This is a genomic window from Oerskovia sp. NPDC060338 (assembly GCF_042726295.1).
Taxonomy (GTDB): Bacteria; Actinomycetota; Actinomycetes; order Actinomycetales; family Cellulomonadaceae; genus Oerskovia; species Oerskovia merdavium.
Window position 1 is genome coordinate 665 of record NZ_JBHXCQ010000003.1, and the last position, 54724, is coordinate 55388.

62 protein-coding genes and 1 tRNA gene (1 of these 63 only partly in view) are annotated in these 54724 nt (G+C 72.5%); 42 read left to right on the forward strand and 21 right to left on the reverse strand.

Annotation, left to right across the window (positions count from 1 at the left end):
* Positions 1-222 precede the first annotated feature (222 nt).
* Positions 223-1563, forward strand: a complete 1341-nt coding sequence (gene eis, locus ACFWGN_RS04035) for an enhanced intracellular survival protein Eis (RefSeq protein WP_377615796.1) — start codon at positions 223-225, stop codon at positions 1561-1563.
* Positions 1564-1657: 94 nt separating this feature from the next.
* Here the strand turns inward: eis and ACFWGN_RS04040 are convergent, their stop codons facing one another.
* Together ACFWGN_RS04040 and ACFWGN_RS04045 are read right to left on the reverse strand one after the other, a co-directional pair.
* Positions 1658-2695 carry an Fpg/Nei family DNA glycosylase gene (locus tag ACFWGN_RS04040; protein WP_377615797.1) on the reverse strand — a complete coding sequence of 346 codons (1038 nt, stop codon included), beginning with the start codon at positions 2693-2695 and terminating at the stop codon, positions 1658-1660.
* Positions 2696-2740: 45 nt separating this feature from the next.
* Positions 2741-3199, reverse strand: coding sequence for a ribose-5-phosphate isomerase (locus ACFWGN_RS04045; RefSeq protein WP_377615798.1), 459 nt, complete (start codon positions 3197-3199; stop codon positions 2741-2743).
* Positions 3200-3259: 60 nt separating this feature from the next.
* Here ACFWGN_RS04045 and ACFWGN_RS04050 point away from each other — a divergent pair, with 60 nt between their 5' ends.
* Complete coding sequence (locus ACFWGN_RS04050; protein ID WP_377615799.1) at positions 3260-5305, forward strand: M13 family metallopeptidase; 2046 nt, start codon at positions 3260-3262, stop codon at positions 5303-5305.
* 144 nt (positions 5306-5449) lie between these two features.
* Here ACFWGN_RS04050 and ACFWGN_RS04055 read toward each other — a convergent pair whose 3' ends face one another.
* The 3 genes from ACFWGN_RS04055 to ACFWGN_RS04065 all read right to left on the reverse strand — a co-directional run bounded on the left by ACFWGN_RS04055 (position 5450) and on the right by ACFWGN_RS04065 (position 8105).
* A complete protein-coding gene (locus tag ACFWGN_RS04055) occupies positions 5450-6724 on the reverse strand; it encodes a hypothetical protein (protein ID WP_377615800.1) in 1275 nt (424 codons plus the stop codon).
* Between the two features lie 159 nt (positions 6725-6883).
* The gene (locus ACFWGN_RS04060) at positions 6884-7354 is read right to left on the reverse strand and encodes a pyridoxamine 5'-phosphate oxidase family protein (protein ID WP_377615801.1); all 471 of its coding nucleotides are present in this window, start codon (positions 7352-7354) and stop codon (positions 6884-6886) included.
* A 103-nt stretch (positions 7355-7457) separates the two neighbouring features.
* On the reverse strand, positions 7458-8105 hold the full coding sequence (locus ACFWGN_RS04065) for a DsbA family protein (protein ID WP_377616075.1): 648 nt from the start codon (positions 8103-8105) through the stop codon (positions 7458-7460).
* A 203-nt stretch (positions 8106-8308) separates the two neighbouring features.
* Here ACFWGN_RS04065 and pepN point away from each other — a divergent pair, with 203 nt between their 5' ends.
* Entirely contained in the window at positions 8309-10870 is a 2562-nt protein-coding gene (pepN, locus tag ACFWGN_RS04070) for an aminopeptidase N (protein WP_377615802.1), read from the forward strand.
* 162 nt (positions 10871-11032) lie between these two features.
* On the opposite strand, the gene malQ is transcribed toward pepN, so the two are convergent.
* Positions 11033-13213 (reverse strand): 4-alpha-glucanotransferase, encoded by a 2181-nt coding sequence (gene malQ, locus ACFWGN_RS04075; protein ID WP_377615803.1) that lies wholly within the window; start codon positions 13211-13213, stop codon positions 11033-11035.
* Positions 13214-13450: 237 nt separating this feature from the next.
* On the opposite strand from malQ, the gene ACFWGN_RS04080 reads away from it, so the two are divergent.
* Positions 13451-14560 carry a mechanosensitive ion channel family protein gene (locus ACFWGN_RS04080; RefSeq protein ID WP_377615804.1) on the forward strand — a complete coding sequence of 370 codons (1110 nt, stop codon included), beginning with the start codon at positions 13451-13453 and terminating at the stop codon, positions 14558-14560.
* Positions 14561-14591: 31 nt separating this feature from the next.
* On the opposite strand, the gene ACFWGN_RS04085 is transcribed toward ACFWGN_RS04080, so the two are convergent.
* A complete protein-coding gene (locus tag ACFWGN_RS04085; protein WP_377615805.1) occupies positions 14592-15113 on the reverse strand; it encodes a PTS glucose transporter subunit IIA in 522 nt (173 codons plus the stop codon).
* Positions 15114-15122: 9 nt separating this feature from the next.
* The gene (locus tag ACFWGN_RS04090) at positions 15123-15353 is read right to left on the reverse strand and encodes a glucose PTS transporter subunit EIIB (RefSeq protein ID WP_056648565.1); all 231 of its coding nucleotides are present in this window, start codon (positions 15351-15353) and stop codon (positions 15123-15125) included.
* A gap of 231 nt (positions 15354-15584) precedes the next feature.
* Between ACFWGN_RS04090 and ptsP the strand changes: the two genes are divergently transcribed.
* The 7 genes from ptsP to ACFWGN_RS04125 all read left to right on the forward strand — a co-directional run bounded on the left by ptsP (position 15585) and on the right by ACFWGN_RS04125 (position 22421).
* Positions 15585-17276 (forward strand): phosphoenolpyruvate--protein phosphotransferase, encoded by a 1692-nt coding sequence (gene ptsP, locus ACFWGN_RS04095; RefSeq protein ID WP_377615806.1) that lies wholly within the window; start codon positions 15585-15587, stop codon positions 17274-17276.
* Positions 17277-17420: 144 nt separating this feature from the next.
* A complete protein-coding gene (locus tag ACFWGN_RS04100; protein WP_191803226.1) occupies positions 17421-17819 on the forward strand; it encodes a globin in 399 nt (132 codons plus the stop codon).
* A gap of 61 nt (positions 17820-17880) precedes the next feature.
* The gene (locus tag ACFWGN_RS04105) at positions 17881-18789 is read left to right on the forward strand and encodes an acyl-CoA thioesterase (protein ID WP_377616076.1); all 909 of its coding nucleotides are present in this window, start codon (positions 17881-17883) and stop codon (positions 18787-18789) included.
* 62 nt (positions 18790-18851) lie between these two features.
* Positions 18852-19229, forward strand: coding sequence for a hypothetical protein (locus tag ACFWGN_RS04110; RefSeq protein ID WP_191802995.1), 378 nt, complete (start codon positions 18852-18854; stop codon positions 19227-19229).
* 36 nt (positions 19230-19265) lie between these two features.
* Positions 19266-20264 (forward strand): DNA topoisomerase IB, encoded by a 999-nt coding sequence (locus tag ACFWGN_RS04115; RefSeq protein WP_191802997.1) that lies wholly within the window; start codon positions 19266-19268, stop codon positions 20262-20264.
* A gap of 128 nt (positions 20265-20392) precedes the next feature.
* On the forward strand, positions 20393-20689 hold the full coding sequence (locus tag ACFWGN_RS04120; protein ID WP_191802999.1) for a hypothetical protein: 297 nt from the start codon (positions 20393-20395) through the stop codon (positions 20687-20689).
* Between the two features lie 73 nt (positions 20690-20762).
* Positions 20763-22421 (forward strand): SDR family oxidoreductase, encoded by a 1659-nt coding sequence (locus tag ACFWGN_RS04125; RefSeq protein WP_191803001.1) that lies wholly within the window; start codon positions 20763-20765, stop codon positions 22419-22421.
* On the opposite strand, the gene ACFWGN_RS04130 is transcribed toward ACFWGN_RS04125, so the two are convergent.
* The 8 genes from ACFWGN_RS04130 to ACFWGN_RS04165 form a co-directional block, all read right to left on the reverse strand.
* Positions 22405-23217, reverse strand: coding sequence for a hypothetical protein (locus ACFWGN_RS04130; protein WP_377615807.1), 813 nt, complete (start codon positions 23215-23217; stop codon positions 22405-22407). The two genes, ACFWGN_RS04125 and ACFWGN_RS04130, sit on opposite strands and share 17 nt — an antisense overlap.
* Before the next feature lie 70 nt (positions 23218-23287).
* Complete coding sequence (locus tag ACFWGN_RS04135) at positions 23288-23794, reverse strand: thioesterase family protein (RefSeq protein ID WP_191803006.1); 507 nt, start codon at positions 23792-23794, stop codon at positions 23288-23290.
* Positions 23795-23885: 91 nt separating this feature from the next.
* The gene (locus ACFWGN_RS04140; protein WP_191803008.1) at positions 23886-25472 is read right to left on the reverse strand and encodes a GTPase family protein; all 1587 of its coding nucleotides are present in this window, start codon (positions 25470-25472) and stop codon (positions 23886-23888) included.
* Entirely contained in the window at positions 25472-27685 is a 2214-nt protein-coding gene (locus tag ACFWGN_RS04145; RefSeq protein WP_377615808.1) for a dynamin family protein, read from the reverse strand. The genes ACFWGN_RS04140 and ACFWGN_RS04145 overlap by 1 nt, the downstream gene beginning before the upstream one ends.
* Before the next feature lie 257 nt (positions 27686-27942).
* Positions 27943-29625, reverse strand: a complete 1683-nt coding sequence (gene ettA, locus ACFWGN_RS04150; RefSeq protein ID WP_191803012.1) for an energy-dependent translational throttle protein EttA — start codon at positions 29623-29625, stop codon at positions 27943-27945.
* 111 nt (positions 29626-29736) lie between these two features.
* A complete protein-coding gene (locus tag ACFWGN_RS04155) occupies positions 29737-30381 on the reverse strand; it encodes a single-stranded DNA-binding protein (RefSeq protein ID WP_377615809.1) in 645 nt (214 codons plus the stop codon).
* 43 nt (positions 30382-30424) lie between these two features.
* The gene (locus ACFWGN_RS04160; RefSeq protein WP_377615810.1) at positions 30425-32011 is read right to left on the reverse strand and encodes a GTPase; all 1587 of its coding nucleotides are present in this window, start codon (positions 32009-32011) and stop codon (positions 30425-30427) included.
* Entirely contained in the window at positions 32008-33714 is a 1707-nt protein-coding gene (locus ACFWGN_RS04165; protein WP_377615811.1) for a GTPase, read from the reverse strand. Before ACFWGN_RS04165 ends, ACFWGN_RS04160 begins: the two co-directional genes overlap by 4 nt.
* Before the next feature lie 190 nt (positions 33715-33904).
* Between ACFWGN_RS04165 and ACFWGN_RS04170 the strand changes: the two genes are divergently transcribed.
* Positions 33905-33977, forward strand: a tRNA-Arg gene (locus tag ACFWGN_RS04170).
* Here ACFWGN_RS04170 and ACFWGN_RS04175 read toward each other — a convergent pair.
* Complete coding sequence (locus tag ACFWGN_RS04175; RefSeq protein WP_377616077.1) at positions 33939-34352, reverse strand: helix-turn-helix domain-containing protein; 414 nt, start codon at positions 34350-34352, stop codon at positions 33939-33941. The two genes, ACFWGN_RS04170 and ACFWGN_RS04175, sit on opposite strands and share 39 nt — an antisense overlap.
* Between ACFWGN_RS04175 and ACFWGN_RS04180 the strand changes: the two genes are divergently transcribed.
* The 26 genes from ACFWGN_RS04180 to ACFWGN_RS04305 all read left to right on the forward strand — a co-directional run bounded on the left by ACFWGN_RS04180 (position 34339) and on the right by ACFWGN_RS04305 (position 49159).
* Positions 34339-34539 carry a helix-turn-helix transcriptional regulator gene (locus ACFWGN_RS04180; protein ID WP_377615812.1) on the forward strand — a complete coding sequence of 67 codons (201 nt, stop codon included), beginning with the start codon at positions 34339-34341 and terminating at the stop codon, positions 34537-34539. The two genes, ACFWGN_RS04175 and ACFWGN_RS04180, sit on opposite strands and share 14 nt — an antisense overlap.
* Entirely contained in the window at positions 34536-34673 is a 138-nt protein-coding gene (locus tag ACFWGN_RS04185) for a hypothetical protein (protein ID WP_377615813.1), read from the forward strand. Before ACFWGN_RS04180 ends, ACFWGN_RS04185 begins: the two co-directional genes overlap by 4 nt.
* 474 nt (positions 34674-35147) lie before the next feature.
* Positions 35148-35348 (forward strand): hypothetical protein, encoded by a 201-nt coding sequence (locus tag ACFWGN_RS04190; RefSeq protein WP_377615814.1) that lies wholly within the window; start codon positions 35148-35150, stop codon positions 35346-35348.
* Positions 35345-35677 carry a hypothetical protein gene (locus ACFWGN_RS04195; protein WP_377615815.1) on the forward strand — a complete coding sequence of 111 codons (333 nt, stop codon included), beginning with the start codon at positions 35345-35347 and terminating at the stop codon, positions 35675-35677. Before ACFWGN_RS04190 ends, ACFWGN_RS04195 begins: the two co-directional genes overlap by 4 nt.
* On the forward strand, positions 35674-36402 hold the full coding sequence (locus tag ACFWGN_RS04200; protein ID WP_377615816.1) for a DUF2637 domain-containing protein: 729 nt from the start codon (positions 35674-35676) through the stop codon (positions 36400-36402). The genes ACFWGN_RS04195 and ACFWGN_RS04200 overlap by 4 nt, the downstream gene beginning before the upstream one ends.
* Positions 36399-36680, forward strand: coding sequence for a hypothetical protein (locus tag ACFWGN_RS04205; protein WP_377615817.1), 282 nt, complete (start codon positions 36399-36401; stop codon positions 36678-36680). Before ACFWGN_RS04200 ends, ACFWGN_RS04205 begins: the two co-directional genes overlap by 4 nt.
* Positions 36677-36814: a hypothetical protein gene (locus ACFWGN_RS04210; RefSeq protein ID WP_377615818.1), complete on the forward strand. Its 138-nt coding sequence runs from the start codon at positions 36677-36679 to the stop codon at positions 36812-36814. Before ACFWGN_RS04205 ends, ACFWGN_RS04210 begins: the two co-directional genes overlap by 4 nt.
* A 29-nt stretch (positions 36815-36843) precedes the next feature.
* Positions 36844-37119 (forward strand): HNH endonuclease, encoded by a 276-nt coding sequence (locus ACFWGN_RS04215; RefSeq protein ID WP_377615819.1) that lies wholly within the window; start codon positions 36844-36846, stop codon positions 37117-37119.
* An 89-nt stretch (positions 37120-37208) separates the two neighbouring features.
* The gene (locus tag ACFWGN_RS04220) at positions 37209-37544 is read left to right on the forward strand and encodes a hypothetical protein (protein ID WP_377615820.1); all 336 of its coding nucleotides are present in this window, start codon (positions 37209-37211) and stop codon (positions 37542-37544) included.
* Complete coding sequence (locus ACFWGN_RS04225; RefSeq protein ID WP_377615821.1) at positions 37541-39028, forward strand: hypothetical protein; 1488 nt, start codon at positions 37541-37543, stop codon at positions 39026-39028. Before ACFWGN_RS04220 ends, ACFWGN_RS04225 begins: the two co-directional genes overlap by 4 nt.
* Before the next feature lie 12 nt (positions 39029-39040).
* Positions 39041-39217, forward strand: coding sequence for a hypothetical protein (locus ACFWGN_RS04230; protein ID WP_377615822.1), 177 nt, complete (start codon positions 39041-39043; stop codon positions 39215-39217).
* 60 nt (positions 39218-39277) lie between these two features.
* Positions 39278-40405: a phage portal protein gene (locus tag ACFWGN_RS04235; RefSeq protein WP_377615823.1), complete on the forward strand. Its 1128-nt coding sequence runs from the start codon at positions 39278-39280 to the stop codon at positions 40403-40405.
* Positions 40377-41978, forward strand: coding sequence for an HK97 family phage prohead protease (locus ACFWGN_RS04240; protein ID WP_377615824.1), 1602 nt, complete (start codon positions 40377-40379; stop codon positions 41976-41978). The genes ACFWGN_RS04235 and ACFWGN_RS04240 overlap by 29 nt, the downstream gene beginning before the upstream one ends.
* Before the next feature lie 2 nt (positions 41979-41980).
* Positions 41981-42328 carry a hypothetical protein gene (locus tag ACFWGN_RS04245; RefSeq protein ID WP_377615825.1) on the forward strand — a complete coding sequence of 116 codons (348 nt, stop codon included), beginning with the start codon at positions 41981-41983 and terminating at the stop codon, positions 42326-42328.
* The gene (locus ACFWGN_RS04250; protein ID WP_377615826.1) at positions 42325-42708 is read left to right on the forward strand and encodes a hypothetical protein; all 384 of its coding nucleotides are present in this window, start codon (positions 42325-42327) and stop codon (positions 42706-42708) included. Before ACFWGN_RS04245 ends, ACFWGN_RS04250 begins: the two co-directional genes overlap by 4 nt.
* An 11-nt stretch (positions 42709-42719) precedes the next feature.
* On the forward strand, positions 42720-43172 hold the full coding sequence (locus tag ACFWGN_RS04255) for a hypothetical protein (RefSeq protein WP_377615827.1): 453 nt from the start codon (positions 42720-42722) through the stop codon (positions 43170-43172).
* Positions 43169-43681, forward strand: coding sequence for a hypothetical protein (locus ACFWGN_RS04260; protein WP_377615829.1), 513 nt, complete (start codon positions 43169-43171; stop codon positions 43679-43681). The genes ACFWGN_RS04255 and ACFWGN_RS04260 overlap by 4 nt, the downstream gene beginning before the upstream one ends.
* 5 nt (positions 43682-43686) lie before the next feature.
* Entirely contained in the window at positions 43687-45075 is a 1389-nt protein-coding gene (locus ACFWGN_RS04265) for a hypothetical protein (protein ID WP_377615830.1), read from the forward strand.
* Positions 45075-45437 carry a hypothetical protein gene (locus ACFWGN_RS04270; RefSeq protein ID WP_377615831.1) on the forward strand — a complete coding sequence of 121 codons (363 nt, stop codon included), beginning with the start codon at positions 45075-45077 and terminating at the stop codon, positions 45435-45437. The genes ACFWGN_RS04265 and ACFWGN_RS04270 overlap by 1 nt, the downstream gene beginning before the upstream one ends.
* A complete protein-coding gene (locus ACFWGN_RS04275; RefSeq protein ID WP_377615833.1) occupies positions 45434-46648 on the forward strand; it encodes a hypothetical protein in 1215 nt (404 codons plus the stop codon). Before ACFWGN_RS04270 ends, ACFWGN_RS04275 begins: the two co-directional genes overlap by 4 nt.
* Positions 46641-47402 (forward strand): hypothetical protein, encoded by a 762-nt coding sequence (locus tag ACFWGN_RS04280; protein ID WP_377615834.1) that lies wholly within the window; start codon positions 46641-46643, stop codon positions 47400-47402. Before ACFWGN_RS04275 ends, ACFWGN_RS04280 begins: the two co-directional genes overlap by 8 nt.
* A complete protein-coding gene (locus ACFWGN_RS04285) occupies positions 47399-47566 on the forward strand; it encodes a hypothetical protein (protein WP_377615835.1) in 168 nt (55 codons plus the stop codon). The genes ACFWGN_RS04280 and ACFWGN_RS04285 overlap by 4 nt, the downstream gene beginning before the upstream one ends.
* A complete protein-coding gene (locus ACFWGN_RS04290; protein ID WP_377615836.1) occupies positions 47550-48065 on the forward strand; it encodes a hypothetical protein in 516 nt (171 codons plus the stop codon). The genes ACFWGN_RS04285 and ACFWGN_RS04290 overlap by 17 nt, the downstream gene beginning before the upstream one ends.
* A complete protein-coding gene (locus ACFWGN_RS04295; RefSeq protein WP_377615837.1) occupies positions 48062-48721 on the forward strand; it encodes a M15 family metallopeptidase in 660 nt (219 codons plus the stop codon). The genes ACFWGN_RS04290 and ACFWGN_RS04295 overlap by 4 nt, the downstream gene beginning before the upstream one ends.
* Positions 48718-48909, forward strand: coding sequence for a hypothetical protein (locus tag ACFWGN_RS04300; protein WP_377615839.1), 192 nt, complete (start codon positions 48718-48720; stop codon positions 48907-48909). Before ACFWGN_RS04295 ends, ACFWGN_RS04300 begins: the two co-directional genes overlap by 4 nt.
* The gene (locus ACFWGN_RS04305; RefSeq protein WP_377615840.1) at positions 48899-49159 is read left to right on the forward strand and encodes a hypothetical protein; all 261 of its coding nucleotides are present in this window, start codon (positions 48899-48901) and stop codon (positions 49157-49159) included. The genes ACFWGN_RS04300 and ACFWGN_RS04305 overlap by 11 nt, the downstream gene beginning before the upstream one ends.
* A 51-nt stretch (positions 49160-49210) precedes the next feature.
* Here the strand turns inward: ACFWGN_RS04305 and ACFWGN_RS04310 are convergent, their stop codons facing one another.
* From ACFWGN_RS04310 to ACFWGN_RS04320, 3 genes are read right to left on the reverse strand one after another with little or no spacing between them, the layout of a single operon-like run.
* Positions 49211-49513, reverse strand: a complete 303-nt coding sequence (locus ACFWGN_RS04310; protein WP_377615842.1) for a hypothetical protein — start codon at positions 49511-49513, stop codon at positions 49211-49213.
* Positions 49514-49528: 15 nt separating this feature from the next.
* On the reverse strand, positions 49529-50344 hold the full coding sequence (locus tag ACFWGN_RS04315) for a tyrosine-type recombinase/integrase (RefSeq protein ID WP_377615844.1): 816 nt from the start codon (positions 50342-50344) through the stop codon (positions 49529-49531).
* Positions 50345-50379: 35 nt separating this feature from the next.
* Positions 50380-50580, reverse strand: a complete 201-nt coding sequence (locus ACFWGN_RS04320) for a hypothetical protein (RefSeq protein WP_377615845.1) — start codon at positions 50578-50580, stop codon at positions 50380-50382.
* Between the two features lie 127 nt (positions 50581-50707).
* Here ACFWGN_RS04320 and ACFWGN_RS04325 point away from each other — a divergent pair, with 127 nt between their 5' ends.
* Positions 50708-51463 (forward strand): ABC transporter permease, encoded by a 756-nt coding sequence (locus tag ACFWGN_RS04325; protein WP_377615846.1) that lies wholly within the window; start codon positions 50708-50710, stop codon positions 51461-51463.
* Between the two features lie 233 nt (positions 51464-51696).
* On the opposite strand, the gene ACFWGN_RS04330 is transcribed toward ACFWGN_RS04325, so the two are convergent.
* Entirely contained in the window at positions 51697-52332 is a 636-nt protein-coding gene (locus ACFWGN_RS04330; RefSeq protein ID WP_377615847.1) for an alpha/beta hydrolase, read from the reverse strand.
* 217 nt (positions 52333-52549) lie between these two features.
* Here ACFWGN_RS04330 and ACFWGN_RS04335 point away from each other — a divergent pair, with 217 nt between their 5' ends.
* The 3 genes in view from ACFWGN_RS04335 to ACFWGN_RS04345 are tightly spaced (at most 10 nt apart) and all read left to right on the forward strand, a layout consistent with a single transcriptional unit that may run on beyond the window.
* Positions 52550-53767, forward strand: a complete 1218-nt coding sequence (locus ACFWGN_RS04335) for a toxic anion resistance protein (protein ID WP_056648538.1) — start codon at positions 52550-52552, stop codon at positions 53765-53767.
* A gap of 10 nt (positions 53768-53777) precedes the next feature.
* Positions 53778-54335: a hypothetical protein gene (locus tag ACFWGN_RS04340; RefSeq protein WP_377615848.1), complete on the forward strand. Its 558-nt coding sequence runs from the start codon at positions 53778-53780 to the stop codon at positions 54333-54335.
* A protein-coding gene (locus ACFWGN_RS04345) for an AAA family ATPase (protein WP_377615850.1) crosses the window boundary here: on the forward strand, positions 54332-54724 show its beginning. The gene runs 1353 nt beyond the window's last position; only the first 393 of its 1746 coding nucleotides appear in the window; its start codon is at positions 54332-54334; its stop codon lies off the right edge, out of view. The genes ACFWGN_RS04340 and ACFWGN_RS04345 overlap by 4 nt, the downstream gene beginning before the upstream one ends.

Consider the following 54724-nt stretch of genomic DNA (forward strand, 5'->3'; position numbering starts at 1 on the left):
CGCGGTGTTTTTCTGGGGGGCGCTGGCGCCGTCCGGGGCCCCCCCCCCGGCCGCGGTGTTGGGTCGGGCGGCCCCCGCCGCGCCCCCTGGCCCCCCCACCCCCCCACTTCTCGACCCCCGTCTCGACGACGCCGACTCGCACCCCGCCCCCTGTCGCTCCCCTGACGACTCCCCCGACATTTCCCCGGGCACGCTCCCCCGCCGCACCGTGATGATGAGGGCATGACCGCCCCCTCCCCACGCCCCCTGCCCGCCGGCTACCGCTTCGCCCCGCTCACCGAGGCCGACAAGCGCGCCCTCCTCGACGTGGACACGTGGGCTTTCCCGTCCGAGGTCGACCTCGACGAGCAGGTCGGGCTCCCGCTGCCCCTGACCTGGTCGCGGACGTTCGGCGTGGTGAGCGAGCACCAGGACGCCGACGCCGTCCCGCTCGACGGCGCCGTCCCGACCGTGAGCGAGCTCGCGGCCATGCATTCCTCGTACCCGTTCTCCCAGTTCCCCGTGCCGGGCGGGACGCTGCCCGTGAGCGGCCTGACCTGGGTGGGCGTGCACCCGCAGCACCGGCGCCGGGGCATCCTCAGCGCCATGATCGACCTCCACTTCGAGGAGGCCCGGGCCGCGGGCGAGCCCGTCTCGGCGCTCTTCGCTGCCGAGGCCCCGATCTACGGGCGGTTCGGCTACGGCCAGGCCGCGCAGGACCTGCGCCTGACCATCCCCCGGGGCGCAGCCCTGCGCGACGTCCCGGGCGCCGACGAGCACACGGTCCGCATCGAGAAGGCCGACCGCGCCCGGCACGGAGAGCTCGTCGACACCCTGCACCGCGCGGCCGGAGCCGACCCGGGCGGTCACGGCACGGGGATCAACCGGCCAGGCTGGGTCACGCGCGAGACGCCCGAGCTGCAGGAGTCCTGGTGGTCGGACCCGGCCGTGTTCCGCCGTGGCCGCGAGTCCGAGCGCATCGTCGTGGTCGAGCGCGACGGGGAGCCACGCGGCTACGCGACCTTCCGCCGCAAGCTCGCGTGGGAGACCACGGGTCCGCGCGGCACCGTCAGCACGGGTGAGGTCGTCGCGCTCGACGCGGCTGCCGCCCGAGCACTGTGGGGCGTCCTGACGGACCTCGACCTCACGAGCGAGATCGAGCCGTTCATGATCCCGGTCGACGACGCCATCACCCACCTCCTGGTCAACCCGCGGGCAGCCGCGGGGCGGGTGGCCGACAACCTGTGGGTCCGTGTGCTCGACGTCCCCGTGGCCCTCGCCGGACGGCGGTACGCGGGGGACGTCGACGTCGTCCTGCACGTGAGCGACGAGCGGGTCCCGGGCAACGCGGGCCACTGGCGACTGCGCGCCACGGCGTTCGGCGAGGCGACGTGCGAGCGCACCGACGACCCCGCCGACGTCTCGCTCGACGTGCGCGAGCTGGGCTCGGCGTTCCTGGGCGGCGTCTCGCTCGTCTCGCTCGCGACAGCCGGGCTCGTCACCGAGCACCGGCCCGGTGCCCTGGCAGCAGCGAGCGCAGCGTTCGGGTGGCCCGTGGCGCCCGTGTCGAGCTGGGTGTTCTGACCGCGACCCGCGTCGAGTGCGTGATTCGGCTGCGACTCACCGGGCGTGTCGCAGCACGATCATGCACTCGACGGTCGGTCGGCCTCGTCCTCCGTCACCGCTGGCACGTCGGGCACCAGTAGAGCTTGCGCGCCGCGAGCTCCTTCATGAGCACGGGCGTCCCGCACACGCGGCACGGCAGGCCGTCGCGGTGGTAGACGTAGAACGCCTGGTCAGCGGGCACCGAGCCCGCCGAGCCGTCGGTGTTCTGCCGCACCGTCCCGGTGCGAGCGGGCGCTCCCGGGTGCGCGCCGTCGTCGGGCAGGCGGTCCTGCGGGCGCGTGGTGACGATCGCGCCCGTCGCCGCGCCGTCGCGCATGAGGACGACCAGGTCGTCCCAGACACCCCGCAGCGTCTCCGCGGGCACGTCCCTGCCCGCCGTGAGCGGGTCCAGGCCCGCACGGAAGAGCACCTCGGCGCGGTAGATGTTGCCCACTCCCGCGATGACGTCCTGGTTCATGAGGAGCTGCCCGACGCTCGTGCGCGAGCGGCGCACGGCCGCCACGAAGCGGTCGGGGCCGCCGGCCGGAGCGGGGTCGTCGCGGATCGGGTCCGGCCCCAGGCGCGCCTCGACCGCGCGCACCTCGTCCGCGGACACCACTTCGCACGCCGTGGGTCCGGTCAGGTCCGCGACCGCGTGGGCCCCGACCAGCCGCACGCGCACGGCCCCGCGCGGCGCAGGAGGCGTCCACGCTTCCTCGCCCTGCGGGGCGAGGGGCTCGAGGGGCCCGGCGGGGATCGAGTCGCGCTCGCCGATGCGCTTGCGGGGCGCACCGATCGCGTGCACGACGGCGGAGCTCCCGTCGCCCGCGAACGTCCAGGCCCCGTAGAGCCCCAGGTGGACGCGGAGCCAGCGCAGGTCGTCGTCGGGCGGGACGCTGGGCGCACCGCCCGGCTCCGGGCGCGCCGAAGCGTCGGCGAAGCCCAGGAAGAGCTGCTTGCCCCAGGCCCGCGAGGCGACCAGGCGGGACCCGTCGAGCAGCGCGGCCCCGGCCGTGAAGCGCCCCTGCGGGCTCGAGACGGCCAGGACCTGCCCCGCGAAGAGCTCGGCGAACGTCCGCGCGAGGCGGTGGACGGTGTGCCCCTCAGGCACGGGGCACCCCGCCGACCCGCACGCGGAGCGTGGTCAGGCCCGACCTCACGCCTGGTGGCGCGAGGCCTCGTACGCGGCCAGCTGGTCGATGCGACGCTGGTGGCGTGCGTCACCGCTGAACGGCTCGGCGAGGAACGCGTCGATGAACGACGCGGCCTCCTCGACCGTGTGCTGGCGCCCGCCGACCGAGATGACGTTGGCGTCGTTGTGCTGGCGGGCCAGCTTCGCGGTGTCGAGGTTCCAGGCCAGGGCGGCGCGCACGCCGTCGACCTTGTTGGCGGCGATCTGCTCGCCGTTGCCCGAGCCGCCGATCACGACGCCGAGGCTCCCGGGCTCCGCGACGACGGCCTCGCCGGCCGCGATGCAGAACGACGGGTAGTCGTCGAGGGCGTCGTACTCGTGGGCGCCGTGGTCCACGACGTCGTGGCCCGAGCTCTTGAGGTGCGTGACGAGGTGAGCCTTGAGCTCGTACCCCGCGTGGTCCGCTGCAATGTGAACGCGCATGGCCCCCATCATCCCCGATCCTGCCCCCGGATGCGTTCGCGCTCGCATAACCTGAGACGCATGACACAGACCTCACCACACGTCGAGGGCCAGACGGCGGGCACCACCGGCGCCCCGACCTCCGGTATCGACCTGTCCGCGATCGACCCGGCCGTCCGCCCGCAGGACGACCTGTACCGGCACGTCAACGGCAGGTGGATCGAGTCCCACGAGATCCCCGCCGACCGCTCGATGGACGGCTCGTTCCGCGCGCTGCACGACCAGGCCGAGGAGCACGTCCGCGAGATCATCAAGGACGCCGCGGCCGCGGTCGAGGCCGGTGACGCCACGGGCGTCCAGGCCCAGATCGGCGCGCTCTTCGCGAGCTTCATGGACACCGGCACGATCGAGGCGCGCGGCGTCACCCCGCTCGCCCCGGACCTCGCGCTGCTCGCGGCCGCGACGACCCAGGCCGAGCTGACGGGCGCGCTCGGCGCGCTCCAGCGCACGGGCGGTGCCGGCGCGTTCGGGTTCTGGGTCGACAACGACGCCAAGGACCCCGAGAAGTACGTCGCGTACCTCTACCAGGGCGGCCTGGGTCTGCCCGACGAGGCGTACTACCGCGAGGACCAGTACGCGGACGTGCGTGCCAAGTACGTCCCCCACGTCGCACGCATGCTGACCCTCGCGGGCGTCACGGTGGACACGTGGGGCGCGTCCCCCGAGGAGGCCGCCGAGCGCGTGCTCGCGCTCGAGACCCAGCTCGCGGCCCACCACTGGGACGTGGTGCGCGACCGCGACGCCGACCTCACCTACAACCCCATGACGCTGGGCGCGCTCGCCGAGTCCGCGCCGGGCTTCGACTGGCACGCGTGGGTCCTGGCCCTGGGTGCGCCCGAGGGGTCGCTCGACCGCCTCGTGGTCCGCGAGCCGGGCTTCGCGACCGGGTTCGCCGAGCTGTGGCAGTCGGTGCCGCTCGAGGACTGGAAGCTGTGGGCCGTCTACCACCTGGTCTCGGCACGCGCGCCGTACCTCACGGACGAGCTGGTCGAGGCGAACTTCGACTTCTACGGCCGCACGCTCTCGGGGGCGCAGGAGGTCCGCGAGCGCTGGAAGCGCGGCGTCTCGCTCGTCGAGGGCGCGCTGGGCGAGGCCGTGGGTGCCGTGTACGTCGAGCGGCACTTCCCGCCGGCCCACAAGGCCCGCATGGAGGAGCTCGTCGCCTACCTCGTCGCGGCGTACCGCGAGTCGATCCTGGGGCTCGACTGGATGACCGAGGAGACCAAGGTCAAGGCGCTCGCGAAGCTCGAGGCCTTCACGCCCAAGATCGGGTACCCCGTCAAGTGGCGCGACTACTCGGCCCTCGTGGTCGAGGCCGACGACCTGGTGGGCAACGTCCGCCGGTCCAACGCGTTCGACCAGGACCGCGAGCTGGGCAAGATCGGCAAGCCGCTCGACCGCGACGAGTGGTTCATGACGCCCCAGACGGTCAACGCGTACTACAACCCTGGCATGAACGAGATCGTGTTCCCGGCCGCGATCCTCCAGCCGCCGTTCTTCGACCCCGAGGCCGAGGACGCGGTCAACTACGGCGGGATCGGGGCCGTGATCGGTCACGAGATCGGCCACGGGTTCGACGACCAGGGATCCAAGTACGACGGCGACGGCCGCCTCGAGGACTGGTGGACGCCCGAGGACCGGGCCGAGTTCGAGATCCGCACCAAGGCGCTCATCGCGCAGTACGACGAGTTCCGCCCGGTCCAGCTGCCCGCTGACGGCCCGCACGTCAACGGCGCGCTGACGATCGGCGAGAACATCGGCGACCTGGGCGGGCTGTCGATCGCGCTCAAGGCCTACCGCATCGCACTGGGCCGCCCGTTGTCCGAGGCCCCGGTGATCGACGGCCTCACGGGCATCGAGCGCGTGTTCCTCGGCTGGGCCCAGGTGTGGCAGTCGAAGGGCCGGGACGAGGAGGTCGTGCGTCGTCTCGCGACGGACCCGCACTCCCCCAACGAGTTCCGCTGCAACGGCGTGGTGCGCAACCTGGACGAGTTCTACGAGGCGTACGGCGTGACGGAGTCCGACGCGCTGTACCTCGCCCCGGAGGAGCGCGTCCGCATCTGGTGACGGGCCCGGACGCCCGCTGCTCCGGTCCCCGTGGGGCCGGGGCAGCGGCCGTCCGCGGTCGCGCGCCAGGTGATCGGTCGGGCAGGCCGACCTGCCCGACGGCGTCGCTCGCCCGGGTGCGTCACGCACCCGGGCGGGACGACGTCAGAAGGACGAGAGCCCGGCCTTGGCCATGTTGAACCCCTTGCCGGTCTCGCTGTCCGTGCAGCGCATGCCGGTCTTGGAGCTCGTGCACGTGTAGGTCCCGACCGTCTTGGTCTGGTCGTACTCGAGCACGGCCACGTCGTCGCCGGCCTTCTGCGGCTGGTCCGCGGCCGGGACGCACGGGATGTCGACACCGTCCGCGGTGAGCGTCACCATGTAGCCCGTGGTGCCCTTGCACCCCTCGACCGGCGCGGGCTGCGAGGCGAGCTCCGCGATGCCGCACGAGATGCCCTGGTCACCGATCGTGCAGGTGATGTTCTTGCTGGGTGTCGTGACGGTCTCGCCCGAGATCGCGACCGGGGCGTCCTCCGCCTCGGCGGGCGCGTCGGGAGTCGCCGCCGGGGCCTCCGCGACCGTGCCCTGACCGTCGGGCGACTCCGCGTCCTTGCCGCCGCCCGCGAGGCTGATCGCGAAGGCGATGACGATCGCGACGAGGATGACGTCGACGACGATGAACGCGATCCAGCCCGGGCTGAGCCGGCGGTCGCCGCCGGACCCGCTGCCCTTCGCCGGGCCGCTCGGCCGCACCGGGGGCTGCGCGCCCCCACCCGTCTGCGCCTGCTCGGCGTACGCGGGCTGGTAGGGCTGCGCGGCCGGCTGTGGTGCGTAGACCGGCTGCTGAGGAGCGGCCTGCGGCGGATAGGTGGCCTGGCCCTGGTAGACGGGCTGCTGGGCAGCCGCCTGCTGGGCGGCCTGGCCCGAGCCCGGCGCGAACGCGGGCGGCGGCGGCTGGTACGCAGGCTGCTGCTCGTGGACGGGCTGAGCCACGGGAGCGGCGGGCTGAGCCGGCTGGTAGGCCGTGGCCTGCTGGTCCTGACCGTAGGCCGGCTGGGCCGGCGGCTGCTGGTAGGCCGGCGGCTGGTACGCGGGCTGGGCCGGCTGGTAGGCCGTCGCCTGCTGGTCCTGACCGTAGCCCGGCTGGGCCGGCTGGTAGGCCGTGGCCTGCTGGTCCTGACCGTAGCCCGGCTGGGCCGGCGGCTGCTGATAGGCCGGTCGCTGCTGCGCCGGAGGTACGGGCGCCTGGTACGCGGTCGCCTGGCCGTCGCCGTACGACGGTTGCGCGGGCTGGACCGGCTGGTAGGCCGTCGCCTGCTGGTCGGGCGAAGGAGGGGTCGGGTACGTCGCGGGCTGCTGCGCCCCCGGCTGGAAGGCCGGCGGCCGCTGGGCAGGCTCGGAGTGCGGGGGCGGCGGAGGCACGGGGGCGTTGCCGGACATCACAGCTCCTCAGAGGACGGGACCCCGCAGTTTCGGGGCAGAAGTACGCAGCATGGCACGACGATCCTGCGTCGGTCGAACCGCGACCCTGTCCGATGAGTCCGCTATGCACCCCGTGTGAGGTCGGTGCCCCGAGGCACCGGCTCCCTCGAGACCAGGTCAGCGCGCCCGCTCGTCGACCTGCACTCCCGCTCCCGGGCGCCAGGTCTCGGTCCGGATCTTCTCGCCGTCCACGGTCGTCAGCACGACGCGCGACAGGTCGATCCAGAAGAGCCGGAACGGCTCACCCGGCTCCGCCGTCCCCGCGGGTCCGCACCGGCGCGCGTCGTCGGCCGAGGAACCACGGGCGGTCCCGTCGATCTTCACGTCCCCGCTGGTCATCGTGCCGTCGCCCGGGTTCGAGTGCAGCACGAACCGCGGGTCGAGGCGCAGGTCCATCGACTTGCCCGAGCGCGACGCCGAGCCGATCCACGCCTCGTCCCCGGCGAAACCGACCTCGGTGCCGCTGACCCGCGGCGACCCGGTGAGCGTCCGGGTCGCGAGGACGTGCTGCGCGGTCGCCTCGAAACGGGCGCGCACCCGCCGGGCAAGATCGGGGGCGTCGTCGACGAACTGCTTCCAGGAGGCCATGCCGCGATCCTTCCACGTCGGCCGTCGACCGTCGGGCCGGTCCAGGACGACGACGGCGCGCCTCCGGCCGGGCCGGGGACGCGCCGTCGGGCGTGCGTGCCCGTCAGTCGAAGACCGGGCCCTGCGTGCGCGTGCGCTTGAGCTCGAAGAAGCCGGGCGTCGAGGCGACCAGGACGCACCCGTCCCACAGCCGCCCCGCGTCCTCGCCCTTGGGCGCGGGCGTGACGACCGGACCGAAGAACGCGACGTCGCCGAAAGCGACCACGGGCGTCCCCACGTCCTCGCCCACCCGCGAGATGCCCTCGGCGTGCGAGGCGCGCAGCTCTGCGTCATAGCGGTCGCTCGTCGCGTGCTCGGCGAGCGAGGCGGGCAGGCCGACCTCGGCGAGCGACTCGGCGATCACGGCGTCGAAGTCGCTGCGCCCGCCCGGGTGCAGGCGCGTGCCGATCGCGTCGTAGAGCGGCTTGACGACGTCGTCGCCGTGCTCCTGCTGCGCCGCGATCACGACCCGGACCGGGCCCCAGCCGCGCTCCATGAGGTCCTGGTACTTCTCCGGCAGCTCGCGGCCCTCGTTGAGGACCGACAGGCTCATGACGTGCCAGCGCACGCTCACGTCGCGGACCTTGGAGACCTCGTCCATCCACCGGCTCGTCATCCAGGCCCAGGGGCAGAGCGGGTCGAACCAGAAGTCGGCGGTACGCACGGGGGCGTCGGTCTCGCGCAGGTCGTCAGCGATGTCCGACGTCGTCACAGCAGTCACGTGGTCAGGTCTCCTCGGTGGTTCGAAGGTCGGGTGGAGGCAGGACGGACCCGCTCCCGGAGTGCTCAACGTCACGGACCCCGCACACATTCCTGCAGGCCAGGACGTCCTCGCAAAGTCCGCGACCGGCAGGTCGCCGCGTGGGAGAATCGTCGTGGCCTACCGGCCAGCCCGATCCGTACTGAGGAGATGTTGTGCCCGGAGAGAACCTCACCCGCGCCGAAGCCGCCGAGCGCGCTGGTGTCGTCACCGTCCGTTCCTACGAGGTCGCGCTCGACCTCACGACCGGACCCACGACGTTCGGCTCGACCACGGTGGTGCGGTTCGCCGCGACCCCCGGGGCGAGCACCTTCATCGACCTGATCGCACCGACGGTCCACGAGATCACCCTCAACGGTGAGGCTCTCGACGTCGCCCAGGTCTTCGCGGACTCCCGCATCCAGCTGACGGGCCTCGCCGCCGAGAACGAGCTCCGCGTCGTCGCGGACGCCGCGTACACCAACTCGGGCGAGGGCCTGCACCGCTTCGTCGACCCGGTCGACGGCGAGGTCTACCTGTACAGCCAGTTCGAGGTCCCCGACTCGCGCCGCGTGTTCGCCGCGTTCGAGCAGCCCGACCTCAAGGCCACGTTCCAGTTCACGGTCACCGCGCCGTCCGCCTGGCAGGTCGTGTCGAACTCCCCCACGCCCGAGCCCGTCCCCGCGACGCACGCGACCGACTCCACGGTCGACGCCTCGACGTGGGCGTTCGAGCCCACGCAGGTCATCTCGACCTACATCACCGCGATCGTGGCTGGCCCTTACGTGGTCGAGCGCTCCGAGCTGACCTCGTCGGACGGGCGCGTGATCCCGCTCGGCGTGTTCGCGCGCAAGTCCCTCGCGCCGCACCTGGACGCCGACTACATCTTCGAGAAGACCCGCCAGGGCTTTGCGTTCTTCGAGGAGAAGTTCGACTACCCGTACCCGTTCGCCAAGTACGACCAGCTCTTCGTGCCCGAGTTCAACGCCGGGGCCATGGAGAACGCGGGCGCCGTGACGTTCACCGAGACCTACGTCTTCCGCTCCAAGGTGACCGACGCGATCAAGGAGCGTCGCGTCGTGACGATCCTGCACGAGCTCGCGCACATGTGGTTCGGCGACCTGGTCACCATGAAGTGGTGGAACGACCTGTGGCTCAACGAGTCCTTCGCGGAGTGGGCCTCCACGCTCGCGACCGCCGAGGCGACCGAGTGGCACGAGGCCTGGACGACGTTCGCGGCCATGGAGAAGTCCTGGGCGTACCGCCAGGACCAGCTCCCCTCGACGCACCCGATCGTCGCGACGATCAACGACCTCGAGGACGTGCAGGTCAACTTCGACGGCATCACGTACGCCAAGGGCGGCTCGGTCCTCAAGCAGCTCGTCGCCTGGGTCGGCATCGACGCGTTCATGGCCGGCGTGGCCCAGTACTTCAAGAAGCACGAGTACAAGAACACCGAGCTGAGCGACCTGCTCACCGAGCTCGAGGCCACGAGCGGGCGCGAGCTCGGCTCGTGGTCGAAGCTGTGGCTCGAGACCGCGGGCGTCAACACCCTGCGCCCCGAGATCGAGCTCGACGCGCACCACCGCATCGTGTCGTTCGCGGTGCTCCAGGAGGCCCCGGCCGACTACCCGACGATCCGCCCGCACCGCCTCGCGATCGGTTTCTACAACGTGGTCGGCGGCAACCTCGTGCGCGAGCACCGCGTCGAGATCGACGTCGACGGCGTCCGCACCGAGGTCCCCGAGCTCGCGGGCCTCGACCGTCCGCAGCTCGTGCTGCTCAACGACGACGACCTGGCGTACGCCAAGATCCGTCTCGACGAGTCCTCGCTCGAGGTCGCGATCGAGCACCTCGCGGACATCACGGACCCGCTCGCGCGCTCGCTCGTGTGGGGCTCGGTCTGGGACGCGACGCGCGACGGCGAGACCCCAGCGGGCGAGTACGTGCGCCTGGTCCTCGGCAACATCGCCCGCGAGACCGAGTCCACGACGATCCGCACGACGCTCAACCAGCTCGCGCTGGCCGCGAAGTCGTACGTGACGCCCGGCAAGCAGGCCGCGACGCTCGCGGTCGTGGGCGACGAGCTGTGGCGCCTCGCCCAGTCGGCACAGGCCGGCACCGACGCGCAGTTCCAGTTCGTGAAGTTCTTCGCGCACCTCGCCTCGACCCCGGCTCACGCCGACGCGCTGCGCGGGCTGCTCGACGGGACCGTGACGCTCGAGGGCCTCGAGATCGACACCGACCTGCGCTGGGAGATCCTCGAGGGCCTCGTCCTCCTGGGCCGTGCGGACCAGGCCGAGGTCGACGCCGCACTCGCCCAGGACCACACCGCCACGGGCCAGCAGTCGGCGGCCCGTGCGACCGCGACGGCCCCGACGACGGCGGCCAAGCTCGCCGCGTTCGCGTCGCTCGTGGACTCGGACGAGGCACCCAACGCGATCGTGCGCGCCACGACGCAGGGCTTCCAGCACGTCAACGACCCGGCCGTCCTGGCCCCGCTCGTCGAGAAGTACTTCGCCTCGCTGACCACGCTGTGGGCCGAGCGGAGCTACCACATCGCCGAGACGCTCGTCGTGGGGCTCTACCCCGCGCCGCTCGCGAACGCCGAGCTGCGCGACGCGACGCAGGCCTGGCTCGACTCCCACGCCGACGCCGCCCCCGCGTTGCGTCGTCTGGTCGTCGAGAACCTCGCAGGCGTCGAGCGGGCGCTCGCGGCGCAGGCCGCGGACGTCTGAGGCTGACCCACCGCTGACGACCGACGCCGGGGTGGAGGGGAAGGTTCCCTCCACCCCGGCGTCGGTCGTTCCCGTGCGTGCGCGAGGTAGTAGCAGGGCAGCGTCGAGGGAGAGGGCCGGAACCCTCTCCCTCGACGACGGACCACTACCTCGGCAGCAGGATCAGGACAGCGCCTCGCGCATGACCTTCGCGAGCGAGAGCAGCCGAGCGTTGTCGAACAGGTCCTCGAGCAGCACCACGTTGCCGGACGGGTCGCCCAGCGGCACCTTCCAGTTGGGGTACTCCTGGTCGGTGCCCGGCTGGTTCTGGGTGCGCCGCTCCCCCACCGCGTCGGCGAGCGAGACACCGAGGAGCACCGCGGGAGACTGCGTGATCAGCACGTGCAGCGCCTCGACGAGCTCTCGCTCCGACGGGTCCTCACCGACGAGCCCGCGCTCGACGAGCAGCGCGACCATCGTGTCCCGCTCCTCGCGCGCCTCGCGTCGGACCACGTAGGCGGGCTCGGTCAGCAGGCCCAGCCGCTCGCGCAGGTCCACGTGCTCTCCCGCGAGGTATCCGGCGGTGGGCGGAAGGTCGTGCGTGGTGATCGTGGCGAGCGCGAGCCGACGGTAGTCCTCGGGGGGCAGGGGGCGACCACCCTCCCCCTTCTCGAACCACAGGACGGACGTGCCGAGGATGCCGCGCTCGGTCAGGTAGTCGCGGACCCAGGGCTCGAACACCCCGAGGTCCTCGCCGATCACGACCGCCCCGGCACGCTGCGCCTCGAGGCACAGGATCCCGATGAGCGCCTCGTGGTCGTAGCGGACGTAGGCTCCCGCGTCGGCGCGTGCGGCTCCCGGGATCCACCAGAGCCGGAACAGCCCGATGATGTGGTCGACCCGGATCGCGCCCGCGTGCCGCAGCACGGTGCGCAGCAGGTCGCGGTACGGGGCATAGCCCGCCCGGGCGAGAGCCTGCGGATGCCACGGCGGCTGCGACCAGTTCTGCCCCTGCTGGTTGTACATGTCCGGTGGCGCCCCGACGGTCACGCCGCCGGCGAGCACGTCGCGGTGCGCCCACGCGTCCGCGCCGTGCGGGTGCACGCCCACCGCGAGGTCGTGCATGACGCCGATCGACATCCCGGCCTCGCGTGCCGTGCGCTGCGCGACCTCGAGCTGCTCGTCCGCCACCCACTGGAGCCAGCAGTAGAAGTCGACCTGGTCGTCGAGCTGCTCACGCAGCGCCGCGACCCCGGGAGAGGACGGGTCGAGCGCGTACGGAGGCCAGTCCTGGTCGCCGAAGTGGTCCGCGAGCGCGCACCAGGTCGCGAAGTCCTCGAGCCCCTTGCCCTGCTCGCTGCGGAACGCGTCGAGAGCCGCCTGGCGCGCGGTCGAGCGCGGCGCGGCGAACACGACCTCGAGCGCGGCCTTCTTGGCCTCCCACGCGACGTCGCGGTCGATCGGCCCGGGATCCGCGCTGAGGTCACGGACGGGGTCGAAGGCCCACTCGACGAGCGACCTGTCGGCCGCCGTGAGGTACCCGGTCTCCCGCACGTCCTCGACGCGGATGTACAGCGGGTTGACGAAGCGCCTGCTCGTGGGCAGGTAGGGCGAGGGCGTCATGGGGGTCCGTGGCTCGGCCGCGGCCAGCGGGTTCACGAGCACGAAGTCCGCACCGGCCCGGTGCGCGCCGAGCCAGGCGAGGTCTGCGAGGTCCGCCAGGTCCCCGACCCCCCACGAGGCGCGCGAGCGCACCGAGTAGAGCTGCGCCATGAGTCCCCAGGCGCGCCCTCCCGAGCGCAGGGGGTCGGGGAGCTCGAGGCGCTGCGGCGTCACGACGAGCGTCGCGCGCGCCTGCGTCCCGTCGCTCGTCGCGTGGATCTCGTGCCACCCCAGGGGCAGGTCCTCGGGGACGGCGAAGGTCGCCCGGCCCACGGCCCGCCCGTCGACCGTGCGGGGCTCGACGTAGTCGTCGACCTGCGGCAGGTCGCGACGCTCGCGCACCGCGGGGGCCGTCGACCGGTAGCCCGGCGCCTCGGGGGGCTCGAGCTCGACCCACACCTCGACCTGGGAGCCGTCCGTGACGTGCACGGGGAAGCGTGCACCGACGCCCTGTCGGACGACGAGCGTGGGCGGCAGCATCTGGCGCCACGTGTCGTCCTCGGAGTGCTCGAGGCTCACGGCGACCTTCTCGGGGGACGAGGCGGGCACCCCGAGCGCTTCGAGCACCGCGACGAGCGTCTGTGCGCTCACGGGGCGATGTTCCCCGTCGAACCCCCAGAAGTCGGGCGCCACTCCGTGGACCGCGGCCAGCTGGACCAGCGGTTCGGGCACGTCGGCCGTGACAGGTTGGAGAGCGCTCACGAGGCGATCCTGCCAGAGGGCGACCCGCTCGGCAGACCTTCGGCCCGGCGCGGCGTCGCCCCGGCCACCGGACCGTGCCCCCGTCCGCCCTCGCAGCGCGCGACAGCGGGTCCCCCACACGTCCTCCGCACACCCCGCGCACTCCCCCCGCGCTCCTCACCCGATCCCCTGGTGAGGCTCGTCACCCGGGGTGCGCGACGCCGTCGGGCTCCCTGCCGCGACCGGTAGCCTGCCGGGATGGAATCACCGACCCCGTCCCCCCTCGACGACGTCACCGACAAGATCGCGGACCAGGCCAATGTCTGGCTCGAGTGGTTCCTCGGCGCTCCCCTCCGGATCATCCTCATCATCGCGATCGGCTCGATCGCGCTGGCCGTGGTCCGACGCATCATCGGCAACGTCACCGAGCACATCGCGGACGGCACCCCGATCACCGACCGCCGCGGCATGAAGGGCCTCAAGGGCCTCTCCGAGTCTCCCGTGGGCACCATCCTGGTGCGTGCCAACCCGCTCACGAGCGCCCGCCGCGCACAGCGCGCCCGGACGATCGGCTCGGTCCTGCGCTCGACGGCCAACATCCTGTTCGGGACGACCATCGTCCTCATGGTCCTCACCGAGCTCGGGATGAACATCGCACCGTTCCTCGCCTCGGCGGGGATCGTCGGTGTCGCGCTCGGGTTCGGCGCCCAGAGCCTCGTCAAGGACTTCCTCTCGGGGACCTTCATGCTGCTCGAGGACCAGTACGGCGTGGGCGACTCGGTCGACTTCGGGGTCGTGGCCGGGACCGTCGAGGAGGTCGCGCTGCGCGTGACCAAGGTCCGCGACGGGGACGGCACCCTCTGGTACATCCGCAACGGCGAGATCCTGCGCACGGGCAACAAGTCGCAGGAGTGGGGCCGAGCCTCGGCCGAGGTGCACGTCGCCTACTTCGCGGACCTCGACGAGGTCCAGCGCTGCCTGCGCGAGGCGGGCGAGGAGGTCGCCGCGGACCCCGTCCTGGGGACCTACCTGCTGGAGCAGCCTGCCGTGTCCGGCATCGAGTCCATGAGCCCCGAGGAGCTCGTGCTCAAGGTCAGCGTCAAGACCCAGGCCTCGATGCAGGGCGAGATCTCCCGGGCGCTGCGCAAGGCGGCCCGCGAGCGCCTCGCCGCGGCCCACGTCCCGATGGCCGGGGCCGAGGACCCCTCGACGGTCGAGGCGGACCCCGTCGACCACCTGCTCGTCCAAGCCCACGGGACGCCGCCCGCGCAGGTGTCGGCTCCCGCGAGCGCCACCGCGCCCCGCGACGCGGGGCGTCCGGACCTGCCCCAGGACGCCGTCCAGGCGTCACCGCAGGCCGAGCGCTAGCCGTTCGCCGGCCGGGCGCCGGCCGGTCACCTCAGGACCAGGTCAGGACGGGCTCGCCCGCAGAGACCTGGGTCCCGGGGGGAACCAGGGACGCGAGCAGCTCGGGGTCGCCCTGGAGCGCGATCACCGGGCACACCGTGGACAGCCCGAGCGCGGCCACCCGGGCGGGCTCCCAGGTGATGAGCGTCGCGCCCACCTCGACGCGGTCTCCCGCCTCGACGTGGAGCTGGAACCCCTCACCACCGAGCCGGACGGTGTCGATCCCGAGGTGCACGAGGACCGTGCGCCCCTCGGCGGTCTCGAGCGCGAACGCGTGCGGGAACAGCGACCCGATGGTCCCTGACACCGGCGCCACGACCGTCGAGACCCCGGCCGCGTCCGCCCCGGGCTCGATCGCCAGCCCGGGGCCCACGAACTCCTGGGAGAACACCGGGTCGGGGACCTCCTCGAGCGCGACGACCGTCCCCGCCAGCGGCGCGGCGACCACGAGGCCCGGCCCGTCGTGCGACGAGCCGGGCCTCGTGGTCCGTGCGTCCTGTCCGCTGCGGGGCATCTGCTCGCGTCAGCGCAGGGTGTCGAGCTCGGCGGCGAGGTTGTCGGCCTCCGGGCCGACGATCACCTGGATGATCCGTCCCGATCGCACCACGCCGAACGCACCCGTGGCCTTGAGCCGGGCCTCGTCCACGAGCGTCGGGTTGGTCACCTCGACGCGCAGCCGGGTGATGCAGGGTTCGAGGTCGACGACGTTCTGCTGTCCGCCGAGCGCCTCGAGGATCTGCTGTGCCTTGCTCATGTACGAACTCCTGACTCCTGTGCTGCGGGCGCCGTTGCCTGTGCGAAGGACTGCGGACAGGCCTCTTTCCTCCACCCTAGTCTCAGTCGGCGCTCGGAGGGCGCGGGCGTGCGGGCGATTTCGGCAGGTGACCGCGTGCCCGTCCGCTTGGCGGACCGCACGCGGCTGGGGAACACTGCGGGTGAGGACACCGGCCGATCGCCGGACCCGACCAAGACCTTGGAGGACGACGTGGCCAGCGAGGAACAGCGGACCATCACCGGCATCGGGGTGTGCCCCGGCAAGGTCGTGGGACCGGTCGTCTTCCTGCCCGAACCGCTCGCGGAGCCCTCGCCCGGGCTCCGTCTGCGGCCCACCGCGGACCTGCAGGCCGAAGCCGACCGCATCCCGGTCGCGGCGGCACAGGTCCAGGGCGACCTCGAGCGCGCCGCGGCGAACGCGACGGGAGACACGCGCGACGTCCTCGAGGCCACGGCCGCCATGGCCGCCGACCCGACGCTCGCGGCCGACGCCGCGCGGCGCGTCATCGACGAGCACCTGATCGCCGAGCGCGCGGTGTGGGAGGCCGCCGAGTCCGTCGCCCAGCAGTTCGAGGCCCTGGGCGGGTACTTCGCCGAGCGAGCGCGCGACATCGCGGACGTCCGCGACCGCATCGTCGCGGCGCTCTCGGGCAGGCCGGCCCCCGGCGTCCCCGACCACCCCGAGCCGTTCGTCCTGGTCGCGCTCGACCTGGCCCCGTCGGTGACCGCGGGCCTGGACCCTGCCCGCGTCCTCGCGATCGTGACCGACGGCGCCGGTCCCACGTCGCACACCGCGATCGTCGCCAACGCCATGGGCATCCCCGCGGTCGTCGCCGCGACGGGCGCGAGCGAGGCCCTGACCGCGGGCGACACGGTCCTCGTCGACGGGTCGGCGGGCACGGTGCTCGTGCACCCCACCGACCAGCAGGTCGCCACGGCCCGGGCGCTGGCGGCGACGGTCCGCACGTTCTCCGGCGAGGGCCGCACGGCCGACGGCCACCGCGTCCAGCTCCTGGCCAACATCGGCGACCCCGCGGGGGCCGAGCCCGCCGCGGCGGCGGGCGCCGAGGGCGTGGGCCTGTTCCGCTCCGAGTTCTGCTTCCTCGACCGCGAGCAGCCGCCCTCGACCGAGGAGCAGGTCGCGGCGTACCGGACGGTCTTCCACGCGTTCGCCGGCCGCAAGGTCGTGATCCGCACGCTCGACTCGGGGGCCGACAAGCCCCTGCACTTCCTGTCGGTCGACGACGAGGAGAACCCCGCGCTCGGCGTGCGCGGCCTGCGCACGGCCGAGAAGTGGCCCGAGCTCCTCGAGCAGCAGCTCGAGGCCATCGCGATCGCTGCCGCGGCCGAGGAGGCCGAGGTCTGGGTCATGGCCCCCATGGTCTCGACGGTCGCGGAGACCGAGTGGTTCGTCGCGCGCTGCGCGGCGCACGGACTGGGCACCGCAGGCGTCATGATCGAGGTCCCGAGCGCGGCCCTGCTGTCCGGCCCCATCCTCGCGCGGGCGCACTTCGCGTCGATCGGCACCAACGACCTCACGCAGTACACCATGGCGGCCGACCGCCTCCTCGGGTCGCTCGCCGAGCTCTCCGACCCGTGGCAGCCCGCGGTGCTCCAGCTCGTCGCGGCCACCTGCCGCGGCGGGGACCTGCAGGGTCGCCCCGTGGGCGTGTGCGGAGAGGCCGCCTCGAACCCCGTGCTCGCGGCCGTGCTCGTCGGGCTCGGGGTGTCCTCGCTTTCCATGACCGCGCGGGCGATCCCCGACGTCGCCGCGCTGCTCGGCGCGGTCACGATCGGGCAGTGCCGTGAGGTTGCCCAGCTCGCGCTCGCGGCCGAGAGCGCGACCGACGCGCGCGCCGTCGTGCGGGCAGCCCTGCCACAGCTCGACGAGCTGGGGCTGTGACGTGCCCGGGAGCGGTGAGCGTCACGTCGTGACGGCACCCCCGGGCACGACGCCGGGTGGGATGATGGCGGCGTGACCAGCGATCCTGCTCCCCACCCCGGCGCCTCGCCCGCGCCGCTCCCCGTGAGCGCCGCCGCCCCGCGGCTGCGCGAGTCCGTCACCTCGGCGGGCTCGTTCTACGACGAGATCGGCGGGCACGAGACCTTCGTGCAGCTCGTCGACGTCTTCTACGCGGGTGTCGCGGCCGACCCGGTGCTCAAGCCCATGTACCCCGAGGAGGACCTCGGCCCGGCCAAGGTCCGGCTGACGACGTTCCTCGAGCAGTACTGGGGCGGGCCCACCACCTACTCCGAGCAGCGTGGGCACCCGCGCCTGCGCATGCGCCACGCGCCGTACAAGGTGAACCCCGACGCGAGGGACCGTTGGCTCGCCCACATGCGCGCCGGCGTCGACTCGCTCGACCTCGCGCCGCTGCACGAGGCCACGCTCTGGGACTACCTGGAACGTGCCGCCCACTCGCTGATCAACACCTTCGAGGAGTGACGTGACCGACGTGACGGCCCCCCGCACCGACCAGTCCGAGCAACGCGACCACACCCAGCCCCTGCGCACCAAGGTCACGGCCGACGAGCTCGCCCGTGACCCGTTGGGCAACCTGCTGCGCGCGCTCCAGCTCGAGGAGAAGCCGGCCGACGACTCCCGCTCAGACGGCGCCGACGTGCGCTTCGGCGGCCTGAGCGTCGACCAGCCCAACGCCCGGATCTACGGCGGCCAGGTGCTCGCCCAGGCGCTCATGGCCGCAGGCCTGACCGTCGAGGGCGACCGGCGGCCGCACTCGATGCACGGCTACTTCCTGCGCGCGGGCGACCTCGACGCCCCCATCGAGTTCGCCGTCGAGAAGCTGCGCAACGGCCGCTCGTTCAGCGCACGCCGCACGCACGCCGTGCAGCACGGCAAGCCGATCCTGTCGATGATCGCCTCGTTCCAGGAGGAGCAGGACGGCGTCGAGCACACCTCGCCCATGCCCGAGGCCCCCGACCCCGAGACCCTCCCGTCGGCCTTCGACGAGCTCGGCAAGATCCCGCACCCCGCGGCACGCTCCCGCTCGCACGAGGCCGCGTTCGACCTGCGGCACGTGGGCGGTTCGCTCTACCTGGGTCCCGGCGCCGAGCGCACCGACCACCAGATGGTGTGGATGAAGGCCCGCGGGCCCGTCGAGGGCGACCAGCTCCTGCACCGTGCCCTCATGGCGTACGCGTGCGACCAGATCATGCTCGAGCCCGTGCTGCGCAAGACCGGCTCGAGCTGGGTGACCCCCGGCGCGTCGATCGCGAGCCTCGACCACGCCATGTGGTGGCACCGTGACGCGAGGGTCGACGACTGGCTGCTCTACGTCCAGTCCTCCCCCAGCGCCCAGGGTGGGCGCGGCCTCGGGGCCGCCCGCGTCTACACGCGGGAGGGGACGCTCGTGGCGAGCATCGCGCAGGAGGGCATGCTGCGGCTCCCGGTCTGAATGAGGTGGCTGGCGCCTGGTGGACCGTGCGACACTCCGAGGCCATCGATGATCGGAGCCTCATGTCCACGCCCCTGGCGCCAGCCCTCACGACCCTGTGGCGACCCACGGGACCGGCCGAGCTCGCGCTCGTCGAGGCGTCGGGCTGGACGGCCTGGCCTCCACGGCTGCCTGAGCAACCGATCTTCTACCCGGTGCTGAACGAGGAGTATGCGATCCGGATCGCGCGCGACTGGAACGTCCCGCACTCGGGGGTCGGCTATGTGACGCGCTTCCAGGTCGAGTCCTCGTTCCTCGAGCGCTACCCCGTCCAGCAGGCGGGTGGGCGGACGATCCTCGAGCTGTGGGTCCCGGCAGAGGACCTGCCGGACCTCAACGCGCACATCGTGGGGCGCATCGAGGTCGTGCACGAGTTCCGCCCTCAGGACGCGACAGCCTGACGGGCGAGCCGCCCGGGCGCGGGGCAGGATGACCGGATGGTCCGCCTGCGCCGCGTCTCGGTCTCCTCGCCCGGGTACGGCCGACGCCGCCACGGGAAGGGCTTCTCGTACCTCGACGTCGACGGCTCCCGGCTGACCGACAGGAACGAGGTCGCACGCTGCACGCGCCTCGTCGTCCCGCCCGCCTGGTCGGACGTCTGGATCTGCCGGTACCCGGACGGCCACATCCAGGCGTTCGGGTACGACGACGCGGGGCGCGGCCAGTACCTGTACCACGACCAGTGGCGGGAGCGCCGCAGCCGCCGCAAGTTCGACCACGTCCTTGCGGTGGGCGCTCGGCTTCCTGCCGCACGCCGCCGGGTCGCCAAAGACCTCGCCCTCGACGGGATGCCGCGCGAGAAGGTCCTCGCGCTCGCGTTCCGGCTCCTGGACCTCGCGTACTTCCGGGCCGGCAGCGAGACGTACGCGAAGGCGAACGGCAGCTACGGGCTCGCGACGCTGCTGACCGAGCACGTGCGCGTGCGCCGCGACGGCTCGGTCCACTTCCGCTACCCCGCGAAGTCGGGCCAGGTGCGTGACGTCGTCGTCGACGACGATCGGGTGCGCGAGATCGTCACGACGCTCGTGCGGCGTCGGGACGCGGGCGATCTGCTCGCGTGGCGCGAGGAGGCGCCGGGCGGTGTCGTCTGGCACGACGTGACGAGCGCGGACGTGACGGCCTACCTCAAGGAGCGCCTCGGCGAGGACGCGACCGCGAAGGACTTCCGCACCTGGCACGCGACGGTCCTCGCGGCCCTCGCGCTCGCGGACTCGGGCGCGCCACCCGCCTCGGCCCGTGCTCGGCGCGCGGTGGTCGCAGGCGTCGTCCGGGACGTCGCCGACGAGCTCGGCAACACCCCGGCCGTCGCGCGGTCGTCGTACGTCGACCCGCGCCTGATCGACCTCTGGGAGCGCGGGCAGACCGTCGCTCCGCTCCTGGGCAGGCGCCGGAGCCAGGCCGCGGTGGAGCGTGCGGTGCTCGACCTGCTGGCCTAGTCGCGGGCCCGGTCCAGGCTGCTCCGGAGACGGACGAGCCCCGCGGGACGAACGGCCCTTCCTGGGAGTCTCCTGGACGTGCTACGTTCTGCCGCCATCTCATCACGTTCAAGCACGGAGCATCGACGATGATCTTCTTCGGCTGGGGCCGCAAGGCCAAGTCACAGCACATCTCTCCAGAGCAGGCGCTGGTCCTCGCCTACGCGTACGTCCACATCTTCTGGCTCTTCCGTATCACGGTGCCGCGGGAGTACAGCCTCGCGACGCTGACGCCGTCGGGCTGGGCCCAGCGACCGCTGACCGCGGACGAGACGACGAGCGCACGCAGCGAGCTGTCGATCCACTGGTGGTGGAAGTGGGGGCTGGCGATCATCGGCGTGCCGTTCTTCGCGTTCTTCGTCCTGGTCCTCGCTCTTCCCGCCTGACGCGGATCACGCCCAGGTCCCGGGGGCCGGCAGGTCGCGAGCGGCCGGCCCCCGGGCCACCATGGGGAGCACCATGACTCCCGTCGACGACACCGCTCCCCCACCCACCGCGACCGCCCCTGCCGACAGACCGACCGAGAGCTCCGAGCCGACCCCCCTGACGGTCGCCGTCACGGGCGTCACGGGGTACGTCGGTGGCCGCCTGGTCCCCGAGCTCCTGGACGCCGGGCACCATGTCCGGGCGCTCGCCCGCCGCCCCGAACGCCTGGCCGGACGCGACTGGGCGCGCCGCGTGGACCTCGTGCAGGCCGACGCGTCCGACCTCGACCAGATCCGCGACGCGCTCCGCGGGGCCGAGGTCGCGTACTACCTCGTCCACTCCCTCGGCACGGGCAGCTCGTTCGCGGCCCGCGACCGGCGGACCGCGCTGACCTTCGCGCAGGCCGCCCGCGAGGCGGGCGTGGGCCGGATCGTCTACCTGGGCGGCCTGTTCCCCGACGTCGACGACGCCGAGCTGTCACCGCACCTGGCCTCGCGCAAGGAGGTCGGGGAGATCCTGCTCGCCTCGGGAGTCCCGACGACGGTGCTCCAGGCCGCGGTGATCCTCGGCTCGGGCTCGGCCTCGTTCGAGATGATGCGCTACCTGACCGAACGCCTGCCCGCGATGACGACGCCGCGCTGGGTCGACAACCGCATCCAGCCGATCGCGATCCGTGACGTGCTGCGCTACCTGGTCGGCAGCGCCACGATGCCCGCAGACGTCTCGCGGGCGTTCGACGTCGGCGGCCCCGACGTCCTCACGTACCGCCAGATGATGCAGGGCTACGCCCAGGTCGCGGGGCTCCCCCGGCGGCTGATCGTGAGCGTCCCGGTCCTGACCCCGCGCCTGTCGAGCCACTGGGTGGGTCTCGTGACCCCTGTCCCCGCGAGCATCGCGCGCCCCCTCGTGGAGTCGCTCGTCCACGAGGTCGTGTGCGACGAGCACGACATCGCGCAGTACGTCCCCGACCCTCCCGGCGGGCTGATCGGCTTCCGCCGCGCGGTCGAGCTCGCGCTCGAGCGCATCCACGACGGCGAGGTGACCACCCGCTGGTCGTCGGCCGCGGTCGAGGGGGCACCGAGCGACCCGCTGCCCTCGGACCCCGACTGGGCGGGCGGCTCGCTCTACGTCGACGAGCGGCGACGCGTGGTCGACGCCCCGCCCGACGTCCTGTGGAAGGTCGTCGAGTCGATCGGTGGGCAGGGCGGCTGGTACTCGTGGTCGCTCGCGTGGCGGGTCCGCGGGCTCATGGACCGCTTGTCGGGGGGACCGGGTCTGCGCCGGGGGCGCCGTGACGAGAACACGCTCGTGGTCGACGACGTCCTGGACTTCTGGCGGGTCGAGGCGATCGAGCCGGGCCGCCGGCTGCTGCTGCGCGCCGAGATGCGGCTCCCCGGCCTCGCGTGGCTCGAGCTGCGGGTGGACGAGGCGGCCGAGGAGGTCGCGGAGCCCGACGACGTCGGCCCCGCCCCCGAGGACGCGTCCGGCCCGTGCCGGACGTACTTCGCGCAGCGCGCGCTCTTCTACCCGCACGGGCTCGCGGGCCAGGCCTACTGGTGGTCGGTCAAGCCGTTCCACGGCGTGGTGTTCGGTGGCATGCAGAAGAACATCGCCGAGGCTGCCGAACGGGCGGCCGCGGCGGCGCGCACGGGTCCGGGCACGGCCGACCGGACCGTCACTCCTCCGCGGTGAGCATCCGGTCCACGAGCGCGAACGCGGTCTCGCTCACGACCATGCCCGCGAGGGTCACGTCGGTGAGGTCGGCGTAGTCCTCAATGAGCTCACGGATGTCCTCGTCGAGGACGCCGGGGCGGTGGACCGCCCCGCGCGCGGGCACGGCCCCCGAGACGAGGTCGAACGCGAGCGACGCGATCGCCGCGAGCAAGGGATCCTCCGAGGCGACGAGCCGGGCGATCGCGGCGCGTCCGGCGAACGAGGTCGCCTCGCCCGTGACGGCCTGGAAGGCGAGCAGCGCGACCTGCAGCGTGCGCGGCCCACCGAGGAACGCGGCGTCGAGGCCGGGCAGCAGCTCCTGCGCGGCGAGCAGGACCTCGAGCTGGAGGTCGACCTGCTCGGCGGGCTCGCCGGGCAGGTGCGCGGCCCCCATCGTGAGCAGCAGGAGCGCGACGCCGCTCCGGACCTCCTCGACCAGGCCCTCGTCCCGCACGACCGCGGCCAGCACGCGCAGCGCGGGCAGCGACGCCTCGTAGAGCGCGCCGTCGTGGTTGACGACCTGCCACAGCAGGTCGAGCGCCTCGTCGCGCTCGGGTCCCTCGGGCCCGACGACGGCGCGCACCAGGGGCGGGAACGCGTCGGCGGGGCCGAACGCGCCCTGGAGGGCCTGCCAGTCCACGGCGCCGAGCTCCGCCTCGACCTCCGAGACGGGAGGGATCGTCCGCCGGACGACAGGCACAGCGGTCTCGGGTTCGACGGTCTCGGGTACGGCGGTGACGGCCTCGGCCTCGCCGACAACCTCTACGGTGTCCACGCGCGCATCATGACATCTACCGGGGACATCCGTCACCGTCGAGTTCGTCACCACCCCTCTCAGCATCTCGTCAACGCCCCCTGCGCCGGAACTCCAGAGGGTCCTCGACGAAGGGCTGCCAGGCAGCGCGCTCGTCGTCCGTGATGCGTCGCGGAGCCCCCGTCGACGCGTCGACGACCACGATCGTCGTCGCGGCCTTGGCGTAGGGGCGGCTACCGATCGAGGGTCCGGTGCGTCCCGAGGGCTCGGGCCACTCGGTGTGGACCTCGTAGCAGACCTCGAGGCTCGCCCCGCCCAGGTGCCCGAGCCACATCTCGACGCGCACCGGGCTGCGCGTGAAGCCGAGCGGCCGCAGGTACTCGATCTCCTGCCGGGCGACGAGCGTGTGCGAGGTCGCGTGGGGGCCCGTGTCGAGCACGGCCGTGGGCCAGCTCTCCTCGACCGTGGCCTCGGGATGACGCCAGAAGGCCGTGATGCGGGCGTCCTCGAGGAGCCGGAGCATCTCGACGTTGTTGACGTGCTGGTAGGCGTCGAGGTCGGACCAACGCAGGGCGACGGGGACGTGCAGGCGGGTCATGGAAGTCCTTTCTTCGATTCCGCAGGGCCTCGCACCACGTCGCGGCCGATGGCTCGGGACGTGGGGGCACCCGGGCCACCCTACGCCCGCCTCACCCCGCCGCGATATGGGCGGCCACGCGGCACGTCGTCAGGGCCGACAGCTCCTCGGCCACCGGCAGGCGCACCTGGCCGTCCGCGACCCGACCGACGCTCTCCCGCAGCCTGCGCCGGGCACGCGCGGCCCGCCGTCGGGCACCCAGCGCGCCCGCGAGGCGCGAGACGAGCGCCACGACCAGCCCGACCACCACCCCGCCCACGACCATGAGCGTGGGCCACGGGAACCCGCGCCACGTCGGGGTCTCGGGCGCGGGCAGCTGGAGGTACGCGAGGACCGCGAGCACACCGAGCCACACGAGGCCCGCCGCCAGCACTCCCAGGACGACCCACTGGACGAAGCTCACGACCCCCCACCAGACGGGGCGTCGCGTGGCCTCGAGTTCGGTGCCGGCCACGGCGAGGTCGAGCGCGTCGTCCAGACCGTCGGTGCTCGACGCGACCCGGGACCGCGCGGCGAGCACCCAGTCCTCGGGCGCCCCTGCCGTCATGGTGCCGACGTACTCGCGGACCGCGACGTGGGCCCGGGCCGCGAGCGTGGGCGAGGCGGGCGGGAGCGACGTGCGCGAGAGGTCCGGCCGGTCCGTGCCGCGCGTCAGCCCGAGGCGGCGCAGCGGGTCCACGCGCAGGCGCCCGATCCAGCGCGTGGGGGGCCAGCCGGTCGCGGCCCGGGCACGCCGGTTCGCCGACCCTCGGACGGCGTCCACGACCGTGGGCACCCCCGCCGCGGCCTCGAGCGCGTCGACGAGCCGCTCGCGCGCGGCCTTCTGCGAACGGTCGGGGACCTTGTCCCCGCACGCGTCCGCGATCCTCGTCGCGACCCCGCGCACGTCGGCGACCAGGCGGGCCACCGCCGCCTCGCGCCGCGCGGCGGCCTGGTCGAGGAGCGCGTCGAGCTCGTCGACCCCCTGCCCCGTGGTCGCCGAGACGCCCAGCACGCGGGCCGCAGCGAGCCCGTCCTCGGCCACGAGGCGACGCAGGTCCGCGAGGCACGCGGTCGCCTCCTCGGGGGTCAGCCGGTCGATCTGGTTGAGCACGACCACGACGACGTCCCCGTGCCCCGCGAGCGGACGCAGGTACCGCTCGTGCAGCGCGGCGTCGGCGTACTTCTGCGGGTCCACGACCCACACCAGGAGGTCGACCCGCTCGACGAGCCGTTCGGCGATCGCCCGGTGCTCGGTCTCGACCGAGTCGTGGTCCGGCAGGTCCAGCAGCACGAGGCCCTGGGTCGCCACCGCCGCACGGTCGGCCGCGTGGTGCCGGTCACCGACCTCGAGCCAGCTCAGGAGAGGGTCCGCACCCGGACCCCAGACGACCGCCATGGGGCGCGACGTCGTTGGACGCGTGATGCCCGGGCGCGCGAGCGGCTCCCGGGCGATCGCGTTGAACAACGACGACTTGCCCGAACCGGTCGAGCCCGCGAGCGCCACGACCGTGTGCTCTGCCGACAGCGCGCTGCGCGTGGCCGTGCGGTCCAGGACCGCGCGCGCGTCGTCGAGGAGCGCTGCGGGCAGCCGCCCCTCCCCCGCGGAGACCGCGGTCTCGAGCGCGGAGACCCGGTCGGCGAGGTCGAGGCGGGCCATCAGCGCTCGTCCCCGGGCTCGTCGGTCGCGGTCGTGCTGGTCACGTCGGCGGCGGTCTCGTCGGCGGGGCGTGCCCCGAACAGGCGCCGCCAGAAGCCGGGACGCTCGGCGCCCGGCCGTTCCTCCGCGGGAGGCGTGCCGGGGGTGCGGGGGTCGTGCGCGTGCGCGCCGCGCAGGGCTCCCGCCTGCCCGACGACGGAGCCCGGGTCCGGCGCACCGGTCACCTCTGCGGCGCGGGCCTTCTGCTCGCGCCGCGCGGCCCGGCGCACCTCCTCGGCCGCGGCGCGCAGCGGGGCACCGGTCGCCTCCCCCGTGCCGAGCGCGTCGAGCTGGGACGTGAAACGTCGGGCCTCGCCGTCGAGCACGGCCCCGACGCGGGCCGAGAGGCGGTCCTGGGCCGTGCGCGTGAGCCGGCGCACGGCGTCGTCGCCGAACACGGCCTCGAGCAGCTTCTGGGCGAGCACCGCGGTGCCGCCCGCGATACCGATCTCCGCCCCCGTGATGCCGCCCGTGGACGCGAAGACCAGGACCATGAGCGAGACGCCGAGCCCGTTGAGCCCGAACGACAGAGCACGCGCCGTGCCCCTCTTGGCCGCGGCCTGCTCGCTCACGAGCGCGAGGACGTCCGCCTGCCAGCCCCGGATCTCCTCGGCCACCCGGGTGCGCAGGGTGCCCGAGGCGCGGGACAGGTCGAGCCCGTCGAGCAGCGCGGCCCCCGACGGATCGGCGCGCCACGCGCGGTAGCTGCGCTCGGCGGCCTCCTCGGCCGCGTCGAGCACGACCGACTCCAGCCCGTGCGTGATGGCCTCCTCGACCTCGGGGACCTTGCGCCCCTTGCCCCGGAAGAACCCGCTGATCGCGTCGCGGACCGAGCCCACCTTCTGCTCGACCGCCCGGAAGAACTCGCCCGTCCCGACGAAGTCCTGCCAGCGCGAGAGCACCTCGCCGCGCAGCATGGTGCCGTCGCTCGTCGCGGCCAGGACCGTCCGGCGCGCGTCCTCGTACGCGGCGTCGACCGCGGCACGCAGGTACCCGTCGGCCTCGTGCTGCACGTCGACCGCGCCCGCGAGCTCGGTCGCGCGCCGGACCAGGTCGTCGACCACACCGTCGCGCGTCGCGTCGATCACGGCCGAGCGCGCGCCCGCGTCCCCTCCGAGGGCCGTGAGCCAGCGGGAGATCTCCCCCACCGCGGTCTCGGGAAGGAGCCCGTCGACGAGGTGCGCCTCGGGCACCAGGAAGATCGGCGCGTGCCCCAGACCGTTCTCGGAGGCCAGGCGGTGCAGGTCGGCGCCCACGGCCTCGGCGCCGGGGTCGACGCGGTCGAGCACCAGGGCCACCTGAGCCCGGCGCCGGGCGGCCTCGTGCAGCAGGTCCCACGGCACCGCGTCGGCGTAGCGCGCGGCCGTCGTGACGAAGAGCCAGAGGTCCGCGGCCCCGAGGAGCTGTGCCGCGAGCTCCCTGTTCTCGACGACGACCGAGTCGACGTCGGGGGCGTCGAGGAGCGCAAGGCCCTGCGGGAGGACCTCGGACGCCACCAGGCGTACCGACCGGTGGGCCGACGGGCTGTCCGTGTGGTCGACGGTCCCGGTCACGCGCGCGAGCCCGGGCAGGATGCGGTCTGTGCTGAACCAGCGCACGTCCAGGGGGTGGTGCACGAGCACGGGAGAGCGCGTCGTGGGCCGCAGCACGCCGGGCACCGTGACCTTCTCGCCCAGGACCGAGTTCACGAGCGTGGACTTGCCCGCCCCCGTCGACCCGCCCACGACCACGAGCAACGGGGCGCTGCGAGCTCGCAGGCGCGGGAGCAGGTAGTCGTCGAGCTGGTCGACCGCGAGCGCGAGCGTCCGGCGGTCCTCCTCGACCCCGGGCGTCGTCAGGGGCAGGCGCTGGGCGGTGAGCTCGCCGCGCAGGACGTCGAGGGCCGCGACGAGCTCGTCCGTGCCCGACTGCGCGGCACGTTCGAGCGACCGCCCGACCACGGGGTCCTCCGCGGCGGCGTGCCGCCCGAGCAGGCTCTCCTCGACCGACGAGGGCCCGTTCGCCGAGGGCCCGTCTGCCGAGCTGCTGGGCGCCGGCGCGTCGAAGTCCTGCCCGGTGCCGGCGGGACCGCTGCCGGCGCCGGGCTCGCCCGGCCCGTCGTCGCTCGTGCGCGCGGCACCGCCGTCGGGGTCGCCGCCGACGGTCCGGCCGGCGTCGTCGCTCGGGATGGTCATGGGCCTCAGTCTGCCGGACCCGGCAGCCGGGCGACCGGTGAGCGCGCCGCGCACGCCGGGTGACGTCGGGCCGGAGGCCGCGAGCACGGGAGAGCTGGACCGGGCGAGTCGGGAGGGGAGACGGGGGCGACCGGCCCAGCCCGCGGGCGGCGCGCCACGCACCAGAGGGCCCCGACGAATCCTCGTCGGGGCCCTCTGGTGCGGAGCGTGTCGTTCGTCGCGGCTGCCCCGGTGGGGCGGCACGCGTCAGCGACGGATCAGTCGCGCGTCAGCTTGCGGTACGTGACGCGGTGCGGGCGTGCTGCGTCTGCGCCGAGGCGGCCGATCTTGTTCTCCTCGTACGAGGCGAAGTTGCCCTCGAACCAGTACCAGTTCGCGGGGTCCTCCTCGGTGCCCTCGTACGCGAGGATATGCGTCGCGACGCGGTCGAGGAACCACCGGTCGTGCGAGACCACGACGGCGCAGCCCGGGAACTCGAGCAGGGCGTTCTCGAGCGAGCCGAGGGTCTCCACGTCGAGGTCGTTGGTGGGCTCGTCGAGCAGCAGGAGGTTTCCACCCTGCTTGAGGGTCAGCGCGAGGTTCAGACGGTTGCGCTCACCGCCCGAGAGCACGCCGGCCGGCTTCTGCTGGTCCGGACCCTTGAAGCCGAACGCCGCGACGTAGGCGCGCGAGGGCATCTCGACGTTGCCGACCTTGATGAAGTCGAGCCCGTCGGAGACGACCTCGAACAGCGTCTTCTTGGGGTCGATCCCGCCGCGCGACTGGTCGACGTAGGAGATCGACACGGTCTCGCCGACCTTGAGGTCGCCGCCGTCGAGGGGCTCCAGGCCGACGATGGTCTTGAACAGCGTCGTCTTGCCGACACCGTTCGGACCGATCACGCCGACGATGCCGTTGCGGGGCAGCGTGAAGCTGAGCCCGTCGATGAGCTTGCGCCCGTCGAAGCCCTTCTGCAGGTTCGAGGCCTCGAGGACGACGGACCCCAGGCGCGGGCCCGGCGGGATCTGGATCTCCTCGAAGTCCAGCTTCCTGGTGCGGTCCGCCTCGGCAGCCATCTCCTCGTAGCGCGCCAGACGCGCCTTCGACTTGGTCTGGCGGCCCTTCGCGTTGGAGCGGACCCACTCGAGCTCGTCCTTCAGACGCTTCGCGAGCTTCTGGTCCTTCTTGCCCTGGATCGCCAGGCGCTCCTGCTTCTTCTCCAGGTAGGTGGAGTAGTTGCCCTCGTAGGGGTACAGGCGGCCGCGGTCGACCTCGCAGATCCACTCCGCGACGTGGTCGAGGAAGTAGCGGTCGTGGGTCACGGCAAGGATCGCACCGGGGTACGACGCGAGGTGCTGCTCGAGCCACAGGACCGACTCGGCGTCCAGGTGGTTGGTGGGCTCGTCGAGGAGCAGGAGGTCCGGCTTCTCGAGGAGGAGCTTGCACAGGGCGACGCGGCGACGCTCACCACCCGAGAGCACCGACACGTCGGCGTCCGGCGGCGGGCAGCGCAGCGCGTCCATGGCCTGCTCGAGCTGCGAGTCGAGGTCCCACGCGTCGGCCGCGTCGATGGCCTCCTGGAGGGTGCCCATCTCGGCGAGCAGCGCGTCGAAGTCTGCGTCCGGCTCGGCCATGAGCGCCGAGATCTCGTTGAAGCGGTCGAGCTTGCCCTTGATCTCGGCCACGCCCTCCTCGACGTTGCCGAGGACCGTCTTCTCCTCGTTCAGCGGCGGCTCCTGCAGCAGGATGCCGACCGAGTAGCCGGGCGAGAGCCGGGCGTCGCCGTTCGAGGGTTGCTCCAGCCCGGCCATGATCTTCAGGATCGTGGACTTACCGGCACCGTTGGGGCCGACCACACCGATCTTGGCACCGGGAAGGAAGTTCAGGGTGACGTCGTCGAGGATGACCTTGTCACCGTGCGCCTTGCGCGCCTTGTACATGGAGTAGATGAACTCAGCCACTGGCTCTGTTCCACCGTTCGATCGCTCGCGGGATGCTGTGCGCCCGCCCCGGACCCGGGGTGCCCCAGGTGGGGCGGGCGTCTTCGACCCCTCAGCCTACGCGGTCGAGGTTCAGCGCGTCGCCAGGAGCTCGCGGGCCACGGACTCCTCGCCCGGGTCCTCGTCGGCACCGAGGTGCGCGGCACCCTCGTCCTCGTCGAGGTCGAGCGCGTCGTCGACCAGGCCGTGCTCGGCGTCGTCGTCCTCGGCGACCGGCTCCCCCAGCGGGCCCAGGTCCCACTCGGTGTCGCGGCCGGCGTCGGCGAGCAGTCCCGAGGCGTCCTCGTTCCCTGTCCTCTGCCCGGGGTCGACGGCCACCTGGCCGCTCGTGGCGTCGTCGGGCGTGGTGGGGCGGTGGACCGTGGGCGCGAAGCGGGCCTGTCCCCGCGTGAGGTCCGGTCCCAACGCGCTCGCCTCGATCACGAGGTTGGTGCGCGGCCCCTCGGGGCTGGTCCACTCGTCGACCGCGAGGCGTCCCGTGACCACGACCGCGTCGCCCTTGCGCAGCGAGGCCACGACGTTCTGGGCCATGCTCCGCCACGCCTTGACCGTGAACCAGATGGTCCGGCCGTCGACCCACTCGCCGCGCGTCCGGTCGAGGTAGCGCGTGGTGCTCGCGATGCGGAAGCTCGTGAAGTCGTTGCCGGTCGGGGACGCGAACAGCCTGGGGCTCGTCCCCATGAAGCCTGCCAGCGTGACCGTGACGTCGTTGCCCATCGTTCCTCCTGGGTGCGGGGCCGGCCTGGTGCCGACCGCGACCTCAGGCTGACGGTTCGCGGGCCGCCGTGTCCTGCGTCGAGGGGCCGTCTGTGGACGGGGCGACCATGTCCTGGGGTGTGGGCAACCTCAACGCCCCGGTGAGCGGTGCCGCCCTGCCCGTGTCCCGCGCGGACTGCGCGAGCTCCCGCACCCTGCGGTGCTCGTCGAGCAGCTTCTGCGTGGGCTTGCCCATGGTCTCCTGGACCACGCGCTCGACCGCCCCGCGCCCCGACGCCAGGACCGTCGCCTCACGCCGACGGGCCAGGGTCCGTCGGATCTGGATCCCCGCGAGGAAGAAGCCGAGCGCCACCAGGACGGCCGCGCCCGCCACGATCGCGAAGGTCGCGATGATCGTCCGGTCGAGGTCCAGCACGCCCAGCGAGCTGAGGATCGCGAGCGCCCCCGTGACGACGGCCACGCCGATCGCCACGAGCGCCGTGGTGCGCGTCGCACGAGCCGACGAAGGGCCACGCGTGTCGAGCGAGACCTTGGACAGCGCCCGCTGGGTGTCCTCGACCAGGCGGTCTGCCGGGGCGACGGCCTCGTCGAGCGCCCGCTTCCAGCCCGGGCGCAAGGACTTCCCGGCCCGCGCGAGCCACCGGCTGCGCGAGAGCGCGACCGCGTCGGTCTGCGGCGGCGCGAACTCGGGTCGGCCGTAGCCGTTGCGCACGGCCGCGGCGACCTGGCCGGCCACCGCGGAGAGCCCGGTCGCCTCGCCGATCGCGACGACCTCCTCGTCGACCGCGGTGCTCATGGTCCACGGCACCTCGCCCGGGGTCTGCTCGAGCAGCAGGGCCCCCGCGCGGTCGAGCTCGCCCGCGACCCGGCTCGCGGCGACGCTGCGACGGGCCACGGCCTGCTGCAGCAGCTCGCGCACCTGGCCGAGCCCCTCGCCCGTGCGGGCCGAGACCATGGTCACGTACACCCCGGACAGGCCGTCCTCCTCGAGGAGGCGACCCATGTCCGCGACGAGGTTGCCGCGCTGCGTGGTCGGGACCGTGTCGATCTGGTTGAGCGCCACGACCATCGACGCCTCGAGCCCGACCGACTTCTGCAGGTAGCCCGAGTGCAGCGCGTCGTCCGCGTACTTCTGGGGGTCCACGACCCACACGAGCAGGTCGACGAGCGGCAGGACGCGGTCGACGACCGCCTGGTGCGCGGGCTCGATCGAGTCGTGGTCCGGCAGGTCGAGCAGGACCAGCCCGTCGAGGCCCTCCTCGGCGTCCCCGTCGAGCTCGCTGCCCCGCGTGATGCGCCGCTCCGGGTCGACCTCGAGCCAGTCCAGGAGCGCTGTGGCCTGGTCGCTCCACGAGCACGCCGTGATGCGGGCCGTCGTGGGTCGCTTGGCGCCCACGTCGGCGAAGTTCAGGCGCGAGATGCGGTTGAACAGGCTCGACTTGCCCGAGCCCGTGCCGCCCGCGAGCGCCACGACCGTGTGGTCGACGCCCAGGGCGAGACGCTCGCGCACCCCGCCGATCGCGATCCGGATCCGGTCCGCGACCTCCGGGTCGAGCCGGTCCCCCGCGAGGTCGAGGGCCCTGCCGAGGTCGTCCGCACGGGACCTGAGCTGAGAGTCGTGGGACGTCATGAGAGCCTCCTGAGCTCAGCGAGGCGCAGGCGCAGCCCGACGGCGGCATCCGGCGCGAGGGCGGGGATGTCGAGGCGTTCCAGCAGGTCGACGGGTTCGCGGGCCACCATCACGGCGGCACGGTCGGCGAGGTCCGAGGCCAGGGTCTGCACGGAGGCGAGGCCCGGGTCGCCGAGCAGCGACTGCACGAGCCGGGTGGCGTCGTCGACCCCTGCGGCGGACGTGAGGAGCAGCGCGACGAGCCCCGTGGGCCCGAGCGCCTTGACCGCGGCCTCGGCCCGGCGGTTCTCGGCGCTGTCCTGCGGGTTGACGCCCGGCTCGTCGATGCCGCGCAGGGCCTCGACCGCGCGCTCGGCGACCGAGACCCACTCGTGGACCTGGTCCTTGGCGGCCTTCTCGCGTGCCGCCTCACGGGCCGGGTCGCCGTGCTCGGGCGCGAACGCGGGGCCCCCGGGGGGAGCGTCCGGGCCGGTGAGAGCTGCGCGCAACGCGTCGTCGGCACTCGAGCCCGCCGCGACGAGCGTACGCATCGCAGCGACACGGACCTCGTCGAGGAGCGGTTCGAGCGCGGCCTCGCGTGCGCGCCCTCTGCGCTTGGTCGAGCGCGCCAGCCCGTGGCGCACCTTGAGGCGGTCGATCTTCTCGGCGCTCGCGAGCTGGGCCCAGCGCGAGGCGACCGAGCCCTCCGCGACGACGCCCGAGGCGACGGACGCGCGGGCCGTGGCCTCGGCGTCGGGCAGGGCCTTCTCGATCGTGCCGCGCAGCACCTCCGCGGCCTCGACCTGCTGCTGGACCGCGTCCGCGATGCCCGTGACCCACGCCGGGAGCGCGGCGAGCGAGCCCTTGAGCGTGCGCACGATCACGGCGCGAGACCGGTCCGGACCCGCGAGCATGGTCAGCCACCGGGCGATGGGGGTCACGGTCGTGCGGTCGAGCATGCCCTCGTGCGGCCCGACATCGGGGATCACGAAGAGCGGCACACCCTCCATGCCGTGCTCGCGCAGGCGGGCCAGGAGGTCGCCGCGGATGGTCGTGAGGTTGTGCTGCGGGACACGGTTGAGGACCATCGCGACGCTCGCGCCACGTTCCATGGCCTGTCCGAGAGCGACCCAGGGCAGGGCGTCGCCGTAGCGCGCCGCCGTGGTCACGAAGAGCCACAGGTCCGCGGCCTCGAGGAGCTGGGCGGCGGTCGAGCGGTTCTCGGCGAGGAGCGAGTCGAGGTCCGGCGCGTCCAGGAGCGCGGTGCCGCGCGGGACGCCGTCGTGCTCGACGACGCGTGACATCGCGGTCGTGGGGCTGTGGACCAGGACGTCCACGTCGAGCGGGTTGTAGGCGAAGACCGGCTCGCGGGTCGTGGGGCGCAGCACGCCCGCCTGCGACACCTCCTCGCCCAGCAGCGAGTTGTAGAGCGTCGACTTGCCCGCGCCCGTCGACCCCGCGATCACGACGACCGCCGGGGAGGACAGCTCCTTGAGCCGCGGCAGCAGGTGCTCATCGAGCTGGTTGAGCAGACGCCGGCGGGCGGCCTCCGCCTCCTCGACCCCGTCGAGGACCAGCGGGAGCTCGACCTCGGCCACGTCGCGGCGCAGGTCACGGCCCACGTCGAAGACCGTCGTCCCGATCTCCTCAGGGGTGTTGCCGGGCGTCCTGCCCGAGGCGGGGGTGGCCCGCGGGGCACGGTCGGCAGCATGTCGGGTCGTCACCCGTTCATCTTCTGTGGTTCCCGAGGCGATGCCAAACGCGCGCGCCGGTCATGGGGTCGCGGACTGCCGAGGAGCCGGGTGACGTGGGCGGGCGCGTCCCCGGGCGGGGCCGTGCGGGACCGTCTGCGACACGGCCGTCTCGCGCGCGTGCGCGCAGGTCACGGCCGGATCCCACTACGATGGTCCCCGCGCCCCGATAGCTCAATGGATAGAGCAACGGCCTTCTAATCCGTAGGTTGCAGGTTCGAGTCCTGCTCGGGGCACCCTTCCGGCCCTGCCGGTACCTCACCGCTGCGCAGCCATGCGTACGGCACGCCCGTCCGCAGCGCCCACAGGCGCAACGTCTGCGCCCCCGGCGTGATCCGACCGTTGATCCACGTGCCGACCGTTCCGCGCGCCACGCCGAGGTAGTCGGCCATCTCCTGCACGCCCACTCCCGAGAGCCGCAGCGCCTTGCGCATGCGGTCCGCGACGTCGGGCTCTAGGTCCCGGGCGCTGAAGCCCGATTCTGGCTGGATGCTCATGCATCGAGCATTGCATAACAGTCCATAGCACACAAGCGTTCGGGCAACGAGCGATGTCGTGCACTTGCGCATACATCGTCCAATGCGCGATGCTTCCGACATGGCCCCCACCATCGACCAGACCGTGACAAGCAAGCAGGCTTGCACCCGGCTCGGAATCGACCGCTCCACGCTCACCCGCTGGGTGGCAGACGGCCGTCTCACGCCGGCGTTCAAGTTCCCCTCCAAGGCAGGCGCGTTCCTCTTCGCACCCGAGGACATCGACGCCCTCGAAGCCGCCATGGCCGAGGCCGCGAAGTGAACCCCGCCGACCTGCCTGAGCGCGAGCTGCGCCGCCACGGCCGGTACGTCGCGGCCTACACCGAGCGGTTCGGCCGGTCGCCCCGCAGGACCCCCGAGTTCACGCCCCGCAACCCGCACGCGCCCGTGACGTAACCGCATCACGCAGCGCGTCCAGGACACGTGGACGCCTACGAGCTAATCGAACATCGCACCCCGGCCGTGGCACTCGACACGGGCCAGTACCCAGGGAGAAGGGCACCGGCTGGCCCCCGGGTGTAGCGAGACCAAAGGGCATCCCCGAGGACGACGGGCGCGCGTAAAGGCGGACCCGGAGCATGAGGGCGCAGCGACGAGCTGCGCATCCCGGGCGGCACGATCACGGCCGTCCGGGCCCGTCGCCCACATCCCGGTCCCGACGCGTACGAGTAATCCCCGTGGCGTGGGCCTGTAAGCGACCGAAGCGATCGACCGCGAGAACCACCACGGGCCTCCTGTAGTGGCTCAACACGTTCGTGTTCAGCCACTACAGGGGGCCCCGCTCCCGCCGCTCACTCCCACGAGGCCCAACCCCCAGGTTGGGCATGAGCCCCACCACCCAGCAGCCACCCGAAGGCAGGTGACCCCCCGATGACTGAGACCGAGTACCACATCACCGAGTGCGACCACGGCTTCCCGAGGTACCTCAAGACCAAGCGCAACGAGCCCGGCTGCCCCTCCTGCCGACGACTGGCCCGACGAGCAGCAGCACAAGCCAAGGCGGCCGCCGAACGCCCCGACACCGCAGCCCTCGCAGCACACGACCTACTCACCGACCTGGAGACACAGTGACCACAACGACGTGCCCCACGCCCCGTGACCTGTTCGGCCCCGACGACCCGATCCCGTTCGAGCTCACCGCGCTCGACGAGGAGCACGAGGGACACGAGGAGTTCGACGGGGACGACGACCTCCTCCCGCCGTCGCTGCGCAACCTGCGCCTGGTCGCCGAGATCGCCCGCGGCGTCATCAACGGCGTGATGGACGACCTCGCCGAGCTGCGACGCGCCGAGACCGACGAGGACGTCCGCCTGGACTACGTGTCCGCCGAGAACTACGCCGGGCAGGCGTGGGCACAGACCTCGCACCTGATCCGCACCCTCAAGGAGATGAACCGATGAGCCACCGCCCCGCACGCATCAACCCCGACCGCCTCGCCGTCCTCGTCGTCGCGTCCGTCATGACCGGCCTCCTCGCCGTGACGTCGTTCATGCTCTCGTTCGCCGGGCTCGTCGCGGTCGCCGCGTGGGCCTCGGTCCCGTCGTGGCTCTCGTGGGCCGTCCCCGTCACGATCGACCTCGCGATCCTCGTCTACACGCTCGCCGCCCTCGTCGCCAGGGCACGCGGTGAGTCCGCCGCCCGGGCATGGTGCTCGCTCGCCCTGTGGACGTTCGTGTCCGTCACCGCCAACGGCCTGCACGCCTGGACCGACGCCCCCGCCCTCGTCCAGACCATCGCGGGCATGACGATCGCCGGCCTCGCGCCCATCGCCGTCCTGCTCGCCACGCATACCCTCGCAGACCTCATCATCGCCAAGCCCGAACACGACGCCCCCGCCGTCCCGACGCCGCACCCGCTCGCCGTGCTGCGCGACGTCGAGGTCCAGCACGTCACCGCCACCGCCCACGCCTCGCTCGCCGCCCGTCGTGCCGCTGCACGCGAGACCCGCCGCCCCCGTCCGATCACCGACGCCCAGCGCGCCACCATCCGCGAGCTGCGCGCCCAAGGCATGACCGTCCGCGCGATCGCCGCCGAGGTCGGCGTGAGCAAGACCGCCGTCTCGACCGTCACCGCCAAGCAGCCGGCCCCCACGTTCAAGCTCCTCCAGGAGGTGCACACCGCATGAGCACCAACTCCGCGATGTTCAGCGACCTGATGTCGATCGTCCGGTCCGCCTACCTCGACCCCAACCGCGTCGATCGCGCCTCGGTCGCGGTCACCCCCGGGGGCCAGTGGCTCGTTGTCCAGGTCGTCGGTGACCCCATCGTGTGGAACCCGCTCACGCGCAAGCCGATCATGCGTGAGCGGGTCATCCTGATCCCGAGCCGCTACCGCTACCTCGCCTCGGTCCTGCCTGTGGCACGCAGCGCCCGCCGCTACCGCATCCGCGTGGACCCGCGATGACGCGCTGCCCCGAGCGTGGCCCGGCGTCGGACGGTGCACCGCAGTGCGTCCTCGACCTGCGCCACCCGACCACGAGCGACCACACCGCACGCGGCCTGCGCGGGCTCGTGTCGTGGCGGGTCGTGGCCCGGTGACCGGGTGGGGTGGGCGCGAGGCGGTAGCCATGACGGCACTGGTGATGCGGACCTACGGGCCCCGCTGTCACCTGTGCCTGCGTGGCATCCGTCTCGACCTGCCCCGCCGCCACCCGGACGGCCCGTCCGCTGACCACCTGATCGCGCGCAAGTACGGCGGGACCAACGACCTGTCGAACCTGCGCCCCGCGCACACGCGCTGCAACTCCCGGCGTGGTGCGCGGCCGCTGACCGCCGACCTGCTCGCGTCGTTCCGTCGTCGACCCGAGCCCGAGACGGGCGGTCCGTTTTTCCGTGACGGATGAATGGAAACCCCGCTCGCCGTTTCCTTTTCCCCCCGAACTCACCCAAAAAAACCCGGGTCGGCCCGGATCCACTTTGAAAGGCACCGAGAATGCACGAGGCTCCTCAAGGATTGTTCGACCCCATCGATCCCGTGCAGCAGCCGGCGGGCGTGGGCAAGATCCGAGCCGCCGCCGAGAAGACGATCGCGGCCAAGCGCGCAGCCGGCCTCCTCGACGACTCCCACGAGCTCTCGGTGCAGCTCATCCTCGAGATGTCCTCGGCGGTCGATCGCGGCCTCGCGTGGGGCAAGGTCTCGATCGCGACCACGACCATGGCGCGCGAGGTCCGCGAGTCCCTCGAAGCGCTGCCCTCGCCCGCGCACGCCGGCGGTGGCGGGTGGGACGAGATCGTGGACGACCTGACCGACGAGGACCTCGACGCGTGAGCCTCGCCCTCGCCGCGCCCGCGCCGGCCCTCGCGCACCCCACGGGCCTGCGCCGCCCGCCCCGGTACTACACGCTCCGCGACCCCGCGCTGCGCACGCGCGGCCCGCAGATGGCGAAGGTCTCGCGCGCGCTGGGGCGCCCGTACCTGCCGTGGCAGCGGTACGTCGCGGACGTCGCGGGCGAGCTGAACCCGCCCGGGTCGCACTACCTGTGGCGCTACCAGGTCGTGGTGATCCTCGTGCCGAGGCAGGCCGGCAAGACGACCCTGATGCGTTCGGTCGTCTCCGACCGGTGCATCACGCGTCCGGGCACGTCGGTGGTCATGTCCGCGCAGCTCGGCAAGGACTCCTCGGACCGGTGGGAGGACATGGTCGCGGACATCGAGACCGGGCCGCTGGGGCAGCACGTGGACGTCAAGCGCGGCAAGGGTGACCAGAAGTGCTTGTGGCCGAACCGGTCAAAGATCGAGCCATTCACCCCGACCAAGAAAGGCGTGCACGGAAAGAGCCCGAACCTGGGATTGCTTGATGAGGTATGGGCATTCACGAAAGAACACATGGACGAGGTCCTCACGGCGCTGAACCCGTCCATGGTGACCAAGCGCGACCGGCAACTGTGGATCATCTCGGCAGCCGGCGACGCGTCCTCGACCTACCTCAACGAGCTCGCGGCGATCGGACGCGCAGCGACCGGCGACCCGTCCGCGACCATGGCGTTCTTCGAGTGGTCCGCGGACGAGGACGCCGACCCCTACGACCCCGCGACGTGGGACTACCACCCGGGCCTGGACGGTCTGATCACGATCGAGGACCTGCGCGACGAGTCCAAGCCCGAGAAGAACTCCCACGCGAACTGGCTCCGCTCCTACCTGAACCGCACCACGCGAGCGACCACCACGCTCGTGGACATGGACCTGTGGGACACGCTCGCCAACCCCGCGGACCTGGACGTCCCCGCCCCGTCCGCGGACAACGTCGCGTTCGCCTACGACGTCGCGATCGACCGCACGAGCGCGGCCGTGTGGCAGGCGTGGCGCGACGAGGCCGGCACCATGCAGGTCCGCGTCGTGGAGTACCGCGCACAGGCCGACTGGCTCCCCGGGTACATCGTCGCCCTGCGCGACGCCGGCGCCGCGCACATCGGCGCCGACGACGGCGGGCCCGCACGCATCGTCACCGACCAGCTGCGCCGCGCCGGCCTGACGATCGAGACCGTCAACGGCCGCGACGCCGGCACCGCGTGGGCCGCGTTCAAGGCCACGATCAAGGACTCCAAGGACCTACCCGACACGGCGACCCCGCTCCTGCGACACAGCGGCTCGGACGCACTGCGCGGCGCACTGGAGATCGCGGCCGAGTCCCGCCGCGGGGACCAGACATCCCTGTCCCGCAAGGACTCTCTCGGCCCGATCGACCCGCTCGTCGCGGCCGCCACCGCGTCGTGGCTCGCCGACCGCATCAACCCGACCATCCAGATCTTCTGAGGAGCCCAGAACATGCGAGTACGAGTCGACGTCGGCGGCGGTTCCTACCTCCCGATCTGCGGGTGCGGCTGGCGCGGCCTGCCCGGACAGTCCCGCAGCGAGGCCCTGCGCGAGGGGCGCCACCACGAGCTGCGCGCCCACCCGGGCGACAGCCACGTCCTGCGACAGATGCACGGCAACCGCTCCTGACACGCCGACCCGACCGGGGACGTTCGATAGATCGGAACAACCCCCGGTTGAGTCCTCGGTATGCGGATCATCGAGAAGGCGCGGGACATGTACGTCCTGCTCAAGCGCGCCGAGGGCGAGACCCCGGGGCCGCTCGACGGGGTCCGCCCCCCGGCCCGGGGCATGGCGCCGGTCACCGCAGACCAGGCCCTCGGGATCTCCACCGTCTTCCGCGGCATCCAGATCCACGCGGTCTCGGCCTCGCAGCTCTCGATCGACGTGGACCGCCGAGACCAGACCATCCCGGTGCCCTCGCTCGCGCTCAAGCCGTGCCTGGACATGTCCCGCTCGGCGTGGATCGAGGAGACTGTCGTCTCGCTCGCGACGACCGGGAACGCGTTCTGGCGGCACACGAACCACTCCCAGCGCGCCGAGGTCATCGACCTCAAGCCGCTGAACCCGCACAAGGTCACCGTGGGCGAGCTGCGCGACGGCACCCGCGAGTACCGGTACGAGGGCAACCTGATCCCCCGCGCCGACATCTCGCACCTGGAGCTGCTGCGCGTGCCCGGCCGGGTAGCCGGCCTCGGCCCGATCCAGGCCGCGCAGGTCGAGCTCGGCGGCGTGATCGACGTCCGCGACTATGGCGCCGGGTGGTTCCGCGACGGCCAGGCCCAGCCCAACGGCGTCCTGTCCACCGAGCAGCACCTGACCGGCGAGCAGGCCAAGGCGTACAAGCAGGTCTGGAACGACACCGCGGACGGCGGCGTGCGCATCCTCGGCGCCGGCCTGACGTACTCCCCGATCATGCTCAAGCCCGCCGACGCCCAGTGGCTGGAGTCCCAGCAGTTCAACGTGACCCAGGTCGCCCGGCTCCTCGGCGTGCCGGCCTCGCTCATGCTCGCCGCGATCGAGGGGTCCTCGCAGTCCTACGCGAACGTCGAGCAGGACTGGATCGCGTATATCCGGTTCTCGCTCATGGCCTACCTGCGCGAGATCGAGGAGGCCCTGTCCGCGGTCCTGCCGCGCGGACAGACCGCGCGCTTCAACGTCGAGGCGCTCCTGCGCTCCGACACCAAGACCCGCTACGAGTCGCACAACCTCGGCATCCTCGGCGGCTGGCTCCGCCATAGCGAGGTCCGCGCGATCGAGAAGCTCGCACCGATCGAAGGGATCGACGATGTCCGTCACGACACCCCCGCGGCTTGAGGTCCGCGAGGTCCAGCTGCGCGCCGCCACCGAGGACGGCAAGCGCGAGTTCTCCGGCATCGCTGTCCCCTGGAACTCCCCGGCCCGCATCGGCTGGCAGGGGTACACCGAGGAGTTCGAGCGAGGCGCCGTCCAGGACTCCGACGACGCGATCGTCCTGTACCGGCACAACGAGCCGGTCGGGCGCATCACCGAGGCCCGCGACACCGACGCCGGGTGGGAGATCACCGGCGTCCTGTCCGCGACCCCGCGCGGCGACGAGGTCTACACGCTCCTGCGTGACGGCGTCATCAAGGCCATGTCCGTGGGCTTCGAGCCGGTCGAGCACCGCGAGGTCCGCAACGAGGACGACGACTCCCTGTCGATCATCCGCACCAACGTCCGAGTCCGCGAGGTCTCGCTCGTCCCCTTCCCCGCCTACAAGGGCGCGACCGTCGAAGAGGTCCGCTCCGCCCAGACCACCCCTGACAAGGAGAACCCCATGACCGCCCCCGCCCCCGAGTTCGTCGAGCGCGCCGCGTTCGACACCCTGCGCGAGAGCAACGAAGAGCTCGAGCGTCGTTTCGAGAAGGTCATCGCGACCCTGGAGAAGCGCGACCAGACCCCCGCCCCGTCGCAGTACCGCACCGCTGGCGCCCTGCTCAAGGCGATCGCGTCCGGCGACGAGGTCGCGCTGCGCGAGTACCAGGACGTGCAGGAGCGCGCGTGGTCCCCTGCTGGCACCACGACCGCCGAGTCGGTGAGCAAGGACGGGTGGGTCGGCGACTTCACCCGCCTCGTGGAGGAGAAGGCCACGCTGCGCAACCTGTTCTCCTCGGGCCCGCTGCCGGCCGAGGGCATGAACCTGGAGTTCGGTGTCCTGGAGGCGGACACCACGCAGGTCACCGAGCAGGCGACCCAGGGCGCCGACCTCGGGTTCGGGATCGTCAAGGTCACCACCGACACCGCCCCGGTCAAGACCTTCGGTGGCTACACACGCCTGTCCCTCCAGGCGATCCAGCGCAGCTCGGTCGCGATCCTCGACCACCACCTGCGCGCACTGGACCTCGCCGCGAACCGACGCCGCAACGTCGCGTTCCGCGCCCACTACGCCGAGGCCGTCGCTGCCCAGATCACCGCGGGAAACACGGTCGCCGTCCCGGCCACGGGCGCGGACTACGTCGACTGGGTGTCCGCGATCGTGGACGCCGCCGAGATCTACGAGGACAACGGCCTGGACCTCCAGGCCCTCGTCGTGGACAAGACCGGGTTCAAGGAGCTCGCCGGCCTGACCGCCACGGACGGGCGCCCGCTCCTGACCGTCCACGGCACGGGTACCAACGTCGTGGGCGAGATCAACGCCCCCGGCATCTCGGGCAACCTCGCCGGGGTCCGCGTGCAGCTCAACCCCAAGCAGACCGCCCCCGGTGCTGCGTTCATCAACAACCTCGCGATCCGCTCCTACACCTCGGGCATCGCCCGGCTGCAGGACGACAACATCATCAACCTGTCCCGCGACTTCTCGGTCTACTACTACGAGTCCCTCGCCGACGAGATCCCCGCCGGGATCGTCCCCGTCGAGCGCACCGCCTGACCATGAAGCTCGAACCGGATGACGGGGGCGGGACCGCCCTCCTGGAGCACGTCGGCGGCAAGGCCGGCGTGGACGACGCGCGCGCCGCGTCGGTCTACGTGCAGGCCCTCGCCCTCGTCAACCGGTACATCGCATCCGTGGACGCCGAGACCCTCGATGAGGGCGACGTCGCTGCGATCACCGGCACCGTGCTCGAGGTCGGGTCGAAGCTGTGGATGCGCCGCAACGCACCCAACGGCCAGGTCGTGTACGGGGACATCGAGGGCGGGGCCGGGATGCTCGCCCCCCGGGACCCGTTCGTGACCGCCTACCCCGTCCTGGACGTGTACGTCCTGCGAGGCCTCGCATGACCCCCGGCGAGGCCCGCCTGAACCTGGCGGCCGCGCTCGGCGATATCGAGGGCGCGTCCGTCCACCCGGGCCTGCCCGACCGCTTCACGCCCCCGGCGCTCGTCGTCGAGCCGGCCGACCCGTGGATCGACACCACGAACGAGTCGACCCCGAACACCGCGGCGTTCCGGTTCAAGGTCCGGGTGATCGCCGGCGTCGGGACCCCGGCCGGTGCCGAGTCCGCACTGGACATCCTCCTTGCCGCCACGATCACCGCACTCCTGGACTCCCCGTCCCAATGGTCGGTCGAGACCGTGTCCGCACCCGGCGTCGTGACCATCGGCGAGGCCGGTTTCTTGTCCGCGGACATCACCGTGTCCGCGCCGTTCCCTCTCGCCTGAAAGGCACCCCCATGGCATCCGTCACGCACTCCCTGATGAACATCAAGAAGGCCGCCGTGCTGTTCGGTGCGGGCACCGACGAGTACGCGGACGCGATCACGTCCGCAGCCTGCGTCGGTACGTCCACCACCGTGCCGTGGCAGCCGATCTCCGGCAACGACCAGAGCGACGCCGAGACCCCGCAGTGGGTGATCAACCTCGACTTCGGGCAGGACCTGTCCGCACCCACGTCGCTCAACGCGCAGCTTCTGTCCCGGTACGACGAGGTCACCGACATCGTGATCCGCCCCCAGGGAGGAGAGGCCGGCCCCTCGATCGAGGCCGAGGTCCGGGTCGGGCTCGTGTCCCAGGTCGGCGGCGGGCGCGGCGTGGCCACGGCCTCGTGCGCACTGGTCGTCCAGGGGCAGCCCACGATCAAGGCTGCAGACGGCACGGTCATCTACCCCAAGCCGATCACACCGTGACCGTTCGGGTGGGGCGCCGTGAGGAGCTGCGCCGCGTGCGGCGGGCTTTCACCGCCCTACCCAAGGACCTCAAGACCGCGCTCCGCAAGGAGCAACGGGCGCAGCTACAGCCCATCTGGAAGAGCGAGATCGACGCGGCCCGCTCGAGCGGTGGCGTGGACGACCTCCAGCGCCAGACGTTCGGCGTCGGGACCAGGGTCCGGCCCGGCCTGCCGATCGTGCTCGTCGCGGGCGCTTCGAACAAGAAGCACCGCGGCGGCGCGACCGGGTCCGACCTCGCCAAGCCCATGGAGTTCGGCACAGCCCGCAGGCAGGGCCGAACGAAGTACTACCGGCAGCAGGGCACCAAGCGAACGACCGTCACCCGGCACGCGTCCCGGCAGCTGCGCCCCGCGCGCCGCACCGGGTACGTCGTCCACCCGGCCCTGTCTCAGACGATCCCGCGGATCGTCGGCCTGTGGGTGACCACGATCTACGACCGCATCAACCAAGCCACCGAAGGGAAGTAGCCCCCGTGGGGAAGCCGATCGAGATCAAGCTCGACGCCGACACCGGCGGCGCCGAGAAGGGAATCGGGCGCGTCGCGGACAGCCTCGGCGACGTCGAGGACGCCCTGGACAAGGTCGAGCGTCCAGCCAAGGACGCGGCCGATGCCCTGGAGGACGTCGGGGACGCGGGCAAGGCCGGCGCCCGGGACGCTGTCCGCGGCCTGGACGACGTCGCGGACGCCGCGAAGACCACCGCGCGCGAGGGCGGCGACCTCGACCGTGACCTGACCAAGGCCCTGGAGAACGTCAAGACCCAGGCCAAGGACACGGCGAAGGGCGTCGAGGACTCCGCCCGCGACATGAAGGACGCGTTCGAGGGCAACGAGATCACCGCCCAGGACATCTTCAAAGAGAACCTCAAAGCCGAGCTCGTCTCGAACATGGCCGAGGCCGGCGCCGAGGTCGTCCGCGGCTTCAAGGACGGGTTCGACGGCGAGGACATGGAGACCGTCGTCGACGGCCTCACCGACACCATGGTTTCGGTCGGCACCCTCGGCGGCCCGGTCGGCGTCGCCGCCGGCCTAGCTGGTGGCGCGGTCGTCCAGATGTTCGCCGGACCCCTCATCGCCGGCGCCCAGGAGAAGACCGCCCAGTTCGAGGCCACGTTCTCCGACGCGTTCTCCAACATCGTGGAGTCCGGCGCGAACCTCGGCCGCGAGCTCTCGATCACCTCGTCCGTGGAGGCGTTCGCGCAGGACACGCAGAAGATGGCCGACGCGACGACCACAGCGAACGCCCTCGGGATCGAGCGCGGCGTCGTGCTGCGCGCCATGGCCGGCGACATCGACGCGCTCAACATCGTCGAGGGAAAGAACACGACGCTCCTCCAGGAGCAGGCAGACCTCCGCGCCCGCGTCGCGCAGGAGATGACGGACCACGTCACCGTGACCGACGAGACCGCCGCAGCCATGGAAGCCATGGACGCCAAGACGCGAGGGCTCGCCGGCGCCGTGGACTCGGTGACCGGGTCCTACGCCACGAACACCGACGCCCTGAACGCCGCCACTGAGGCCGCGTCCGCGAAGGCCGAGGCCGACAACTACGCCGCCGAGAAGGCCCTGGACAACGCCCGCACTACAGCTATCAGCACGGGCGCCCAGAAGGACCTGGAAGTCACCATCGACGGCGTGACCCGAGCCTTCCGCGCCATGCCTGACGGCAAGGTCATCGACGTCACGGACGAGGGCTCTGCCCGTGAGGTCCAGGAGGAGATCGACTCGATCTCGGGCGGGTACGTGACGATCACCGGGACCGCGGACCAGGGGCAGATGCAGCGCGAGGTGAACGCGGCTGCCGGTCGTCTGCGCCCGGTCACGATTGCGGTCCTCGGGAAGTTCGGGATGGCGGCTGTCTGATGGGCACCACGATCACCGCAGGTGGCGTGTCCGTCGCCCCGCTCGGCGTCATGGATCTGTCCTACGACCGCGAGGCGCGCACGATCGTGCACGACATCCTGGACCGCCCCGACCCGGACGTGACGCTGCGCCCTACGGGCCTGCGGGCGGGGAACCTCGTCTTCCTGTGTGCGGACGACCCCTCGCGCGATGCCGTCGAGGAGCTGCACACGACGGCCGCAGGCGTGGTGTCGCTGACGGCGACTGACCGTCCTCGGCTGGACGGCTTGCGGTACGTCGTCACGGGCCGTCTGAACGTCGTTCTGGACTCCCAGACCCGTCACCGGTGGCTCGTGACCGTGCCCTACCGGGAGGTCTCGTGACGATCTCTCGGCACCTGTACGCGCTGGAGGTCCTCGGCACCGGTCACCGGGTTTCGGCCACGGGCGGGGAGGTCACGCTCGACGAGTCGTGGTCGCCCTACGTGCAGGGCACGGTGCAGATCCCGCTGCCTGCACAGGAGGTCCTGGACGCGATCGACCCGCGCGTGGACGCTCGGGTGCGCCTGACGCTGCGATGCGTGTTCGGTGAGCCGTGGCCGGTGTCTGCGCTGACGGCGGACGTGGGCGGGTCGGTGGCCGCGTCCACGGCCGCGGGCGCCGGGTCGGTGGCCGCGGTCACGGCCCGGTACGCGCGCCCCTACAACCTCGCCGGGATGCGGCCCTCGACGCGCCGGCGCCTGAACCTGGGAGTCCGCTCGCGCCCGGTCGATCGACTGGCCGGGACGGTCGTCCTCACGCTCGCGTCCGACGAGGCCCTGATGCAGGACTACGGGCTCGTGTCCACGGTCGCTATCGCCCCGGACGCGCCAACCGTGCGCGAGGCTGTCCTGCTCGTGCTCTCGCGTGTGGGCGGGGTCCTGGCCCCCGGGGCACAGGATGCCGCGATCGAGGCGGACGCGGCCGCGTGGACGCCGGGCACCTCCGGGTGGGACTACCTCACCCCGCTCGTGCAGGCGGCCGGCCTGCGACTGTGGTGCGACGAGGGCGGCGCGTGGCAGCTCACGCAGCCCCTGGCCCCCGCCCCGGGCGCCCTCGCGTTCTCCACCTCGACGAACCTCACGCGCCTCGAGGACACGATCGACCGTGACGCCGGCCTCTGGTACGACGCCGTGGTCGTCATCTACCGGTGGCGCGACGGTGCGGGGACCGAGCAGACCCGGTACGACGTCGCCGGGCTCCCCCGCCCGCGCCGCACCTACACCGTCACCTTTGAGCGCCCGTTCCCCGGTCCCGGTGCCGCGGCCGCGCTCCTCGCGCGAGCTCGTGGCCGTGGCCGCGTCTACGCCCCCTCGGCGGTCTCGGACTACTCCGCGACCCCCGGGCAGGTCGCGACGATCACCGCGCCCGGCGCCCCGATCCAGACCGGCATGGCCTCGCGCGTGTCCTGGTCGCTGGACGAGGACACCATGCAGGTCCGCACCCGCGACCTGATCGACACACCGACGACCGCATGGGTGTTCCTGCCTGCCGGTCAGTCGTGGCTCGACTCGCCCGTGGGCGAGTCCTGGCTGGAGGAGGAGACCCATGGCTAACGGCGACGCCGCAGCAGCGGCCGGTATGGACGTCGTCCCCGGGACCGCGGACCGCCGCACCGGGTACGACGAGATCAACAAGACCCGCGACTACATCGCCGACGTCAAGACGACCTGGCGCCCGCCGGCTAACCGGATCGATGGCCTGCGAGCATCCGCCGTGCCCTCCGGCACGGACGGCACGAGCACCGTGCAGGCCGACCTCGACTACCTGTCGCAGAACAAGCCGAACAAGACCGAGGTCTGGACGCGCGATCAGACGTACAGCCGGTCCCAGATCGACGCCGGATTCGACGCCCGTGACACCGCGATCGGAAACGTCGCGGCCTCGGTCGGCGGGAAGGCGAACGCCTACGGCGGCCCGGACAACGTCCGCCACGCCGAGGGGCCCACGGGCGGGTCCTACACCCGCCAGGCGGGCTCGAACCGGTTCGCGGTGTGGATGGACGACGGGCTCCTGTTCGGCCGCTCGACGTCCTCCGAGCGGTACAAGGACGACATCCGCCCCTGGGACATCGACCCCGCCGCCGTCCTGGCGATCGAGCCCGTGGGCTTCCACCGCCACATCGACCCCGAGGGCGTGCGCGACCACGGTGCGATCGCCGAGCAGCTCGACGCCCTCGGCCTGTCCGAGCTCGTCTACTACGACGACCAGGGACGCCCGGACGGCATCCGCGACCACCTCGTGGTGTGGGCACTCCTTGCCGTCGTGCGCACCCTGGCCGACCGCATCACACATCTGGAGGACAAGTGAGCCCCGAAGAGATCGAGGCCATCGCGCGAGCACGCAACGACTACGTGCTCGGCCAGCCCACGAGCGACGAGGCGTGGGAGCAGACGAAGCTCTTCGCGATCGCCGACGCCGAGAAGACCATCTGGTTCGTCGAGGAGGTGACCCGTCGTGCCGCTGGACAGTAACGGGATCCACCAGTACGTCGAGGCCGACACCGAGGCGACGTTCTCCGACCTCCTCAACCTCCTCGCGACCTCGACCTCCGACGCCGTCGAGGACGACCGGGCCCGCCTGACCGCCCTCGAAGCGCCCCCGGCCGGCTTCACCGCCCTGCCCCTCGCGGCCGGGTGGGCGCCACAGGCCGGATGGCCGGCCCTCGGACTCCGCCTCATCGACGGCGCCGTCGAGCTCTCCGCGACTCTCCTCGCGCGCACCGGCTCAGGCCTGACCACGGTCGCGGCGGGCACCTACACCGTCGCGACCCTGCCCTCGGGATACCGGCCTACCAACATCCAGGGCGCCGCTGGCACCGTCGGCGTCGGCGGATCCCTCGGCGCCTCGATCGCCCGCATCGACCCCTCCGGCGCGGTCCAGTTCGTGCCCCTCGTCGGTGGAGGCACCATCACCACCGCCGGCGGCTACGGCAACCACGTCCTGATCCCGAGCATGAGGTTCCCCCTGTGAGCACCAACGGCAACCTGACCGCCGCCGAGCGCGTCACCATCCCCGGCCTGCCCGCCCAAGCCCTGCGCGCGGACGCCGCCGACTCCTGGGGCCGGGTGCGCGCCGCGCTCGGGGCCCGCGCGAACCTGACCGACTCCTACCGGCCCCTGTCCGTGCAGCGCAAAATCTTCCTCGAGCGGTACGAGCCCCGCGCGAGCGGGGCCGGCCCCTACGGCGACGTGCGCCACTACGCCGGCACCCGGTACGTGCGCATGCGCGGCGCGGCCGCAGCCGTCCCCGGCACCTCGGACCACGGCCTCGGCCTGGCCGTGGACGTCTTCGCCCTCACGTCCTTCACGAGCGAGCACTACCGAGCCCTCGCCAAGGTCGCCCACATCCACGGCTGGAACAACGACGCCGGCGTGAAGATCAACGAGCCCTGGCACTGGGAGTACACCCCGGCCAACGACACCCACCCCACCGAAAGGAAGCCCGACGTGGCACACCTCATCAAGGGCGACAAGGCCCCCGCGACCTACGTCCTGGACCCCGCGACCGGCCTGCGCCGGTACATCGACGGCCTCGAGTTCGACGTCTACACCAAGCAGGGCTCGACCGTGACCACCATCCCCCAGGCGCAGCTCGACGCGCTGCCCAAGGTCCCGGGCACCCGATGAAGCTCAAGATGCCCACGCCCCGCACCCGCCGGTACCTCTACGGCGTCACGACCGCTGCCGTGCCGCTTCTCGTGGCCTACGGCGTGATCGACGGCCAGTCCGCGCCCCTGTGGCTCGCCGCCGGCGCCGCGGTCCTCGGCACGAGTCTCGCCGCGGCCAACACCCCGGCGGGCGGCGATGAGTCCTGACCAGACCACCGCGGTCACCCTCGGCGAGCTCGCACGCGGCATGGAGGGCGTCGAGAAGCAGCTGGAGACGCTGACGGTCGCCGTCAACACATCGAGCACGAAGAGCGCCGCGGACTACGTGCGCATCGGTCACCTGGAGGCGCGCATCGTCGCACTGGAGGACTGGCAGAAGTGGGCAATGCGCGTGGTCCTCGGACTGATCCTCACAGCCGTCGTCGGCGTCGTGATCCTCGACCCGTTCGCCACGTAGCCGGCCACAACGCGGAGGACCCCGACCACCCGGCCGGGGTCCTCCGCGCTGTCAGCAGTCCTCGTCCGAGATACCGACCATCGAGCTGTACATCTCACACACACGCTTGTCATGCGCGGCCTGCTCCATGCGCTTCTTGATCACCACGCCGGCGACGATGCCGGCGATCACCGCGGCGACCACGACCCAGACAAGGATCTTGTTCCGGCGCACCCGGCGTTCCTCGCGGGCTTCCTCGATCGCGAGCAGCCGGCGGACGTTGGCCTCGTGGTCCGTTCCCGCAATTGGGCGCGTGGTCTCAGACTGCCGGCCACCGATCCAGGGTCCAAAACTGCTGTCGCCGTCTGTGCTCATGCCCGGAGCGTAGCGCTACGCGGCCACCGCGGCCACGAGCCGGCGCTTGGCATCATCCGGGAGTTGCACGTACCGGCGGGTGGTCTCGGCGCTCGCGTGGCCGAGGAGCTCCTGGACCGAGAAGACGTCGTGGTCGATCGCGTAGGCCCTCGTTGCGAACCGATGCCGCAGCGTGTGTGTAGTCCATCCCTCGGGCAGGACCCGGCCTACGAGCTTGCCGACCCACCACGGCGAGACGTGCCCGTCCACTTGCCCTGGGAACGCGTGGCCGCGTGCGCCGAGGATCGCGCGGGCGACGTCGTCGGCGAGCGGCACGACCCGCTCGCGGCCGCCCTTGCCATGCACGACGAGCGAGTAGCCGACGAGGTCCACGATGACGTCACGGGAGTGCACCGCGGCGACCTCACCACGCCGTAGCCCGTGCTCACCGGCAAGGCGCACCATGAGCCGCGTCCGCCCGTCCGCCCGGCGTAGCGCGTCGGTCAGGAGCCGCTCGGGCAGCGGGCGCGGCCGGGGCGGCGTCCGGCGGACGGACGGCAGCTCGTGCGCGGGTGAACTTTCGATATAGCCGGCCCTCACGCCCCAGGCGTAGAAGCCTCGCAGGCTCGTGCGGTGCCCGTGGCGCGTCTCGGGCACCCAGTCTCGGGCGCCCATGTACGCGAGCAGGCTCGCCGACGTCGCAACCCACGGTGACGGGAGCCCCCCCTGCGCGGCGCACTGCTGCACATGCTGCCGCTGGGTGCGGATCGTGGTCTCGGGACGGCCGGCCGCTCGCAGCGCTGTGAGCCATGCGTCGATCGCGGCCTCCCACGTCATGCTGTCAGAGGTCATACCCCACTTCAGCGCTGCCGTCCGGCGAGCGCTCGTCATCGAGGTTCGAGCTCGGCGCGCCGCGCGCGGTAGGACGCGATCAGCGGGCCGACATCGCGTCCGAGTGCGTGCCACGTCTCGACGTCGCCTGCGAAGGCCTCGCCGAGGTCCCAACCTGTCCGACAGCGCGCGTACCGCTCGGCCGGGTACTCGCGCCACCGCAGCTGCACAGCCTCCGCGCGCTCGTGGATGTTCACGAGGCCACCGCCAGCTGTCGGCGCGCGGGCAACCGCAAAACCGTAGGTTGCAGGTTCGAGTCCTGCTCGGGGCACCACCGCGCGTCGTCGCGACGGCGCCTCGCCGTGTCTCTGACACGATCTCCCCATGCCTCTCGCCGACCTCCTGCGGCTCGCCGTCGCGGTCCTCGTCCTGGTCGCCCTCGCGTGCGGGGTCCTGGCCTGGACGGGGCGTCGCACCGTCCCTGATGCCCTGGTCGCGGTCCTGCGCGCGGCCGCGCAGCTCGCGCTGGTCGCGCTGGTGATCGGATGGATCTTCGCGCACCCGGCCGCGGTCGTCCCCTACCTGGCCGTCATGCTCGTGGCCGCCGGCGTCACGTCCGCGCGGCGGATCGGTGGCGGCTGGGCCGCCCTGCCGTGGTTGCTGGTCTCGATCGGTACCGGACCGGCGGTGGTGCTGGGAGTCGTGCTCGCGGCGGGGGCACTTGCCCCGACCGGGCAGGAGATCCTGCCGTTCACGGCCCAGGTCATCGGCGGCGCCATGACGGCGGCCTCGCTCGCGGGCCTGCGGATGCGCGACGACGTCGCTCACCGGTGGGGTGAGGTCGAGGCCATGCTGGCGCTGGGCTTCACGCGGCGCGAGTCGGTCGCCGATCTCGGACGCCAGGCCGCGGCCCGCGCGCTCGTCCCCGCGATCGACCAGACCCGGGCGGCCGGGCTGGTCACCCTGCCCGGGGCGTTCGTCGGGCTCCTGCTCGCGGGGGCCGAACCGTGGCGGGCCGCCCAGGTCCAGCTCCTGGTGCTCGTGGGGCTGCTGGCCGCCCAGTCGATCTCCGCGGTCGGGACGGCGGTGCTGACGGCTCCGCTGTGGGCGGCTGCCCGGCCTGTCGTCGCGGTCCGCTAGGACGGGCGACGAAGCTGCGGCGGCAGGCTGGCCGGGGATCTCCGGGTGGTGTTTTCGTGTAACCACCACAATGGTGGTGGCTACACGAAAACACCACCCGCCCCCTGGCGGCCCAGCCCGGGCATCCGGCCGAGACACCCGGGACGCCCGCTCCGACGTCGGGCCGGCGGGCCAAGCCAACAGAACCGGCGAGCTGTTTCCTCGAACGCGACCAGGCCTCGAGCCGCCCGAACCTACCGGGCCTGAGCAGCCGGCAGCACCTTCTCCAGGAACGCCGACACGTCGGCGAGCTCCTCGGCGCTGATCGAGTGCGGCAACCCCGGGTAGACGACCTCGGTCACGTCGGTGAACCGCGGCAGCCAGGTCGACGTCCGCGCGGTCGCGTCGGGCGCGATGACCTGGTCCGCATCGCCGTGGCCGAAGAACACCGGCGGCCGGCGCGCCGCGAGCGCCGAATCGCCGGGCAGCTCCGCGTCGAGCACGAAGCCCGAGAGCACGACGCCCGCCGCGAACCGCTCGGGCGCGGCCCGCAGGAGCTGGGTCACCATGAGCCCGCCCTGCGAGAACCCCACGGGCACGACCGCGGTCCCCGGCTCGACGTTCACGTCGAGCCAGGCGAGCACCGCAGCGGTCGCGGCCGCCACAGGCTGCGGGTCGGGCCGCCCGGGCACCCCGAGAGGGAACCACGAGAACCCTCCGTTGCCCGCGGCCAGCGGCGCTCGCAGCGAGGCCCAGTCCCACACCGACGGCAGGTGCCCGGCGATCGCGGGCAGGTCGTGCTCGTGCGAACCGAACCCGTGGAGCAGCAGCAGGAGCGGTCGCCTCGCCTGGTTGCTGCCGCGGACGTGGACCGTGATGTCAGCGCTCATGCCGAGAATCCTTCCATGGGGAGTTCTCACCCCCCTCAGGGCGTGAAAGAGTAAAGAACCGGCCACCCGTCGCGGATATACTCCCGGGACCGGTCGGTGGACCGGCTTGCCCGGTTCGCCGGGTTTCAGGGGTGGGTCTCGCGCTGACCCCTGCTCCAGGATCGGCGTCCGGTCAGCGCCCCGGCAGCCGACCGGCAGAATCGAGCGAAGGATCACGATGACCGAGGCAGCACCGCTCCAGCCCCCCGCCGCGACCGAGCACCTGGTGCTCTCGGCACCCGAGCCCGTGAAGCCCGTCGCGACCACGCAGGCTCCAGCGATGGCCCCGCGTGTCGACGAGGCAGCGATCCCCGGCCTGGACCAGAAGGTCACGTCCTACCTGGACGCGCTCATGGCCTCCGACGCCCGCTCCCCCGAGTTCGCCGCCAAGGCCAACGACGTGCGCACCATGGGCGACCAGGACATCCGCACCGCTGCCGACTCCTCGAACCGCCTGCTGGCCACTCCCGTGCGCGCCCTCAAGGAGGGCGGGCTGTCCGAGGGCTCCAAGGTGGGCAGCACGCTCCTCGAGCTGCGCCGCACGGTCGAGAACCTCGACCCGTCCGAGGCGAGCATGGGCCGCAAGATCCTCGGCTTCATCCCGTTCGGCGACAAGCTGACGGACTACTTCCGCCGCTACGAGTCGGCCCAGGGCCACCTCAACGCGATCATCCGTGCGCTCTACGACGGCCAGGACGAGCTCCGCAAGGACAACGCGGCTCTCAACCTCGAGAAGCAGCACCTGTGGGACACCATGGCACGGCTCAACCAGTACATCTACGTGGCCGAGCGCCTCGACGCGCAGCTGTCCGCCAAGACCGCCGAGCTCGACGCGACGGACCCGGAGAAGGCCAAGGCCCTGCGCGAGGACGTCCTGTTCTACGTCCGCCAGAAGCACCAGGACCTCCTGACGCAGCTCGCGGTGTCCATCCAGGGCTACCTCGCGATCGACATCGTCATCAAGAACAACGTCGAGCTCATCAAGGGCGTCGACCGCGCGACCACCACGACCGTCTCCGCGCTGCGCACGGCCGTCATCGTGGCCCAGGCCCTCGCCAACCAGAAGCTCGTCCTGGACCAGATCACGGCGCTCAACACGACCACGTCGAACATGATCGCCTCGACGTCCAAGATGCTCGCGGACCAGTCGGCGTCCATCCAGTCGCAGGCTGCGAGCGCGACCGTCGGGCTCCCCCAGCTCCAGGCCGCGTTCCAGAACATCTACGCGACCATGGACTCGATCTCGACGTTCAAGGTCCAGGCGCTCGACTCGATGGCGCAGACCATCGGCGTCCTGGAGACCGAGACCACCAAGGCCCGCGAGTACCTGGACCGCGTGGCCCAGGGCGACCAGACCGGCGCCGCCACGGGCGCGCTCGACCTCGGAAAGGTCTGATCCGGACGCCATGGGTTGGTTCCAGAACCTGTTCGGCGGCGGGCGCAAGCGTCCGCCGGAGACCCCTGCGCTGCCTCCGGCGCCCACGAGCGCGGACATCCTCGCCTCGGTCGACGCCGTCCAGGCGCAGATCGAGGGCAGGGTCCCGCCCGCGGTGACCGCGCGCGTGAACCGCATCGCCAAGACCGTGGACGACATGGCGCCGCGCCTCGACCGCCTGGGCGGCGGCACGGCCCAGGCGCACACGGTCGTGGCGACCGCGACGAGCTACCTGCCGGAGGCCGTGGGCGGCTACCTGCGCCTGCCGCGCGACTTCGCGGACACGCGCGTCATCAACCGCGGCAAGACGTCGCTCATGATCCTGTGCGACCAGCTCGACCTGCTGGGCGTGACGCTCGACAAGATCTCGGACGCGGTCTCGCGCGCCGACGCCGTGGCGCTCGTCGCGCACGGGCAGTTCCTCGCGGAGAAGTTCCAGACGTCCTCGATCGCCCTGGCCCCCGAGGCCGGGCTCGGCTCGGCCCAGCCGCAGGCGCCGGGTACCCCGGGCGGGCTGGAACGACCATGAGCGCCGCGCGCCAGGGGGCGCTCGCCCGCAGCATCGCGGCGCTGACCACGGTGGGTCGCCAGGCGGGCCTCGTGCCCGACGACGTCACGCGCGAGGGCGAGCGTCTCGCCGCCGCGGTGGCCGAGTCGTCCACGGGCGCCGCGCCCGCGTGGCTCAAGGCCGTGGGCCGCGCCCCCGACGACTTCACCGCGTTCTTCGAGGCCGCCCAGCGCGGTCGCCGGTGGCGCTCGGCCCCGACCGACCAGCTCACGACGCTCGTGCTGGCCGGCTCGGAGCACGCGGCCGCCTACTCCGAGGCGCTCGCGAGCGTGATCGCCGCGGCCGGCGCCCTGGGCTCCCCCGGGCTCGCGGCGTCGGCCAACGCCGCGTCCACGACGGCCGTGCAGCGG

Bases quoted from the DNA above. Each gene is read 5' to 3' on its own strand.
- ACFWGN_RS04245 (WP_377615825.1), top strand. From the start codon at position 41,981: ATGAAGCTCGAACCGGATGACGGGGGCGGGACCGCCCTCCTGGAGCAC.
- ACFWGN_RS04145 (WP_377615808.1), bottom strand. From the start codon at position 27,685: ATGACCATCCCGAGCGACGACGCCGGCCGGACCGTCGGCGGCGACCCC.
- ACFWGN_RS04210 (WP_377615818.1), top strand. From the start codon at position 36,677: ATGACGCGCTGCCCCGAGCGTGGCCCGGCGTCGGACGGTGCACCGCAG.
- ACFWGN_RS04045 (WP_377615798.1), bottom strand. From the start codon at position 3,199: ATGCGCGTTCACATTGCAGCGGACCACGCGGGGTACGAGCTCAAGGCT.
- ACFWGN_RS04315 (WP_377615844.1), bottom strand. From the start codon at position 50,344: ATGACCTCTGACAGCATGACGTGGGAGGCCGCGATCGACGCATGGCTC.
- ACFWGN_RS04205 (WP_377615817.1), top strand. From the start codon at position 36,399: ATGAGCACCAACTCCGCGATGTTCAGCGACCTGATGTCGATCGTCCGG.
- ACFWGN_RS04055 (WP_377615800.1), bottom strand. From the start codon at position 6,724: ATGTCCGGCAACGCCCCCGTGCCTCCGCCGCCCCCGCACTCCGAGCCT.
- ACFWGN_RS04215 (WP_377615819.1), top strand. From the start codon at position 36,844: ATGACGGCACTGGTGATGCGGACCTACGGGCCCCGCTGTCACCTGTGC.
- ACFWGN_RS04135 (WP_191803006.1), bottom strand. From the start codon at position 23,794: ATGACCCGCCTGCACGTCCCCGTCGCCCTGCGTTGGTCCGACCTCGAC.
- ACFWGN_RS04230 (WP_377615822.1), top strand. From the start codon at position 39,041: ATGCGAGTACGAGTCGACGTCGGCGGCGGTTCCTACCTCCCGATCTGC.
- ACFWGN_RS04120 (WP_191802999.1), top strand. From the start codon at position 20,393: ATGATCTTCTTCGGCTGGGGCCGCAAGGCCAAGTCACAGCACATCTCT.
- ACFWGN_RS04160 (WP_377615810.1), bottom strand. From the start codon at position 32,011: ATGACGTCCCACGACTCTCAGCTCAGGTCCCGTGCGGACGACCTCGGC.
- ACFWGN_RS04085 (WP_377615805.1), bottom strand. From the start codon at position 15,113: ATGCCCCGCAGCGGACAGGACGCACGGACCACGAGGCCCGGCTCGTCG.
- ACFWGN_RS04330 (WP_377615847.1), bottom strand. From the start codon at position 52,332: ATGAGCGCTGACATCACGGTCCACGTCCGCGGCAGCAACCAGGCGAGG.
- ACFWGN_RS04125 (WP_191803001.1), top strand. From the start codon at position 20,763: ATGACTCCCGTCGACGACACCGCTCCCCCACCCACCGCGACCGCCCCT.
- ACFWGN_RS04240 (WP_377615824.1), top strand. From the start codon at position 40,377: ATGTCCGTCACGACACCCCCGCGGCTTGAGGTCCGCGAGGTCCAGCTG.
- ACFWGN_RS04340 (WP_377615848.1), top strand. From the start codon at position 53,778: ATGGGTTGGTTCCAGAACCTGTTCGGCGGCGGGCGCAAGCGTCCGCCG.
- ACFWGN_RS04180 (WP_377615812.1), top strand. From the start codon at position 34,339: ATGGCCCCCACCATCGACCAGACCGTGACAAGCAAGCAGGCTTGCACC.
- ACFWGN_RS04250 (WP_377615826.1), top strand. From the start codon at position 42,325: ATGACCCCCGGCGAGGCCCGCCTGAACCTGGCGGCCGCGCTCGGCGAT.
- ACFWGN_RS04175 (WP_377616077.1), bottom strand. From the start codon at position 34,352: ATGGTGGGGGCCATGTCGGAAGCATCGCGCATTGGACGATGTATGCGC.
- ACFWGN_RS04090 (WP_056648565.1), bottom strand. From the start codon at position 15,353: ATGAGCAAGGCACAGCAGATCCTCGAGGCGCTCGGCGGACAGCAGAAC.
- ACFWGN_RS04220 (WP_377615820.1), top strand. From the start codon at position 37,209: ATGCACGAGGCTCCTCAAGGATTGTTCGACCCCATCGATCCCGTGCAG.
- ACFWGN_RS04190 (WP_377615814.1), top strand. From the start codon at position 35,148: ATGACTGAGACCGAGTACCACATCACCGAGTGCGACCACGGCTTCCCG.
- ACFWGN_RS04200 (WP_377615816.1), top strand. From the start codon at position 35,674: ATGAGCCACCGCCCCGCACGCATCAACCCCGACCGCCTCGCCGTCCTC.
- ACFWGN_RS04235 (WP_377615823.1), top strand. From the start codon at position 39,278: ATGCGGATCATCGAGAAGGCGCGGGACATGTACGTCCTGCTCAAGCGC.
- ACFWGN_RS04335 (WP_056648538.1), top strand. From the start codon at position 52,550: ATGACCGAGGCAGCACCGCTCCAGCCCCCCGCCGCGACCGAGCACCTG.
- ACFWGN_RS04080 (WP_377615804.1), top strand. From the start codon at position 13,451: ATGGAATCACCGACCCCGTCCCCCCTCGACGACGTCACCGACAAGATC.
- ACFWGN_RS04115 (WP_191802997.1), top strand. From the start codon at position 19,266: ATGGTCCGCCTGCGCCGCGTCTCGGTCTCCTCGCCCGGGTACGGCCGA.
- eis (WP_377615796.1), top strand. From the start codon at position 223: ATGACCGCCCCCTCCCCACGCCCCCTGCCCGCCGGCTACCGCTTCGCC.
- ACFWGN_RS04270 (WP_377615831.1), top strand. From the start codon at position 45,075: ATGGGCACCACGATCACCGCAGGTGGCGTGTCCGTCGCCCCGCTCGGC.
- ACFWGN_RS04155 (WP_377615809.1), bottom strand. From the start codon at position 30,381: ATGGGCAACGACGTCACGGTCACGCTGGCAGGCTTCATGGGGACGAGC.
- ACFWGN_RS04305 (WP_377615840.1), top strand. From the start codon at position 48,899: ATGAGTCCTGACCAGACCACCGCGGTCACCCTCGGCGAGCTCGCACGC.
- ACFWGN_RS04050 (WP_377615799.1), top strand. From the start codon at position 3,260: ATGACACAGACCTCACCACACGTCGAGGGCCAGACGGCGGGCACCACC.
- ACFWGN_RS04325 (WP_377615846.1), top strand. From the start codon at position 50,708: ATGCCTCTCGCCGACCTCCTGCGGCTCGCCGTCGCGGTCCTCGTCCTG.
- ACFWGN_RS04280 (WP_377615834.1), top strand. From the start codon at position 46,641: ATGGCTAACGGCGACGCCGCAGCAGCGGCCGGTATGGACGTCGTCCCC.
- ACFWGN_RS04140 (WP_191803008.1), bottom strand. From the start codon at position 25,472: ATGGCCCGCCTCGACCTCGCCGACCGGGTCTCCGCGCTCGAGACCGCG.
- ACFWGN_RS04310 (WP_377615842.1), bottom strand. From the start codon at position 49,513: ATGAGCACAGACGGCGACAGCAGTTTTGGACCCTGGATCGGTGGCCGG.
- ACFWGN_RS04110 (WP_191802995.1), top strand. From the start codon at position 18,852: ATGTCCACGCCCCTGGCGCCAGCCCTCACGACCCTGTGGCGACCCACG.
- ACFWGN_RS04255 (WP_377615827.1), top strand. From the start codon at position 42,720: ATGGCATCCGTCACGCACTCCCTGATGAACATCAAGAAGGCCGCCGTG.
- ACFWGN_RS04060 (WP_377615801.1), bottom strand. From the start codon at position 7,354: ATGGCCTCCTGGAAGCAGTTCGTCGACGACGCCCCCGATCTTGCCCGG.
- ACFWGN_RS04300 (WP_377615839.1), top strand. From the start codon at position 48,718: ATGAAGCTCAAGATGCCCACGCCCCGCACCCGCCGGTACCTCTACGGC.